We start from the raw sequence: 57,671 nt of genomic DNA on the forward strand, positions 1-57,671 counted from the left end.
CTAGGGCTTGAATGTTGGTGGAAGCGTAGAGATTCGAACTCTAGAACCCTTTCGGATCGCCGGTTTTCAAGACCGGTGCCTTCAACCACTCGGCCACGCTTCCAACGAGGCGAACTATAAACATCCCTGAACTTCCTGTAAAGCCTGACTTTGTTCGTTCGCCTTAAAAATAACCAAAATCGTGTTATTTAATTGAAACATCAACAATCTGAAACGAAAAAGCCCCAGCTTATTTCTAAGCTAGGGCTTGAATGTTGGTGGAAGCGTAGAGATTCGAACTCTAGAACCCTTTCGGATCGCCGGTTTTCAAGACCGGTGCCTTCAACCACTCGGCCACGCTTCCAACGGGGCGAACTATAAACATACCCATACTTCATGTAAAGCATGATTTTGTTCGTTCGCCTGATAAATCACCAAACTTGTGTTGTTTGAGCGAAACATCAACAACCTGAGTAATTTAACAACAGGATTCGTTGCAGGATTTGCAACCTGCAACCACCGGGCATCAATGTTTTTTGATGTACATATCTTTGGTGTAGTAGAAACCGAGGTTGTTTGGTGCGAATCCACCGACAAAAGGTTTCACTAATTGGGCTAAAACATAGTGGTAAACAGGAATGGCTGGCACGTCTTGCGCCAGTTTGTCTTCAGCCTGTTGATAATACTTGCCACGTTCTACCACATTGTCAGCCTTCGCTGCGTTATCTAGCGCTTCATCATAAGCCGGATTGTTGTACTTTGAAGTGTTCTCACTGTGACCAATACGGAAATTATTCAGGAAGGTAGACGCGTCGTCGTAATCAGCAATCCACGCATAACGCACTACGTCAAACGTCCCGCTGTGCATGGTGTCGAGCATGGTTTTCCATTCCTGGTTTTGCAACTTCGCCTCTACTCCCAGATTTTTACTCCACATTGAGCTGACCGCGATGGCAATGCGTTTGTGGTTTTCTGAGGTGTTGTAGAGCAAGTTAAAGCTCAAAGGATGGGCAGCATTAAAACCCGCCTCTTCCAGCAACTTTTTTGCCTCAGCGACGCGTTTCTCGTGGCTCCAGCTTGCGTACTCTGGGGATTTTATCTCTACACCGCCGATTTTTTTCTGGCTAATGACCCAAGCCGGGATTTGCCCCTGCCCTAATACTTTCTCGGCGATGATCTCTTTATCAAGCGCCATATTGAGGGCCCTGCGCACGCGCGGGTCGTTGAACGGTGCTTTGGTGGTATTAAACTCGTAATAGTAGGTAGCCAGTTTTGGCGTGACATGCACTTCGTCAGGGATGGATTTTTTGAGCGCCCCAAACTGCGTTTGTGACAAGGTATAAACAATGTCTATCTCGCCCGCTTTATAGCGATTGATATCTGCGGTTTCAGAAGCAATCGGCAAGTAACTCACCTTGTTAATCACCGTGTGGCTATCGTCCCAGTATTGCTTGTTACGCTCGCCAATGATTTTCTCGTTCACTACCCATTGTGAAAGCTTATACGCGCCGCTGCTGACTAAATTCCCCGGTTGTGTCCATTTATCCCCGAACTTCTCAACAACGGCTTTATCAACTGGAACCAACGATGGGTGCGCCAACATGGCAAGGAAAGCCGCAGTCGGCTGTGTCAGAGTAATTTGCAACGTGTTAGCGTCCAGCGCTTTGACACCCAGCGTATCAGGTGCTTGTTTGCCAAGTGCTATATCTGCGGCATTAGCGATGTGCATGCTGCCAGGGTAGCTGGCATAAGGGGATGCCGTTTTCGGGTCTGCCAAACGCTGCCAGCTCCAGACCACATCTTCAGCGGTAATCGGCTCACCGTTAGACCATTTAATGCCAGGACGAAGATGAAACGTCCAGATAGTATTGCCCTTCTCTTCCCATTTTTCGGCAAGCCTGGGTTCAATTGAACCGTCTTTACGCACGGCCACCAGCCCATCAAAGAAATCGCTAATAAGATTAAATTCAACATCACTTTCGACTTTATGGGGATCAAGTGAGGCAGGTTCACTCCCATTATTGCGCACAAGTTCTTGTTTCTGTGCCAATTCAGTCCCTGTCGGCACGTTAGCCGCCCAGGCACTTGAAATGGCACTCGCCAATCCAATAGCAAGAAAAGATTTGATATATGTGTTGTGGTTACTTACTTTCATTACGCACGCCTTATTTTGAGTTGTTAACGACGGTACGGTTAACACTCTTAGCACCCGAATTAATTTAAGCAATAATTTTCAGCTACATATAAGTGAATTTTATGACGTGTCACTTGTCTGTTATTTAAATCTGAACAAGGTAAAGATGGGTAAAAGGGCTTTCTTGCAATAAAGGAGGCCATTATTCTCAATCACTATAACCACCTGCTATAAGAGAGAGTTTCTGAATGGATCGCATAATCACTTCCTCGCGTGACCGTTCGTCACTGCTGAGTACCCACAAGGTACTGCGTAATACCTATTTTCTACTCAGCCTGACACTGGCATTTTCTGCAATAACAGCAACGGCCAGCACAGTGTTGATGCTGCCATCTCCGGGTCTGATTTTGACGCTGGTCGGCATGTACGGTCTGATGTATTTAACCCACCGTCTGGCAGATAAACCAACGGGCATTCTGGCGGCCTTTGCATTCACGGGTTTCCTCGGGTACATCCTCGGCCCAATACTTAATTCATTCATCTCTGCCGGTATGGGCGATGTGATTGGTATGGCGTTAGGTGGCACAGCGCTGGTGTTCTTTAGTTGCTCCGCGTATGTGCTAACCACCCGTAAGGACATGTCCTTCCTGGGCGGGATGTTGATGGCGGGTATCGTCGTCGTGCTGGTCGGTATGGTTGCTAACATTTTCCTGCAACTCCCTGCCCTGCATCTGGCAATTAGCGCCGTGTTCATTCTGATCTCATCCGGTGCCATTTTGATGGAGACCAGCAACATTATCCGCGGTGGCGAAACTAACTATATTCGCGCAACGGTGAGCTTGTACGTTTCTCTGTACAACATCTTTATCAGCCTGTTGAGCATTTTGGGCTTCGCAAGCCGCGATTAATCGCTTGATAGCCCATACCAAATGAAGCCTCGCTAATGCGGGGCTTTATTTATTCTGCCACGGCAAAATTTGCTACACTGCGGCCAGTTTGTCTGGAGCAAAGAATAATGATGTTGATGTTTGAAGGCCGAGAAATAGAAACTGATGCTGATGGCTATCTGAAAAATAGCCACGAGTGGAGCGAACCACTTGCGGAAGTGATTGCTGCAAACGAAGGCATTACGCTCGCGGTAGAGCACTGGGAAGTGGTGCGATTCGTACGCCAATTTTACCTGGAATTTAATACTTCTCCGGCCATTCGTATGTTGGTCAAAGCGATGGCAGCCAAATTTGGTGAAGAGAAAGGCAATAGCCGCTATTTATACCGTTTGTTCCCGAAAGGGCCGGCCAAGCAGGCGACAAAAATTGCGGGTCTGCCAAAGCCGGTGAAGTGTATTTAGTAGCGAATACTAAAATCTGTCCATTGGCTGTCGGGTTGGCGAGGCTCAGTCAGCACTTTATCAACCCGAGCACTGCGCGGCCCTCCTGCTTTTAGCCACGCGACAAGCTTTTCAACCTGCTGTGCATCACCGCAGGCTAATACCTCAACACTACCATCATCCATGTTACGGGCGTAACCGGTTAACCCCAGTTTTAGCGCCTCGCGCTGTGTGCTGTAGCGAAAACCAACCCCCTGAACCAGGCCGTGGACCCAGGAAAGTGTGCATACTGTGGTCATAACTTCCTCCGTTTCGGGTTCTTACGTTGCATTTAGCCGGTGTTAACCGGAAAATGACGCCAAATTCTTAGCAAGAAAGCATAGCAAATTATGAGTGTACGTTTAGTGTTAACCAAAGGGCGCGAAAAATCGTTATTGCGCCGTCATCCGTGGGTGTTTTCTGGTGCTGTCGCACGTATGGAAGGCAAAGCCAATCTCGGCGAAACAATTGATGTTGTCGATAGCCAGGGCAAATGGTTGGCACGTGCCGCCTATTCTCCTTCCTCGCAAATCCGTGCCCGCGTCTGGACTTTCGATGCCAATGAAAGCATCGATATCGAATTCTTCACGCGCCGTCTGCAGCAGGCGCAGCAGTGGCGCGAATGGCTGGCTGCTCGTGATGGGCTGGACAGCTATCGTCTGATTGCTGGCGAATCTGATGGCCTGCCAGGTGTGACAATCGACCGCTTCGGTAACTTCCTTGTGCTGCAACTACTGTCCGCAGGCGCGGAATACCAACGCCCTGCTTTGGTCGCTGCACTGCAAAACCTCTATCCAGAATGTGCTATTTATGACCGTTCAGATGTAGCGGTGCGCAAAAAAGAAGGGATGGAATTGACGCAAGGGCCAGTGAGCGGTGAATTGCCACCTGATCTGTTGCCAATCGAAGAGCACGGCATGAAGTTGCTGGTGGATATTAAGGGTGGCCACAAAACGGGTTATTACCTTGACCAACGCGACAGCCGTTTTGCGACTCGTCAGTATGTGAAAGATAAGCGCGTGTTGAATTGCTTCTCTTACACCGGTGGTTTTGCGGTTTCTGCACTGATGGGCGGATGTAGCCAGGTTGTCAGCGTTGATACTTCTCAGGACGCTTTGGATGTGGCGAAGAAAAACGTTGAGCTGAACAAACTCGATTTAAGCAAAGCGGAATTCGTGCGTGACGACGTGTTCAAACTGCTGCGTAAATACCGCGACCAGGGTGATAAGTTCGATGTTATCGTGATGGATCCACCGAAGTTCGTCGAGAATAAGAGCCAGTTGATGGGCGCATGTCGCGGCTATAAGGATATCAATATGCTGGCAATCCAGTTATTGAATCCGGGTGGGATCCTGATGACGTTCTCTTGTTCGGGACTCATGACGACAGATTTATTCCAGAAAATCATCGCCGATGCCGCCGTAGATGCTGGGCGTGATGTACAATTTATAGAGCAGTTCCGTCAGGCAGCGGATCACCCCGTCATCGCTACCTATCCGGAAGGGCTGTATCTGAAAGGGTTTGCCTGTCGCATCATGTAGCTTGAAAAGTAGAAACTTGCCCGCACATTAGTTGCAGTAACGTTTCTCAGGAGGTGACTATGATTGCCAGCAAATTCGGCATTGGCCAGCAAGTACGACATTCTTTGCTGGGCTATCTGGGAGTGGTGGTCGATATCGACCCGGAATACTCTTTGGATGAACCCGCAGAAGATGATCTGGCTGACAACGAAGTCCTCCGTAGTGCACCCTGGTATCATGTAGTAATGGAAGATGATGATGGCAAGGCGATGCACACCTATCTTGCTGAAGCCCAGTTAAGTGGGGAGTCACAAGACGAGCATCCCGAACAACCGTCGATGGATGAATTGGCGGCTTCGATACGGCAACAGCTACAGGCACCTCGCCTGCGTAATTAGCAAAAAACCCGCATTTGCTAACACCGTTAGTTTAAGAACGAGATATCCGGGGCGACCACCGGGTTTGGCGTCCCTCCGGGAACCAAATCCCGGTGTTTCCCCTCATTCAATGGCTTAAGTGAACGGTGTTACCGCATTTGCGGGGTTTTTTATTATTTAGCCAGGCCTAAGCGAGGAATTTCAATCGCCGGGCATTTGTCCATCACCACGTTTAACCCTGCATCCTGCGCCAGCACGGCAGCTTGTTCATTGATGACACCTAGCTGCATCCATAAAGTTTTTGCTCCGATGGCGATGGCTTCTCTCGCCACTTCCCATGCGGCTTCTGAATTTCGAAACACGTCAACCATATCCACTTTTTGCGGAATATCTGCAAGCGATCCATAACCTTGCTGCCCCAACAGGGTTTTACCGGCCACTTTTGGTGACACGGGAATAACTTCATATCCTTGATCCAGCAAATATGCCATTACCCGATAGCTTGGGCGATCCGGTTTATCACTGGCGCCCACCAATGCAATCGTTCGGGTGCTTTTTAAAATAGCTTCGATATCTGCCTGTTTCATCACACTCTCCACTGGGACTTCGTAATCAAAAGTGTATGCCATCTGTTGGTGACTCACCATCTTTCCCATACACAGGTAGTAGAGCAATTATTCGAAATATGTCTATATGTTAATAAACCGTTTTTATGAAAAATTTTGATACATTCAGTAAGGGATCGTCCCATTTACCCCGGCAGGAGAAATTGATGAGAACAGTGTTCTTTATCGCAATATGTTGGCTCTTTCTTTTGCCACTTGAATCGGGGGCGACAACATTACGTTTGTCCACGGATATCGATTTGCTGGTGCTTGATGGGAAAAAGGTTTCCAGTTCGTTATTAAGAGGGGCCGATAGCCTCGAACTGGATAACGGCCCGCATCAAATGGTGTTTCGCGTTGAGAAAAATATTCGGACCAACACGCGTGAGCAACGCCTCTATATTTCCCCACCTTTAATTGTGAGTTTCGATACCAAAGAGGTCAGTCAGGTAAATTTTAATTTACCCCGCATTGAAAATGATAAAGAAAGAGATGAATTTGACCATGCACCGCATCTTCAGTTGCTTGACGGTGACTCCGCTGTTATCCCTTTTAAAATCGATGTTTTACCGGTAAAGATGACGCCGCAAGGAATTGATTACGAGCAAGATACCCAGTTTTACAACAAGTCAGGAAAGGTCGCGTCGATAAAAGGCTTCGCCAGGATGATGGCTGATGACAGTACGTTGCTGTCCCGCACATCCGAACTCGATGTTCCACCTCGTCAATCTGAAACGTTAACCGAGCAGCGGCTCAAGTATTGGTTTTTACAAGCAGACAAACCCACTCGCGAGAGTTTCTTACAATGGGTGAAGGATAACCCTGAGCCATAATTGCCTTTCAATTTCCGCATTTTTGACACCCTTCTCTTGCAGCATCAGTGACTTCCAGTAAGCTGTAGACATCATTAATCAATCAATATTAATCAATCAGGATTAGCCAATGGAATTAACGAGCCGCACCCTGGCGGAAAAAAAACATATTGCGCTGGTTGCGCACGATCACTGCAAAGATGCGCTGTTGAAATGGGTTGAGCGCCACAAGTCGGTCCTGGCCCAGCATGTGCTCTACGCCACGGGTACCACGGGGAACCTCATCCATCGTGGGAGCGGTCTTGATGTCAATGCCATGCTAAGCGGCCCAATGGGCGGCGATCAGCAAGTGGGTGCATTGATTTCCGAAGGGAAAATAGATGTGCTGATTTTCTTCTGGGACCCCTTGAATGCCGTTCCACACGACCCAGATGTTAAAGCGTTACTGCGTCTGGCGACGGTGTGGAACATTCCTGTAGCGACCAATTTATCCACCGCCGATTTTATTATTCATTCGCCAGGATTTAATCAGTCAGTAGAAATTTTGATCCCTGATTACCCACGCTATCTGGCAGAACGACTGAAATAATTACGGTCTATTTGCCGCGGGCACGCCAAGTTGTTTCAGGATATCGACAAAACTGGAGGGTTCATTTTTGTTGAATAACAACCAGACGCGATGACGTGCCCGCGTCATCGCTACATACAGCAATCGCCGCTCTTCAGCATCCGGATAATCTTCTGGTTGTGGCAGTAACGCCTCTTCCATGACAGACTCACGCGCCACTGCGGGGAAACCGTCTTTCCCCTGCTGTAATCCCAGAATCACAACATAATCAGCTTGTTGCCCTTTACTGGCGTGAATAGTCATAAACTCAATCGCCAGTTTTGGCCAACGCGTTGCCGCCTTTTCCAGAATGGCCGGACGTAAATGATGGTAACGCGCCAACACCAGAATTCGCTGCTGGGGTTGAACGTATCCGCTCATCTTATCGAACAATGCTTCAATCTGGTCGTCTGCTAATAACGTGACAGATTTTTTATCACCTTTAGACAGGCTGTTTAACGGTTTGGCAAGTTGATGAGGATTCTGCTGCACGAATCGATTCGCGATTTCACCAATGCGGTCGTTGAAGCGGTAGGTAGTATCTAGCGCACACTGGTCCGCGTCACCAAAATGGTGAGCAAAGGCAGTTGTCAGTGACATTTCCGCGCCGCTGAAACGATAAATCGCCTGCCAGTCATCACCCACTGAATACAGCGAGGTGTGCGAGTTTTGTTTTCTCAATGCTGCCAGCAACGCCGCGCGTTGAGGTGAGATATCCTGAAACTCATCCACCAGAATATGTTTCCATGGGCTGATAAAGCGCCCCTTTTCCAGCACATTCACTGCCTGATGAATCAGGCCTGAAAAATCGACCGCATCTTCAGATTTCAGCGCTGTTTTCCAGGTTTTTAATAACGGAGCCATGAGTTTGACGCGTTTTGCGAACACCTCACGAATTTCTTCAGGTGCGCAGGCAATCATTTCAGCCTGAGAGCCCCCATGCATACGCATTAATCCCAGCCAACGATCTAAGCGGCTGGCCAGACGTTTAGCTATTCGTTCATCCTTCCAGTATTCCCCTTCAGGCACTTCCCACTGCAACTCGTTGTTCAACCACTCGCGCCATCCCTTTGCCTGTGCTTTTTTCTCACGACATTGCTGCTGCCAGCTTTCAATCAGCAATTGATGGCGCGCGTTGGTATCAGATTCCAGCTCGCTAATACGCGGCGCTTTTTTGCTTCCTTGTTGGATAATATGCAACGCTAAAGCGTGGAATGTGCGGGCTGAAATCGCATCAGTATGCAGGCGTTCCGCGATGCGCTGATCCATCTCTTGCGCGGCTTTACGGCCAAATGCCAACAATAAAATTTGCTCTTCACTGGCCTCGCCGCGTTGCAGCAACCAACCGGCACGCGCAACCAAAACAGAGGTTTTACCACTCCCTGCGCCCGCCAGAACTAATAACGAATCTTCGCCATTGACCACAGCACGAGCTTGAGAGGGATTCAGTGGTGAGCTTTCTATTTTCTGGAAGAAATCAGCATATTTTTCAAGCATGTGATGGGTAAAAGCGGCATTACGTTGATGGCGGCGTTGCTCGCCTTGCTCAAGCCAGGCCTTGCAATGTAACCAGACTTCACGGCAATTATCGAAATCTTCCAGGCGTGCCTGAGGAAGAGGCAATCCAGAAAATGCAGCGCGAACATTTTCTTGTAATGACTGCATGTCGCTGCGTTTAAACCATTTTTCTTGCTGAACCCGGCGCGTAATTTCAGCGTACTGTTGGTGTAAAACCTGAGCCGCAACTTCACTCATCTCCACACTCCAACTCTGCCAGAGTTCGTCGAGATGATGATAGAAGCGCTGCGTTTCACTCCATTCGGTCCCGTGTAGACGCACCACTTTGTCATTCGGTAAAACAAACTCAAGTTCCCCCCACACCAGACCACGCTTGCAATTAATGGTTATTAACTGATTGAATGGAATAAGGTATTCATGACGATCACCCTTTACCTCAACACCCGCTGTCAGCAATCTCACACGATTGTAGGGATGTTGCGCTAAATGCTTGCCTAAGGAGGTCGCTTTCAGTTCCATTACGCTTTGCCTGATCCAAAATTAGGGTTGGGGTTAAGTTTACCCGTCGAAGGAATGACGCTCCAGGGTAAAAACGCGTTACAATTGTTGTGGTTATTCATTTATCTACATTCATGCCAACAAAGAGTGATTATGCGTACAGTCCTTAATATTTTGAACTTTGTACTGGGCGGCTTTTTGACCACCCTCTCCTGGTTGCTGGCCACTCTTGTCAGTATCATTTTTATTTTCACGCTTCCGCTGACTCGATCCTGCTGGGAGATTACCAAACTCTCTTTCGTACCCTACGGTAACGAAGCCATTCATGTTGATGAGCTCAATCCGCAGAGCAAAAATGCCATCATGAATACCGGTGGTACGCTGCTGAACATTGTATGGTTAGTGTTTTTCGGCTGGTGGCTCTGTGTACTACATATCTGCACCGGGATTGCACAATGCATTACTGTTATCGGCATTCCTGTGGGAATCGCTAACTTCAAAATAGCGGCTATCGCGCTTTGGCCAGTTGGCCGCCGTGTGGTTTCTGTTGAAACTGCGCAGGCTGCACGTGAAGCAAATGCTCGTCGTCGTTTCCAGTAATTCAGACAAGAATAGTGAGTATTAATGCTTAGTCCAATTCTGCGCCGCTATACCTGGAACAGCACCTGGCTCTATAACTTGCGCATTTTCATCGCGCTGACGGGCACTGCTGCCCTCCCTTGGTGGCTGGGTGACGTTAAACTGACTATCCCATTAACACTCGGTGTCGTTGCCGCAGCGCTCGCAGATCTGGATGACCGGCTGACCGGGCGTTTGCGTAATCTTTTGATTACTTTAATTAGCTTTTTTATTGCGTCAGCCTCTGTTGAGTTGCTGTTCCCGTGGCCGATATTTTTTGGCATCGGGCTTATGGTTTCCACCAGTGGATTCATTCTGCTGGGTGGATTAGGTCAGCGTTACGCCACTATTGCCTTCGGGGCGCTGCTTATCGCCATTTATACCATGCTCGGTAATTCATTATATGAGCACTGGTATCAACAACCGGTCCTGCTGCTGGCTGGTGCTATCTGGTACAACGTGCTGACACTCGCTGGGCATCTTATTTTCCCGATTCGGCCACTTCAGGACAACCTGGCAAGATGTTATGAAAGCCTCGCCCATTACCTCGAAGTCAAAGCGATGCTTTTCGACCCCGACATTGAAGAAGAAAACCAGGCACCGATGCTTGAACTTGCGATGGCTAACAGCCAACTGGTCACGACGCTGAATCAGACCAAAGGCTCATTACTGACACGTTTACGCGGAGATCGTGGTCAACGAGGCACACGTCGTACTTTGCATTACTATTTTGTCGCACAGGATATTCACGAACGCGCCAGCTCTTCGCATATTCAGTATCAGGCGCTACGCGATAAATTCCGCTATAGCGATATTATGTTCCGCTTTCAACGCCTTTTGACCATGCAGTCCCGGGCCTGTTTACAATTATCGCGTTCGATATTATTACGTGAAAAGTATCAACATGACCCACGTTTTGATCGTGCGTTTACGCATCTTGATGCGGCGGTCGAAAGGTTGAAAGCCGATCAGTATCTGGCAGGAGAGTTTAAAGCGCTCGGCTTCCTGGTGAGTAATTTACGCGCCATTGATGCCCAACTGGCGACAATTGAATCCGAGCAGGCGCTTGCCGCGCCACAAAGCGATATCGAAAACCGCCTGGCTGATGATCGTATAACCGGCTTTGGTGATGTCTGGCAGCGTTTGAAACTCAACTTAACACCGGAATCTGCCTTATTTCGCCATGCGGTACGGATGTCGCTGGTTCTTTGCGTCGGCTATGCGTTCATTCAGTTTACTGGGCTAAAACATGGATATTGGATCCTGCTAACGAGCCTGTTTGTCTGCCAGCCAAACTACAGCGCCACTCGTCGCCGTTTAGCATTGCGTATCATCGGCACGTTAGTCGGTGTGGCGATAGGGCTCCCGGTGCTGTACTTCGTACCCTCAATTGAAGGCCAGCTTGTTTTAATCGTGATTACTGGCGTGCTCTTCTTTGCCTTCCGCAATGTGCAATATGCGCATGCCACGATGTTTATCACCTTACTGGTATTGCTGTGCTTCAACTTGCTCGGTGAAGGGTTTGAAGTCGCCATGCCGCGTATCTTCGATACGCTGTTGGGCTGTGCCATCGCTTGGGCGGCGGTGAGTTTTGTCTGGCCTGACTGGCGTTTTCGCAGGTTGTCGATGGTCGTTGAGGGTGCATTTAACGCGAATTGTCGCTATCTAGATGCGATTCTTGAACAATACCATCAAGGCCGGGATAACCGTGTTGAATACCGAATCGCTCGTCGGTATGCACATAACAAGGATGCGGAACTGGCCTCGGTAGTATCCAATATGTCATCTGAACCGCGCGTTTCGCCTGAAATGCAGGAAACTGCATTTCGCTTGCTGTGTCTCAATCACACTTTTAACAGCTATATTTCGGCGTTAGGTGCGCACCGTGAACAGCTAACCAGCGAGGATATTTTGCTGCTGCTTGATGACGCGGTGTGTTACGTAGATGATGCCCTTCACCATTTACCTGCCGATGAAGACAGGGTTCAAAAGGCACTTCAGGGGCTTTCTGAACGCATCACCTTGCTTGAGCCGCAACCAGATACCAAAGAATCATTAGTGCTTCAACAAATCGGCCTACTGGTTGCGCTGCTGCCAGAAATATCACGCCTTCAGCAACTTGTATCGCAGCAACACGTTTAACGGGTCTGGCGTTTCTCGTAAAGACAACCCCACTCGACTAACTCCCGGCGCGTTGCTGCCGGGAGTGCAGCTTCATGAACACCGCAAATCGCACCCGCTAAAGCCAACAACACTCGGACCCCCAGCCCTTTCTTCAAATGTCGCAGTTTTATCCATGACCGCTTTGCACCATAAGCATGAAGAGTCCGCACATCAGTAATCCCCACTTCCCACAACATCATTTCCAGACTGTGCGTTAAATTGGGTAAATCTTTGAGCCGTTGTTGCGCTTTCAGGCGCGATTTTTCACGTCGTGCGTTAAACAAAGCATCCGTTGAAAGCTGTAATAACTTTTCCCGATCGCGCCACAACCCTTCATCGACATGATAATAATTGAGCGCGATTGCACGACTCCGCTTTTTAAACACCAGAGACTCTGACGCCCTTTCAACGAAGTAAACTTCTGATTGTTCGCACGCCCGAAGATAGAGCTCCCCTTCTGAAACCATGGCAAACACCACATTCTCGACGGTCAAACTGTATCCTCCAAATAGTGAACGATAGCTAATGTCACCTAACGCAGATAGACATTCTTTTGATTGATGAATCCTTGCATAAGACCGCTTCTTCATGAATATATCCTTAATTATCAATCCATAATGCTTCATCACGATTTTTACCGTATCCAGTAACACGAAAATAGGTAACCTGATGACCATCGGCAATCACATTCTTTCTTTCCGCCGATTTACATGTTGAAATTGCGATACGCTTTCCGAAATTTAGATTGATCTTTGTCCGAACTGGCATTACTGTATATTCATACAGTAACCCATCAGGCGGGATTAACTATGCAATCACATAACGTTCTAACTCACGTTGCCACTGTTCCAACTTCTGCGTCTTCATTGGCTCAGTCTTCAGCAGGTAACAACATGAAAGGGTTGATCAGTGAAGTGATCTACAGAGAAGATCAGCCATGGATTACGCAGTTGGTGTTGCTGCCCCTGTTACAACAACTGGGTCAACAGTCACGCTGGCAATTGTGGTTAACGCCACAGCAGAAATTGAGTCGCAAGTGGGTACAATCAGCTGGTCTTCCGCTGACAAAAGTGATGCAAGTAAGCCAGTTAGATCCACTTTTCACCGTAGATGCTATGGTAAAAGCATTGCAGACAGGAAATTACAGTGTTGTTATCGGTTGGTTACCGGAAGAGTTGACTGACGAAGAGCATTTTCAACTGTCATCTGCGGCTGAAATGGGTAATGCAATTGGCTTTATTATGCGTCCAACGCATACCTCGAAAACAGGTACACGACCACGAACTGGCCTAAAAATTCATTCTTGTTTGTATCATTAAGTAAATTTACGAGAAATTTTGGAACTTTTTCTTCACCGCTGACAATCCATTGTGAATTATCAAGAATCCGCTCTGCAAGCCGCTTCAGGCGGCCTTCCCCTCGCCCTGGCAAGTCTATTTTTTGCGCAAAGTTGTTAGAAAGTGTGTACGTAAACCGTTTTTTTTCATATGTCTGAGGGACTTCACACTTGTAAGTTTTCAACTACGTTGTAGACTTTAGCTCGCCAGGGTTGCTCTTCCATAACACCGATTGATCGGTAGAGTAACAAGTGAGCATTAACTCGGGCGAAGGATTTAACCCTGGGCTTTAGAGCGATTTTAGAGCTCATGGCCTTTTTGGATGATAATGAGGCGCAAAAAATGAAAAAGACAGCTATCGCGATTGCAGTGGCACTGGCTGGCTTCGCTACCGTAGCGCAGGCCGCACCGAAAGATAACACTTGGTATGCAGGTGGTAAGTTGGGTTGGTCCCAGTTCCACGATGTGGGCACCTACGGAAACGCTGGCTTCCAGGATAACGACGGTCCTACTCACAGCAGCCAAGTCGGTGCTGGTGCGTTCGGCGGTTACCAGGTTAACCAATATGTTGGCTTCGAAATGGGTTACGACTGGTTAGGTCGTATGCCGTTTAAAGGCGACGTAGATAACGGTTCTTTCAAAGCTCAAGGTATTCAACTGGCTGCTAAACTGAGCTACCCAATCTATGACGATGTGGATCTGTACACTCGTTTAGGTGGCTTTGCATGGCGTGCAGACGCTAATGGTAACTACAACAACAACACCGTTCGCGTAAGCGATCACGACACTGGCGTTTCTCCGCTGGCAGCAATTGGTGTTGAGTGGGCAATCACCCGTGATATCGCTACTCGCCTGGATTACCAGTGGATTAGCAACATCGGTGACGCAAATACCGTTGGTTCTCGTCCAGACAACGGCCTGTTGAGCCTGGGTGTTTCTTACCGTTTCGGTCAATACGATGATGCTCCAGTTGTAGCTCCAGCTCCAGCTCCAGCTCCAGAAGTTGAAACCAAGCACTTCACTCTGAAGTCTGATGTTCTGTTCAACTTCAACAAAGCGACTCTGAAACCAGAAGGTCAGCAGGCACTGGATCAACTGTATACTCAGTTGAGCAACCTCGACCCGAAAGATGGTTCTGTTGTCGTTCTGGGCTTCACTGACCGTATCGGTTCTGATGAATACAACCAGAAACTGTCTGACAAACGTGCACAGTCTGTTGTTGATTACCTGATCGCTAAAGGTATCCCAGCTAACAAGATCTCCCCACGCGGTATGGGTGAATCTAACCCAGTTACTGGCAGCACCTGTGATAACGTAGCTCCTAAATCTAAACTGATTGATTGCCTGGCTCCAGATCGTCGTGTAGAGATCGAAGTTAAAGGTATCAAAGACGTTGTAACTCAGCCTGCGGCATAAGTTACCGTTATAAAAAAACCCCGCTTATAGGCGGGGTTTTTTATTTTTTAATGTTCCGGAGCATCACAGCAAAATAAAGCACAGCGTCAACTCAACTGCGCTCTACTCTTTACCAAGCAAAGCCTGGAGATCTTGTTTCAGAGAAGACATCTGATTGGCGTATTGTTCTTTACGCTCGGCATCTTCAATCAGCTGCACAATAGTTTCTGAGAGTGTAGACCCTCGTCGATGAGCAAGCCCCGCTAAACGCTGCCAGACCAGATACTCAAGGTCGATGGACTTTTTACGCGTATGCTGATGCTCGGCATTAAAGTGCCGTTTACGACGCGCGCGGATGGTTTGCTTCATGCGGTTGTGGAGTTCTGGATTCATATGTTTCTCTATCCAGCTCAACACATGTACAGGCGCATTTTCAAGGCGTAGCAGTTCATCAACGGCTTCCTTCGCCGCACTCGCCTCGATATGACGCGTGATAAGCTCACCTTCGCGGTGTTTTTTAACCAGATACTTCCATTTCCAGCCGCTCTCGAGATTTTCCAACTGTTGATATTTCATTGCGATCTCAGTGTGACCGTGTAACTCATTTCAGAATAACAGTTTTTTTTATTTTCGCTTACCTGAAAAATGAAAGCTGTGAGCTAAGTAAACTTGCCGCTCCGCATAAACCGTGTGCTGCTCTTCCTATTCTTGTATAATCGCGCCTTTGACATCTAATTAATAAATAGCGACTTTGACGACTAATCGACTTGAATGGCGTGCTCTTGTACCTGATACCGAAAGCTATCAGGAAATTTTCGCACAGCCTTATGATTCCGAAACTGCCCCTTTCGCTGCTGTGCAGCCCCGTCTGACTTATGGACTGGTGCAGCTCAGCCAATCGGTAGCCTCGGCCGATCTGATGCTGGTAAAAGCCGCTGAAGAAGCCGAATACCTTAATCTTATTGCGAACGCCGCACGTGAATGCTGGTCCCCGGATAACACATTAACCGGTGGACATTATCTGATAGAAGGCGCGCGCGTCACGTTACGCCCAGCCGAGTCAGCTGAGGACAATTTTGCCGGTCAGTCGGAAGTCGTCGTGGCTGACTGGATTGAAGCCGAGCAACTGTTTGGTTGCGTTCGTCAGTTTGCCGGGGAAATCACCCTGACTCCGGGTCTAGTTCACCAGGCAAATGGTGGCATTCTGGTGCTGTCATTACGTAGCGTGTTGGCACAACCGCTGTTATGGCTGCGTCTGAAACAAATGGTGATTCAGGGTCGCTTTGACTGGATTTCCCCTGACGAAACGCGTCCATTGCCTGTGAGCATCCCGTCATTACCCCTGAACCTGAAAATGGTTCTGGTGGGTGAACGTGAATCGCTGGCTGATTTCCAGGACATGGAACCAGAACTGGCAACCTCTGCTATTTACAGCGAGTTTGAAGAAAATCTGCAAATTGCCTCCGCCGATGATATGGCATTGTGGTGCCAGTGGATTTACGCCGTCGCGAAATCTAAAGCACTACCTGCGCCTGCAACGGATGCCTGGACCGCCTTTATCCGTGAAGCGGTGCGTTACACGGGTGATCAAGAAACGTTACCGCTGTGCCCATCCTGGATTGGCCGTCAACTACGTGAAGTGGCCTCTTTCACTGAAGATGAAACCTTCGGCGCTGCGGAGCTGACACAAATGTTGGCGCAGCGCGAATGGCGTGAAGGTTATCTGGCTGAGCGCATGCAGGACGAAATTCTGCTTGAGCAAATCCTGATTGAAACCGATGGTGAGATGGTGGGTCAAATCAACGCGTTGTCGGTGATTGAGTTCCCAGGCCATCCACGCGCATTCGGCGAACCTTCCCGAATCAGTTGCGTTGTACACGTCGGTGATGGTGAATTTATTGACGTGGAGCGCAAAGCTGAATTGGGCGGCAATATTCATGCGAAAGGCATGATGATCATGCAGGCATTTTTGATGTCTGAATTGCAGCTCGAGCAGCAAATCCCCTTCTCAGCTTCACTGACTTTTGAACAGTCCTACAGCGAAGTTGATGGCGACAGCGCATCAATGGCTGAACTGTGCGCGTTAATCAGTGCGCTGGCGAACGTGCCGATTTATCAGCACATCGCGGTGACCGGTTCTGTCGACCAGTTCGGGCGCGTGCAACCGGTTGGCGGCCTGAATGAGAAGATTGAAGGTTTCTTCCGCATCTGCCAGGAGCGTGAGTTCACCGGCAAGCAAGGCGTGATAATCCCAGTGTCAAACGTACGCCACCTGTGCCTGCACCAGGATGTTCTGGATGCGGTGGAACAAGGGCAATTCACGATTTGGGCCATCGACGATGTCACTGATGCGCTACCATTATTAACAAATGTGCCCTGGGATGGTGAAGGGCAAAATACGCTCATGCGTACGGTACAAGAGCGAATAGCTCAGGCATCTGCGCAAGATATTCGGCACCGCTATCCATGGCCACTGCGTTGGCTCAACTGGTTCAACCAAAACTGATCGGACTTGTTGAGCGTACACGTGTTAGCTAACATGCGTGCTTCATTATAAAAAGGCTTACTGTAAACATGGTAGATAAACGCGAATCCTATACAAAAGAAGATCTTCTTGCCTCTGGTCGTGGTGAACTGTTTGGCGCTGAAGGCCCACGTTTACCTGCGCCATCCATGCTGATGATGGACCGAGTGGTCAAGATGACCGAAGAAGGCGGTAATTTCGATAAAGGTTACGTTGAAGCAGAATTAGATATTAATCCTGATCTGTGGTTCTTTGGCTGCCACTTTATCGGCGACCCGGTAATGCCTGGCTGTCTGGGTTTGGATGCGATGTGGCAGCTGGTAGGTTTCTACCTCGGCTGGCTCGGTGGCGAAGGTAAAGGTCGTGCTCTGGGCGTGGGTGAAGTTAAACTCGCGGGTCAGATTCTGCCAACCGCGAAAAAAGTTACCTATCGTATTCATTTCAAACGCGTCATCAATCGCCGCCTGATCATGGGCCTGGCTGATGGTGAAGTGTTGGTTGATGGCCGTGTGATTTACACCGCTACCGATCTGAAAGTGGGTCTGTTCAAAGACACAACTGCTTTCTAAATCCGTTTCTATACCCAAAATAATTCGAGTGGCATCGAGGCGGCAAGAGAGCAAGTCCCGATGAGCTTACATAAGTAAGTGATTTGGGCGGGCGAACGTAGCCAACAAAGAAGCCGCTTGAAGTATGAAGGGTATAAACGCGAAACCTCCGCAATGCGGAGGTTTCTTTTCTAAAGAGACAGTGATTACGCGGTAACCGCCCTGTCTTCCATGGCTTCTCGCCAGCCTCCCATCCAGTACGACCTCTGATTCAGTGTCTGATAAGGACACATCTCTTTGGAGCGTCCGACGATACCTGCTTGATAACCACGCTGATGAGCCCGTTCCAGGCGATCTCGTTTTTGTCTCTTCATGCCTCGTTTCCCTCATTTCTTTAATCTGGTGGAAAGAAAACAGTGGCTACAAAACGTGCAACCACATATAACGAATACCTGTAAAAACCGTTATCGTCAATGCGCAAAATTCACGCCAATGTCATAAATGTGAGCTACGTAGGATATGATTTGCAAAAAAAAACGTGAAGCAGGAGGGATAACAAATTAATGCCAAAAGAAAAGCTGCGCTCCGCTTTGATTGCGAATGACGCAGCTTTTTTGTGCTACTGAGAGGATTAATTAAAGCGTGTTAGCTGGCTGGCTATGCTTTGCGCCTCTTGCTGCCAGGCCTGAGCTAAGGTTTTTACCATCGCATCATAGCCATCGACTTGTTGCTTCAACTCAACATGGAACGGACGCTTAATCATCTGACCCTGGTGATTGAGAAGCCATTCACCACTGACAATCACTTTCCCGTCATAACGTCCGTGGAAGCCAGTCACGTTAACGCTCAGCGTATCCTGAACACTACCGAGCGGCTGTGATGCCACCACCCACCCCGGTAATGCGCTGCTCAAATTGCTCACCAGAGTATTGCGTAGTTGCTGATCCAAAGGACTCGCCCACAAATTACTGGAAGCAATAACGTATTGCACATCGCTGGTCTGATAAACCACGCCGTTTCCGGCGAGGTAATCAGGAACGCTAACTTGATCTACCCATAATAAATGGGTGCCAGGTTGGCCCACCGCCTGCATAGTCGGTGTTGAGCTTTGAGGCAGTTGGTAATACGTTTTTCCATCATCGCTGCTACATGCCGTTAAAACTAAAGCAGCAACTATCAGAAGCCATTTTTTCATTGTTGTGCCCTCTTCGGCTGGGGATCTTTTTTATCCTTCGCTTCAAAGATCAGCGAATTGCTCTTATCGTTCAACGTCCGTAGGACAGGTTGCAATTCACGCAGAACTTGATCAAGTCGCTGCATATCGGCAACCATCTTATTGTATGCCGCTGAGCCCGGCTGGAAGCCCTGCATACTGCGATTGAGCTCACGCAACGTTGTCTGCATATCTGCTGGTAGCTCCTGCATTGATTTATTCGCTGTAATCTTATTCAGATTATCCAGCGTCTGCTGCAAGCGTTTCATCGTCTGCTGGCTTTCACTCAACGCGTTAGTCGCTTGTTCGATCATCGGATTGAGCGGCAAGTTGTTAATCTTATCCAGTGTTTCTAGCAAACGTTGTTGGATTTGGGCAAGGCCACCGCTCATGGTTGGGATGATTGTATAGCCAGCAAACTCATCCATGCCCGTTACAACAGGCTCTTTCGGGAAGAAATCGAGCTCAATATACAGTGCACCGGTCACCAGACTGCCGGTTTTCATTGATGCTCTTAATCCACGTTTGAGCAGTGACAGCATTTTTTCCTTAACACGAACATCATCACCAATAAGATTCTCCAAACGTTCTGGTTCGATACGAATGAGGATCGGGATGCGGAAATCACCACTCAGTTTTTCGCGCATACCTTCTGTAAAGAATGGAACCTTCGCCACGGTCCCCAGACGAATGCCGCGAAACTCAACCGGGGCACCAGGTTGCAGGCCACGAACTGAATCTTTGAAGAACAAAAGGTAATCAATGTGATCGGTATAGAGCGAATCCTGAATACTTTTTTGATCGTCAAAGAGTCTGTATTCGCTACCGGGTTTTGCCGGTTTTCCTATATCCAGGGTATCTGGCACGTCGAAACTCACCCCACCGCTAAATAGCGTGGTCAGTGACCCCATTTCCACACGCATCCCCTGCGAAGACAAATCCACTGCAATACCGCTGTCTTTCCAGAAACGCGCGTTAGTGGTCACCAGACGGTCGTTTGGCGCGCCAATAAATAATCGATAATTCATACTGCGTTTTACCGGATCAAAATGGCTGGTTTCCACCGACCCGACCTGATAACCACGGAACAATACCGGGTCGCCTGGTGAAAGCTGCCCGGCTTTGTTGCTATCAAGTGTGATACGAATACCTTCGGCATCAGGTGGTGCTAGCGGGGGGGAGTCCAGCAATTTGTATTGCGGGGGCGGCGCACCCTTCGTTCCGGGTTGTAGCTCAATATAGGCACCTGAAAGCAGAGTACTCAAGCCAGAAACACCCTCCCGCCCTATCTGCGGTTTCACGACCCAAAACACCGAATCTTGATACAGCAGTTTTTCCATACCTGATTGCATACGGGCAGTAATTTTCACGTGAAGAAGATCATCAGAAAGCACAGCGCTTTCTACAAAGCCGACATCCACACTACGGCTCTTGATGGTGGTTTTCCCACCTTCAATACCTTCTGCATTGGTCGTTATGAGCGTAACTAATGGCCCCTGATGACTGTAGTGGTAAAACAAGATCCAGGCGCCGATAAGCAAGGTAACGATGGGGAAAATCCACACCGGGGACCAGTTCTTCACTTTTTCTACTTTTGCTTCCCCGCTACTATTTTCCATACTCAGCCGACTCCTCATGAGTTGAATCAGGTGCGCGATCCCAGGACAAACGAGGGTCAAAGGTCATCGCCGCAAACATTGTCAAAATAACCACTATTGCAAACATGACTGCCCCAAGAGCTGGGTAGATATTCATCAATCCTCCCATGCGTACCAGAGCAGATAATACTGCAATTACAAATACATCAATCATTGACCATCGTCCCACAAATTCAACCACTTCATAGACTAAATGCATCCTTTCACTGTCACGTTCCCCGTGGCCGTTTGCATCCCAACACAACCAGGCTATCGCAATCATTTTCAACGTCGGCACGACGATACTGGCGATAAAAATAACCAACGCGACAGGATATGAACCTTCACTCCACAAAAGGGTCACACCTGCAATAATCGTTGATGGGTATTTGCTCCCCAACACCTCGGTTATCATGATAGGCAGGAGGTTAGCAGGGAAATACAGGATAATAGAGGTCAATAACAGTGCGAGTGTCCATTGCAAACTATTGCGGCGACGTACATAACCCTTTGTTTCGCAACGTGGGCAGGTTGACATATCTTCTGGAACAATTGCAGTGCAACAAGAACAAGAACGCAGCCCTTGCCGAATACCTGCTACACCCACTTTGAGCGGTGAAGAAATTACGGGGAAAGGGGCAATATCATCCCAAAGCCAACGTCTATCCACACATTGGAATGCCCGTAGCTGCAACACACAAAACAGACACCACGGAACAAAGCTGCTGCCAACCCCAATATCACCGTAAGCTATCAGTTTGACAAAGCTCACCAGTACACCGGCCAGAAAAATTTCTGCCATACCCCAGGACTTCAACTGGAATAGTACACGTGCCAGCCACCTTTTCAGCGAATTGGGCATTGCCACCCGGTTAACTAACAGCAAAATAGTGACTAAGCAGAATGCGGGTACTGCTTGTACGAAAGCCATAAAGAACATCCCGAGGCTTGCGTAATTCTCATTAAATAAGACACCTGGAATTTCAAGTAAGCTGACTTCACTGTTTATCCCGCCCACCTTCATACTAATAAAAGGGAATAGGTTGGATAGCACCAGCATAAAGAGGGCTGTCAGCGCATAAGCCGTGGGCCGCTGGCGCGGAGAGGACCATTGAGTGATCAATGTGGTGCCACAACGTGGGCAGTTGGCCTTTTGGCCGTCCTGCAATACTGGTAGAGCTACCAGTAAGTCACATTGCGAACACAATATGTGTGAACGTTCGTGATGCGTGGCACACATATCGTGTCTCCTTGCGTTATGCGCCGTTTTTCAGAGCTTCAAGATATTCCCAGCGCTCAAAAGCATCTTCCAATGCTTTTTCAGCTGTAGACAGGTCGCCCAAGGTTTTTTGTGTGACATCATGCGGTTGGTTGAAAAACTCTGCATCACCGACTTTCGCTTGTAATGTTTCCAGCTCACTCTCAAGCTGTTCAAGACGTTGCGGTAATTGCTCTAATTCACGTTGCAAATTATAGCTTAGCTTGCTGCTGGCACGTTTAACAACATCGGCTTTCGCTGCGGTGTTGTTTTGCGCTTTATCTGCCACAGTCTGGCGCAAAGATTGAGCAGATGCCTGCTGGCCTTTAGCATCATGGTAACCACCAACATAGCGGCCAATTTTACCTTCACCTTCGAAAATCCAGCATTCGGTAACGGTATTATCAACAAATTGACGATCGTGGCTTACCAACATGACGGTGCCCTGATAACCATCAATCAGCTCTTCCAGCAATTCGAGCGTTTCGACATCCAGATCGTTTGTCGGTTCATCGAGAATCAATAAGTTACTTGGTTTCAGGAACAAGCGGGCCAGCAACAGACGGTTACGCTCACCGCCTGATAATGCGCGAACTGGCGTCATCGCACGTTTTGGATGGAACAAGAAATCCTGCAAATAACCCAAAACATGGCGCGGCTTACCGTTCACCATCACTTCTTGTTTGCCTTCTGCGAGGTTGTCCATCACCGTACGGTCCGGATCAAGCTCGGCACGGTGCTGGTCAAAGTACGCCACTTCCAGTTTAGTGCCGCAATGTACGCGACCACTGTCAGCTTCTAGTTGGCTTAACATCAGTTTCAGCAGCGTCGTTTTACCGCAGCCGTTCGGCCCAACCAGCGCAATTTTATCACTGCGTTGAACCTGGGCAGAAAAGTCTTTCACCAGCGCACGCTGAGCAATGGAATAGCAAACATCTTCCATCTCAAAGACAATTTTCCCTGAGCGTGCCGCTTCTTCCACCTGCATTTTGGCGCTACCCAGCACTTCGCGACGTGCACTACGTTCGTTACGCATAGCTTTTAACGCACGAACACGGCCTTCGTTACGGGTACGACGCGCTTTAATCCCCTGACGAATCCAGACTTCTTCCTGTGCCAGTTTGCGATCGAACTCGGCATTTTGCAGATCTTCAACGCGCAGCGCTTCTTCTTTCGCCAACAAATATTGATCGTAATCGCCAGGATAAGAAACCAATTTGCCACGATCAAGATCGACAATACGGGTGGCCATATTGCGAATAAAGGAACGGTCGTGGGAGATAAACACGATGCTGCCCTGGAACTCTTTCAGGAAGCCTTCCAACCAGTCAATCGCTTCAATATCCAGGTGGTTGGTGGGTTCATCAAGCAGCAATACACGCGGAGAACTCACCAATGCACGACCCAGCGCCGCTTTACGCAACCAACCACCAGACAGTGCTGACAGTTCGGTATCCGCATCCAGACCTAATTGCAGCAACACTTCATTGATACGGCTTTCAAGTTGCCAGAGATTCTGGTTATCCAGAATGTCCTGAATACGCGCCATCTCGTTGAGATTTTTATCACTCGGATCGGTCATCACTTTATGAGAAATATCGTGATAAGCCTTGAGATGTTCAGCCTGTTCTTCAACGCCTTCAGCGACGAAATCGTAAACCGTTCCCGCCACATTACGCGGAGGATCCTGTTGCAGACGAGCCACTATCACATCTTGTTCGTAAATCATGCGCCCATCATCCAATGGGACTTCACGATTGAGGATCTTCATCAGCGTGGATTTACCCGCGCCGTTACGCCCTACCAAACAGACTCGTTCGTTTTCTTCAATATGGAGTTCAGTGTTATCTAATAACGGTGCGTCACTAAAGGACAACCAGGCACCGTGCATACTAATTAATGACATGACAATTAATCCTTGGCTACGTGAGTAACGAGCCAGCAGTTATGAATTTGGCGATTACGGGCAAAGTCTTGCGATTGAGTTTTCTGAGTGATTTCCTGAGCGTTTAAGCCCAGATTAGCCAACCCGTCAAAGTCCATCTTGAAGCCACGTTTATTGTTGGAGAACATAACGGTGCCACCAGGCCGCAACAGGCGTTTGAGGTCTTTCATCAGCACCAGATGGTCGCGCTGGACATCAAAAGATTCTTCCATGCGTTTTGAGTTCGAGAACGTAGGTGGATCGATAAAAATCAGATCAAACTGTTCATCGGTTTCACGCAACCAGCCCAGGCAATCAGCCTGCATCAGGCGGTGAGCGCGGCCACTCAAGCCATTCAGACGCAAGTTACGTTCTGCCCACTCCAGATAAGTACGGGACATATCAACGGTAGTCGTTGTTTTAGCACCGCCCAAACCGGCATGTACTGTCGCACTACCGGTATAAGCAAACAGGTTGAGGAAATCCTTACCTTTGCTCATTTTGCCCAGCATGTGGCGGGCAATACGGTGGTCGAGGAATAAACCAGTATCAAGATAATCCGTCAGGTTGACCCACAGGCGCGCGTTATATTCGCTGACTTCCATGAAGTCGCCCTTTTCATCCATTTTCTGGTACTGGCTTTTCCCTTTCTGGCGTTCACGGGTTTTCAGTATCAGGCGGTTGGACGGTAATTCCAACACTGAAAGCGTTGCTGCAATCACATCAAACAAACGCTGGCGGGCTTTATTCGCATCAACCGTTTTCGGTGGTGCGTATTCCTGCACGACAACCCATTCACCATAGCGGTCAACGGCAACGTTATATTCCGGCAGATCCGCGTCGTAAATTCGGTAGCATTCGATACCTTCTTGACGCGCCCACTTGTCGAGTTTTTTGATGTTTTTGCGCAGACGGTTCGCGTAATCATCAGCAATTTCACCCGATGCTGCACCGGTGCTGTTTTCTGATAGCTGGTAGTTTTTCTGCACGCAATCCAGCGGACCGTTCTTTGCTTTAAACTGGCGTTCAGCGCGCAGTTGCAGGCAACTGAGCAGATCAGGAGATGCGCTAAACAGTGACAGATTCCAGCCGCCGAAATGGTTCTTCATATTGCGGCCTAACAAGCTGTGCAGTGCAATCAGCGCAGGTTCACTATCAAGACGCTCGCCGTAAGGCGGGTTGCTGATAACCGTACCCACAGGCCCTTCCGGCAGTGGATTGTTCAGCTTAGCAACGTCTTTCACTTCATAACTGATGATATCGGCCAGACCTGCACGACGGGTGTTAGCACGGGCGCGTTCAATCACGCGAGAATCGTTATCCGAACCGAAGAAACGTGAGGTGTATTCGCCAAGACCTTTACGGGCACGAACCTGGGCTTCGGTGTTGATTTCTTTCCACAGATCCACATCGTGATTTGCCCAGCCGAGGAAACCCCAATGCTTGCGATGCAAACCCGGCGCACGATCAGTTGCGATCATCGCGGCTTCAATAAGCAGCGTACCGGAACCACACATGGGATCGAGCAGCGGTGTGCCCGGCTGCCAGCCTGAGCGCATCACAATGGCTGATGCCAGGGTTTCTTTAATCGGAGCCGCGCCAGTGCTGTCACGGTAGCCACGCTGATGCAAGCCTTCGCCACTTAAATCCAGCGCGATACTGGCGGTATCTTTATTCAGCCAGACATTAATACGCAGGTCAGGTTGCTCGCGTTCGACATTCGGACGCGGCAGATTTTTACGCGTGAAGGAGTCAACAATGGCATCCTTCACTTTTAGCGCGCCGTACTGGCTATTACGGATAACCTCGTTCAGGCCGCTGAAATGCACCGCGAAGGTCGCATCTGGGCCAAAGAGCGCGGGCCAGTCGATGGTTTGTACTCCAAGGTACAAATCCAGGTCGCTATAAACTTTGCATTCGTTTAATGGCAGCAAAATGCGGGACGCAAGGCGGCTCCACATCAGGCTTTGATAGAGCAGACGTGAGTCCCCCTGGTAATGTACGCCGCCCTGAACCACCTGGCATGCTTGTGCACCAAGGCCCTCCAGTTCAGTTTTTAATAGCTCTTCAAGCCCACGCGCCGTACTGGCAAACAGAGAATTCATATCGTCACTTAATCAGGTGTAAAAAGAAAATTGTGGCGCATTATAGCCAATCTGCAACGCATGTCATAAAGTTGGCCTCTTATATTATTCTTTCTACCCTAATTAATTCGAGTTGCAGGCAGGCGGCGACGCAGTAAGTTCCCAAGAGCTTACTCCAGTAAGTGACTGGGGTGGACGAGGAAAGCCAACGCACATGCAAGTTGAAGTATGACGGGGAAATGCATGGAGAGCGCGCAGTGATCAGCCTATCCCAACTTTATATTCATCCAGTGAAATCTATGCGCGGTCTTGCCCTCTCGCATGCTCAGGCGACCACCAGCGGTTTGGCTTTCGACCGTATTTTTATGGTGACAGAGCTTGACGGTACTTTTATTACGGCGCGGCAGTATCCGCAAATGGTGCTATTCACTCCGGCAATCGCCCAAGATGGTTTATTTTTGAGTGCACCAGACGGCAGCTCTGCCACCGTACGCTTCGCCGATTTTCAACCTCAAGCCGAACCGACTGAAGTCTGGGGTAATCATTTCACCGCGCAGATAGCGCCGGATGAAATTAACCAATGGCTAAGCGGCTTTTTTTCACGACCTGTGCAATTACGTTGGCTGGGAGAAACATTAACCCGTCGTGTAAAACGTCATGAAGAAGTGCCTTTGTCGTTTGCCGATGGTTTCCCGTTCTTGTTGGCCAACGAAGCCTCATTGCGCGATTTGCAAAATCGCTGTCCGGCGAGTGTGAAAATGACACAATTCCGCCCGAATATTGTTGTCACGGGCGCGCAAGCCTGGGCCGAAGATAGTTGGCAAGTAGTGCGCATTGGTGGTGTGACATTTGATGTCGCGAAACCCTGTAGCCGTTGTATTTTCACCACCGTCAGCCCAGAGCGTGGCCGCAAACATCCCAGCGGTGAACCTCTGGCGACGTTGCAACGCTTCCGTACCGCGCTTGATAATGGCGATGTCGATTTTGGTCAGAATCTGATTGCCCGTAATAGCGGTGTTATTCGTGTAGGTGATGAACTGGAAGTGTTAGCCAGCAAACCCGCGAAAGTGTATGGCGCAGGGGAAATCGCTGAAGTCGTTGAACCTTTTGAGCAACAAGAAAGTCTCTTGGATGTTGACTGGCAGGGTCAGGTTTTTCGTGGCAATAACCAACAGATTCTCCTTGAACAGCTAGAACAGCAAGGCGTTCGTGTGCCTTATTCTTGCCGAGCGGGGATCTGCGGTAGCTGTCGAATTAAGTTAGTCAGTGGGGAAGTGAAAGCATTGAAAAAAAGCGCCGTGGGAAATGATGGCACTATTCTCTGTTGCAGTTGCGTTCCTGCTGGAGATGTAAAGATCGAAGAGGTTTAAACGGCCTGGTCAAGACTGAGGTCGTTACCCATCGGTTGCGGCCTTAATCTGTCATTCATCACTTTAATAGCATCACCAAGTTGCATGGTACGGCCTGCAAGTTGCAAACCCGGTTGGGCCAGCAAACAAAGTGCTGCGTTATTACCGGCTTCAACCACCAGCAGATTAACCTGCTGCATATCCTCACTCAACCATACACAAGCGGCATCACCAGGTATGGGTTGCCAGCACTCTCCATGAGAGATGAAGTGCCAGCTTTTTGGCATTTGCGGCTTCAGATAACGAATGGCGACCAACGCATTTAACACCAGTTCGGCACGCTGTTCTTTACTTAATAACAGGTCACGACATTTCTCTTCGAAGGAGAAGTAAAGCGCTGCGTCATCAACACAAAACCCAGTCTTTTCAAAGGCATCGGGTGTGAGCATTTTACGAGGGAAACGGGAACGGAATAGCATACCATTGGCTAAATCGAGCATCATACGATCATGCTCTTCATCAAAATACCAACGCCAATTATCGTCCGGTTTTATCCGCATAACTAGTTGCCCTTTCGTTTATTCCCACGATTTAAAACATCCTTCCCGCCGCTTCGTTAATGAGCATATTAATGAAAGACCAATATGTCTAATTTAGCAACAGTGGTGGAATATAAAACAACCAGGGCTGAAAATAAAGCCCTGGTTGTCTGAAAGGTAAACGCTGAGACTAGATTCCTGAGACGATTTCTTTTATCAGCGGTGGGCCTTTAAATATGAAACCGGAATATATTTGAACCAGTGAGGCACCCGCCGCCATCTTCTCGCGAGCAGCAATCACCGAATCAATACCACCGACACCAATAATCGGTAAACGACCATTTAATTCTTGCGACAGACGACGAATAATTTCTGTACTCTTCAATTGCACTGGGCGGCCACTTAATCCCCCCATTTCATCGCAATATTTCATGCCCTGAACGAGGCTACGATCCAATGTAGTATTGGTTGCAATGACTCCGTCAATATTATGGCGGACTAAACTGTCAGCAACCTGGATCAATTCTTCCTCGGATAGATCCGGGGCAATCTTCACAGCCACTGGCACATATTTATGGTGCAATTCCTGAAGCGTTTGCTGCTTATTTTTAATCGCAACTAACAGATCATCTAACGCTTCGCCGTATTGCAGCGAGCGCAATCCTGGGGTATTTGGTGAGGAAATATTGATCGCGATATAACCCGCATAAGGATAAATTTTATCCATGCAGATCAAATAGTCGTCTTTACCTTGCTCAACTGGAGTGTCTTTATTCTTGCCAATATTGATGCCCAACACCCCATCGAAATGGGATTTTTTGACGTTCTCGACCAGGTTATCTACGCCGTGGTTATTGAACCCCATGCGGTTAATCAGGCCTTCTGCTTCTACAAGGCGGAAGATACGCGGCTTGTCATTTCCTGGCTGTGGGCGAGGCGTTACGGTACCAATTTCAATCGAGCCAAAGCCCATGGCACCTAGTGCATCAATACACTCACCGTTTTTATCCAAACCCGCAGCAAGACCCAGAGGGTTCTTAAATGTCAGACCCATGCAGGTCACAGGTTTAGATGGCACATTTTGCCGCACCAGCCATTCGAGAGGTGTACCTGTTACACGACGCAATTGCTGAAATGTCACTTCATGAGCGCGCTCGGGATCGAGCTTGAAAAGGGCTTTACGAACGAAGGGATAGTACATGAACACTCCAGAATTCCCAGTATACAAACTGGGGCAGTATTATTAACGATAACGCCGCTGAATGGAATTGACCTGCGACAAAAAAGGCTGGATCAGCGCAAACGTTTTCTTCCTCTGTGCTGTGTTATGCGATTTTTGGAAATTGATTACCAGATAAATCATTTAGTGGAAAAACACTTCTGCGCGACTATCACACTCAATTGTTATCAAAGTTACTTAAATGCAAACATTTGGTTATAAGGATACGACATGCGTGTGATTACCCTTGCTGGAAGCCCCCGCTTCCCTTCCCGTTCCAGTGCTCTGCTGGAGTATGCTCGCGAAAAATTAAGCGCACTGGATATCGAGGTGTGTCACTGGCATCTACAGAATTTCGCACCTGAAGATTTACTGTACGCCCGTTTTGATAGCCCAGCACTGCTTGCCTTAATTGAGCAACTGCAGCAGGCCGATGGCGTGATCATCGCGACACCTGTTTATAAAGCTTCTTTTTCTGGTGCCTTGAAAACATTGCTCGACCTGTTGCCTGAACGTGCGCTGGATAAAAAAGTTGTGCTGCCATTGGCAACCGGCGGAACTGTGGCACATATGCTGGCGGTCGATTACGCATTGAAGCCAGTACTTAATGCGCTGAAAGCACAGGAAATTCTTCACGGTGTGTTTGCTGATGATAGCCAAATTGCCGACTACCAGCACAAACCCGTGTTCTCTAATAATTTACAACAACGCTTAGATAGCTCGTTGGAGACCTTCTGGCAGGCATTGCATCGTCGGGATTTTATCGTCTCCTCCCCGTTTAAAACTCAAGGAGTTGCTCATGTTTAATCTGCTAAAACGTACCGCGCCATGGCTAATGCTTACCGGTGCGTTGAGTCTGAGCGCGACAATTCACGCCGCTGAAACGGGGCCAGAGCAGTTGCGTATCGGTTATCAAAAAGGCTCAGTCAGTATGGTTCTGGCGAAAAGCCACGGCCTGCTGGAAAAAGAGTATCCGCAGACCAAGTTCCAGTGGATTGAATTCCCGGCGGGTCCGCAATTGCTGGAAGCCCTGAATATTGGCAGTATCGATCTGGGCAGTACCGGTGATATTCCACCAATCTTCGCCCAGGCGGCGGGAGCAGATCTGGTTTATGTCGGTTCAGAACCGGCGAAACCAAAAGCCGAAGTGATTCTGGTGCCGGAGAACAGCCCACTGAAAACTGTGGCTGACCTTAAAGGCCATAAAATTGCTTTCCAGAAAGGTTCAAGTTCTCACAATCTCGTTCTTCGCTCATTACAAAAAGCAGGGCTGAAATTTACTGATGTTCAGGCGACTTATTTAACGCCGGCAGATGCACGAGCAGCCTTCCAACAAGGCAATGTTGATGCCTGGGCAATTTGGGACCCGTACTACTCTGCAGCCTTGCTCAACGGTGGTGTCCGCGTCCTGACCGATGCCAGCGGGCTGAATCTAACCGGCTCTTTCTATCTGGCTTCACGCCCGTACGCTGAAAAAAATGGCCCATTCCTACAACATGTCCTCAAAACATTTAGCGATGCTGATGCGTTAACCCGCAGCCAGCGCGAAGCAAGTATTACGTTACTGGCAAAAACCATGGGGCTGCCTGAAAACGTCATCGCCACCTATTTCGACCACCGTCCACCGACAGTGATTACCCCAGTCAGTGCAGAAACGGCAGCCAAACAACAGAAAACCGCTGACCTGTTTTACGACAACCATTTAGTGCCTAAAAAAGTCGATATTAGCACCCGCATCTGGCAACCCTAACCACAGCAATACCCGAATAATTTGAGTTGTATCGCAGCGGCAAGAGAATGCATCCCGATGAGCTTACATCAGTCAGTGACTCGGGTAAGTGAACGCAGCCAACAAAGAGACAACTCGAAGTATGACGGGGATTAAGGAGATAAATCATGAGTCTGAATATGTTCTGGTTCTTACCTACCCATGGCGATGGCCACTACTTAGGCAGCAACGAGGCAGCGCGTCCAGTTGACCACGGTTACCTGCAACAAATTGCTCAGGCGGCAGACAGACTTGGCTTTACGGGTGTACTGATCCCAACTGGCCGTTCTTGCGAAGATGCGTGGCTGGTTGCCGCATCCATGATTCCGGTGACGCAGCGTTTAAAATTCCTGGTTGCACTGCGCCCGAGTGTTGTATCACCTACCGTAGCGGCTCGTCAGGCGGCTACGCTCGACAGGCTTTCTAACGGAAGGGCTTTGTTTAACCTGGTCACCGGGAGTGATCCGGAAGAGTTAGCCGCAGATGGCGTGTTCCTCAATCATCAGGAACGTTACGAAGCGTCAGCCGAATTTACCCGCATCTGGCGCCGCGTGCTGGAAGGTGAAACGGTCGATTACGAAGGCAAACATATTAAAGTCAAAGGGGCAAAATTGTTGTTCCCGCCAGTACAGCAGCCGCGTCCACCGCTCTACTTTGGCGGTTCATCGGATGTGGCACAAGACCTGGCCGCCGAGCAGGTTGATCTCTATCTCACCTGGGGTGAACCTCCTCATTTGGTAAAAGAGAAGATTGAACAAGTACGCGCCAAGGCTGCAGCCCACGGACGCACAGTGCGTTTCGGTATCCGCCTCCACGTGATTGTGCGTGAGACCAATGAAGAAGCATGGGATGCCGCGAATCGTCTGATTTCACAATTAGATGATGAAACCATTGCCAAAGCACAGGCCGCTTTTGCACGTACGGATTCCGTCGGCCAGCACCGTATGGCTGCGTTGCACGGCGGTAAGCGCGATAACCTGGAAATCAGCCCGAACTTATGGGCAGGTGTTGGCCTGGTGCGTGGCGGTGCGGGTACTGCGCTAGTCGGTGATGGCCCAACGGTTGCGGAACGCATTAACGAGTACGCCGCACTGGGTATCGACAGCTTTATCCTTTCCGGGTATCCGCATCTTGAAGAGGCTTATCGCGTCGGTGAACTGTTGTTCCCACACCTTGATGTCGCGATTCCACAAATTCCGCAACCCCGCCAGATACATGAGAAAGGCGAAGTGGTAGCGAATGACTTTATCCCGCGCAAAGTCGCGCAAAGCTAAGGAGCCGCTAATGACCCCTTCAACGCACAAACTGTTGTTGAGACTTGCCCCATGGGTGCTGCCGGTTGCCATTATCGCAATCTGGCAACTCTCCTCAAGCGTAGGTTGGCTTTCCAATCGCATTCTCCCATCGCCTGAAGGGGTGGTGGTCGCATTCTGGAACCTCTCAGCCAGCGGTGAATTGTGGCAGCACCTGGCCATTAGTTCCTGGCGTGCGGTGATTGGTTTCAGTATCGGCGGTTCTCTGGGATTAATTTTTGGGCTGATTAGTGGGCTCTCCCGTTGGGGAGAGCGTTTTCTGGACAGCTCAATTCAGATGTTACGTAACGTCCCGCATCTGGCGCTGATCCCGCTGGTGATCCTGTGGTTTGGTATCGATGAATCAGCGAAAATTTTCCTGGTTTCACTGGGTACGATGTTCCCCATTTACATCAATACCTGGCACGGTATCCGCAATATTGACCAGGGCTTGCTGGAAATGTCGCGCAGCTACGGGTTATCCGGCTTTAGCCTGTTCGCCCAGGTGATTCTGCCAGGCGCGCTCCCTTCTATTATGGTGGGGATTCGTTTCGCACTTGGCCTGATGTGGCTGACCTTAATCGTCGCAGAAACCATTTCTGCTAACTCAGGGATTGGTTATCTGGCGATGAATGCGCGTGAATTCTTGCAAACCGATGTTGTTGTCGTCGCCATTATTCTTTACGCCCTGCTCGGCAAACTTGCTGATATCAGTGCGCAATTACTCGAACGTGCCTGGCTTCGCTGGCACCCGGCCTACCAGTCACAGGAGCACAACGCATGAATACTGCTCGTTTAAATCAGGGGATCCCCCTACTCCTTAACAATGTGACCAAACGCTACGGCAACAAAACGATTTTGGATGAGCTGGAATTACACATCCCCGCAGGACAATTTGTCGCGGTGGTTGGGCGCAGCGGCGGTGGCAAAAGTACGTTGTTGCGTCTACTTGCGGGGCTGGAGAATCCCAATGGGGGATCACTGATTGCCGGTAATGCGCCGCTACGTGAAAGCCAGGACGAGACCCGCTTAATGTTTCAGGATGCGCGTCTGCTGCCGTGGAAATCCGTGATTAATAATGTTGGATTGGGGCTAAAAGGAAACTGGAAAGACGCGGCAACCCAGGCACTTGAGTCCGTTGGGCTTGCCAATCGCGCAACTGAATGGCCAGCAGCCCTTTCTGGTGGGCAAAAGCAGCGTGTGGCGCTAGCTCGCGCACTGATTCATCGCCCACGTCTGTTGTTACTCGATGAGCCATTAGGTGCGTTGGATGCCCTGACGCGTATTGAAATGCAGGAATTAATTGTTTCGCTGTGGCAGGAGCATGGTTTTACCGTGTTGCTGGTGACACACGATGTCAGCGAAGCCGTCGCCATGGCAGACAGGGTTTTGTTGATTGAAGAAGGGAAGATTGGGCTCGATTTGACGATTGATTTACCGCGTCCACGTAAGCTCGGCTCTGTGCGCCTGGCTGAACTGGAAGCGCAGGTGTTAGAGCGTGTTATGAAGCGGCAGGTGGTGGAAGAACCGGAACGCGTGGTGCGCACCGGTTGAATTTCATGGTGGATGACGCTCATCGCTTATCCACCCTACGATTTTGTAGGGCGGGTAAACGAAGTGTCACCCGCCGCTTTACTGATTAAGCCAACGCTTTAGAAATCTTCTCGAACAAATCACCGGACAGGTTTTCCAACCCTTTCAGTTGTTCCAGTGCCGCACGCATCATTTCCTGACGTTTCGCATCATAACGTTTCAGTCGAATTAACGGCTCAATCAAACGCGATGCCACCTGCGGATTACGGTGGTTCAACTCGCTGAGCATTTCCACCATAAATTGATAACCGCTGCCATCGAGTGCATGGAAGGCTGACGGGTTAGCCGCCGCAAATGCGCCAATGAGCGAACGCACGCGGTTGGGGTTACCGAGGCTAAATGAACGGTGGTTCAGCAACTCACGCACGTTGCTCAGCGTGTCTGCCGCAGGGCTTGTTGCCTGCAAGACAAACCACTTGTCCATCACCAGACCATCCTGATGCCACTTCTCATCAAACGCCGCCAGCAGTTCTGTACGGCATGGCAATTGCGCAACTACGCTTGCAGACAAGGCAGCGATAGAATCCGTCATGTTATCGGCACTTTGATACTGATGACGCACCAGCTGTTCAGCAAGCTGTTGTTCGCCAAAGGCCAGATAACGCAGACAAGTGTTACGCAGTGTCCGTTTACCAATATCCGCATGTTCTACGCGATAAGCATCGAGTTTGTTGGCGTTGTAAACCGCCAGGAACTCATCCGCCAGTTCGTTTGCCAGGGTGCGCGTTAAGGCTTCATGCACTGCGGCAATCGCCTGCGGATCGATTTTCTGGAACAGTTCAGCAATTTCGTTTTGCGAAGGAAGCGTCAGAATTTCTGCTGCCAGTGCCGGGTCAATGTTCTCATCCAGCAAAATGGCGCGGAACGCATCGGCCACATGCAGCGGCAGAGACAATGGCTGCCCTTGCTGGCTGCGGTTGACGTTCAGCTTAATGTAGGTCGCCAGCAGACTTTGCGCGGCATCCCAACGGGAGAAATCGTTGCGAGCATGGCGCATCAGGAACGTAAGTTGCTGGTCACTCCATTTGTATTCCAGTTTTACAGGTGCCGAGAATTCACGCAGCAACGATGGAACCGGTTGGAAGTAGACATTATCAAAGACAAATGTCTGCTCTTCCTGAGTCACATTCAACACAGGGTGAATGGGGTGACCATTTCTCTGCAACGGAATAACTTTGCCTTCGTTGTCATACAGTTCGATGTCGAACGGAATATGTAACGGATGCTTTTCCTGTTGCTCAGCCGTTGGCGGTGTCGCCTGGCTGACGGTCAGCGTGTAGAGCTCTTTTTCTGGATCGTAGTCGTCATGAACGGTGACGACTGGCGTGCCTGCCTGGCTGTACCAACGGCGGAAATGTGACAGGTCAACATTTGACGCATCTTCCATCGCTTGCACGAAATCATCACAGGTAGCCGCACTGCCGTCATGACGTTCGAAGTACAGTTGCATGCCTTTCTGGAAGTTTTCTTCGCCCAGTAAAGTGTGCAGCATACGGATAACTTCAGAACCTTTTTCATACACGGTCAACGTGTAGAAGTTGTTCATTTCAATCACTTTATCCGGGCGAATCGGGTGTGCCATCGGGCTTGCGTCTTCGGCAAACTGGGCGGCACGCATGGTGCGCACGTTTTGAATGCGGTTTACCGCGCGTGAACCGAGGTCAGAGCTAAATTCTTGATCACGGAAAACAGTCAGGCCTTCTTTCAGGCTCAACTGGAACCAGTCACGGCACGTCACACGGTTGCCGGTCCAGTTGTGGAAGTATTCGTGGCCGATAACACGTTCGATATCGAGGTAGTCTTTATCGGTCGCCGTTTGCGCACGCGCCAGGACATATTTGGAGTTAAAGACGTTCAGCCCTTTGTTTTCCATGGCGCCCATGTTGAAGAAGTCGACGGCAACAATCATATAAATGTCGAGGTCATACTCGAGACCGAAACGGGTTTCATCCCATTTCATCGATGCTTTCAGCGACGTCATCGCCCAGCTCGCACGGTCCAGATTGCCACGGTCGACAAACAATTCCAGTGCAACATCGCGGCCTGAACGGGTTTTAAAGGTATCGCGTAGGACGTCAAAATCCCCTGCCACCAACGCAAACAGGTAACACGGTTTTGGGAACGGATCTTGCCATTGCACCCAATGACGACCATTTTCCAGTTCGCCCTCAGCAATGCGGTTGCCGTTGGATAACAGGAATGGATACTGTTTTTTATCGGCAATGATTTTAGTGGTGAAGCGCGCCAGAACGTCTGGTCGGTCGAGATACCAGGTAATGTGGCGGAAACCTTCAGCTTCACACTGCGTGCAAAGCGCATCACCTGAAAGGTACAGACCTTCCAGCGCTGTATTAGTCGCAGGGCTGATTTCGTTAACAATGGTCAGCGTGAAGGCTTCAGGCAATGACTCGATGATCAATGCGCCCTCTTCCTGGCGATAATCTTCCCAGGTGGTACCATTTACAGCCACAGACACCAGCGTCAGGTCTTCGCCATCAAGACGCAGTGGTGCACCTGCCGTGCCCTGGCGGGTAATCTGGCTAATCGCTGTGACCAGGGTTTTTGCGGCATCAAGGTCAAAGGTCAAATCGATATCGGTAATCGTGTAATCCGGCGCACGGTAGTCGTGGCGATATTTGGCTTGTGGCTGTTGTGTCATAAAAAACCTTATACATCATCCGTAAGTTTGCGGAGTTTAGTCTATTCCTGTTGCCCGAATGTTGCCACGCAGAATCTTCAACTTTTGAGGCTAATATCGCCAGTATTCCCTAAATAATTCATGTCGAAGCAAGGCGGCAAGGGAGCAAATTCCCAGGAGCTTACTAAAGTCAGTGACTGGGGTTTGTGAGTGCAGCCAACGCCGCTGCGGCTTGAAGTATGACGGGACGGCACAAATTGCCATCGACCACAAAATGCCCGTGTGTTGTGATCCAGGTTTAATAAACAGATAATCAGGGTATACTCCTGCGTCTTTTATCTGCTTAGCCCTTGATGGAAACGCTCCAGTGAGAGGATGCTGCAACGCGCCATGACACGACACGCTTCCCCGATTTTGCAAACGCTACTGGATACTGACGCCTATAAGCTTCATATGCAGCAAGCGGTATTCCACCGTTATCACGACGTGAGCGTCGCGGCCGAGTTCCGTTGCCGCGGTGACGACCTGCTGGGCGTCTATGCTGATGCCATCCGTGAACAGGTAGATTTAATGCAACACCTCGTGCTGAATGACGAGGAGTTCTCCTTTTTGGAAACGCTGCCGTTCTTCAAAGCAGATTATCTCACGTGGCTGCGTACTTTCCGCTACGACCCCACTCAGGTGCACATCAGCAATAACAACGGCCACTTAGATATTCGTCTAACCGGTTCGTGGCTGGAAGTGATTATGTGGGAAGTCCCATTGCTGGCCGTGATCAGCGAAGTGGTGCATCAACACCGCTCACCGAGCGTAACCCCACAAATGGCTTTAGCGAGTCTGGAAAGCAAATTGCTCCAGTTCAAAGAACTGACGACAGATATCGATCTTTCTGCATTCCGCTTGATGGATTTTGGTACCCGTCGCCGTTTCTCGCGTGAAGTTCAGGAGGCTATCGTCAGCCGTCTGCAACAAGAATCGTGGTTCGTTGGCACCAGTAATTATGACCTGGCCCGTCGCCTGAAATTAACCCCGATGGGCACCCAAGCTCATGAATGGTTCCAGGCGCATCAACAAATCAGCCCAACTCTTGCCAATAGCCAGCGTGCTGCACTTCAGGCGTGGCTTGATGAATACCCAGATAAGCTAGGTATCGCGCTGACCGATTGCATCACCATGGATGCCTTCTTACGTGACTTTGACCTCGCGTTTGCCCGCCGTTATCAAGGGCTGCGTCACGATTCTGGGGATCCGGTTGAATGGGGCGAAAAAGCTATCGCCCATTACGAAAAACTCGGCATCGACCCAAAAACTAAAGTGCTGGTGTTTTCTGATAACCTCGATTTGCCAAAAGCCATTGAGCTATATCGACATTTCTGCGCCCGGGTCAATTTGAGTTTTGGTATTGGCACCCGTTTGACTTGCGATATTCCACAGGTAAAACCGCTTAACATTGTGATTAAGCTGGTGGAGTGCAATGGCAAGCCGGTTGCCAAACTGTCTGACAGCCCGGGCAAAACAATTTGCCACGATAAGGCCTTTGTCCAGGCGCTGCGTAAAGCCTTCGATTTGCCCCTGGTTAAGAAAGCCAGTTAATCCTGATAAAACCCATGAACAGTATTCATCTTGTTCATGGGTTCCCTTCTTTATTGTATTTCTTCATCTCTATGCGCAAAAGATTTCGAGGTGCAGGAAGGCAGCAAACGAGCAAATCCCCAGGAGCTTACATGAGTAAGTGACAGGGGTGAGCGAGAGCAGCTAACACACCTGCAACTTGAAAGATTAAGGGGATATTGATTTTTCTGCTTGTCTGTAGGCTCGCGACAGGTAACATAGATAACCCCCGATTGTGGGTATTTATTTTTTTTGTCACTGACCAATTAATAGAGAGAAATATATGAGCGTTGTGCCTGTAGCCGACGTACTCCAGGGCCGCGTAGCCGTTGACCAAGAAGTCACCGTGCGCGGGTGGGTGCGTACTCGAAGAGATTCAAAAGCTGGTATCTCCTTCCTCGCCGTCTATGACGGTTCCTGCTTCTCTCCTGTACAGGCCGTCATTAATAATTCTCTGCCTAATTACAATGATGACGTACTGCGCCTGACAACCGGCTGTTCCGTTGTCGTAACGGGTAAAGTTGTAGAGTCTCTTGGTCAGGGCCAGAGCTTTGAAATCCAGGCAACTGAAGTTGAAGTGACCGGCTGGGTTGATGATCCTGACACTTACCCGATGGCGGCAAAACGCCACAGCATCGAGTATCTGCGTGAAGTGGCTCACCTGCGCCCGCGCACTAACATGATTGGCGCTGTGGCTCGCGTGCGTCATACCCTGGCTCAAGCGCTGCACCGGTTCTTCCATGAAAATGGTTATTTCTGGGTCTCCACGCCGCTGATTACTGCGTCAGACACCGAAGGCGCAGGCGAGATGTTCCGCGTTTCTACGCTTGATCTCGAAAACCTGCCGCGTACTGATGCGGGTAAAATTGATTTCGATAAAGACTTCTTTGGTAAAGAAGCGTTCCTGACCGTATCCGGCCAGTTGAACGGCGAAACCTATGCGTGTGCGCTGTCCAAGGTTTATACCTTTGGCCCAACCTTCCGTGCTGAAAACTCCAACACCAGCCGTCACCTGGCTGAGTTTTGGATGCTGGAGCCAGAAGTCGCTTTCGCCAATCTTGACGATGTTGCAGGCCTGGCTGAAGCCATGCTGAAGTATGTCTTCAAAGCCGTGCTTGACGAGCGTATGGATGACATGGAGTTCTTCGCTGAGCGCGTTGACAAAGATGCAGTGGAACGTTTACAGCGCTTCATCGAAGCTGACTTTGCGCAGGTTGATTACACCGACGCTGTTACCATTCTCGAGAATTGTGGTCAGAAGTTCGAGAACCCTGTTTACTGGGGTGTTGACCTGTCTTCTGAGCATGAACGTTATCTTGCCGAGCAACACTTCAAGGCACCGGTAGTTGTGAAAAACTATCCGAAAGAGATTAAGGCCTTCTATATGCGCCTTAACGAAGACGGTAAAACTGTTGCCGCAATGGACGTGTTAGCGCCAGGTATTGGTGAAATCATCGGTGGTTCTCAGCGTGAAGAACGTCTGGATGTGCTGGATGCGCGCATGGCTGAGATGGGTCTGAACAAAGAAGACTACTGGTGGTATCGTGATCTGCGTCGTTATGGCACCGTTCCTCACTCCGGGTTCGGTCTTGGTTTTGAGCGTCTGATTGCTTATGTAACAGGTGTTCAGAACGTTCGTGACGTGATTCCATTCCCACGTACACCACGTAACGCGAACTTCTAAAACCACACATTTTTCTAAGGCCAGCATCGCTGGCCTTTTTTACATCTGCCGCGCGAACGTCTTTTTTCTTCAACGAAAGTTAAACAAACGTCAATTTCAACCCCATTTCACAACTACGCCGTTACTAAGTGTGTCTGCGAAACAAGAAAACACACAATAACCCTACTTTCTGCTTGCACTCTCAACTCTCATACCGACTTAGCACATTTGAATAAAATTCGCTCAGATATCCAGACATCCAAAAACCACTCAAAGAATGTACAAATGTAAGCAAAAAATTCACTCTATTTTTCATAATGCATATTAAAGATAAGTAATTCATATATATAGATTAGAGTTGGTGCTTTTTTAAGCGAAGCGGTGAATTAGTTTGAGATAGTTCACAAAGTTCCATCAAATACACATTTAGTTACACATACTTTCTTTTGGTTACCAACTCTCGATGTTTGTAGCACTTTCTGGCTAGCGAAACGGTTTCATGGATGGAAAGATGCCTGACAGACACAGAAAGACACCAAACTCTCATCAATAGTTCCGTACAGAATTATTGACGGCAGTGGCAGGTGTCACAAAAAAACCTAATGAGGGTAATAAATAATGATGAAGCGCAATATTCTGGCAGTGGTAATCCCTGCTCTGCTGGTAGCCGGTGCAGCAAACGCTGCAGAAATCTATAACAAAAACGGCAACAAACTGGACTTCTACGGCAAAGCTGTAGGCGAGCACGGATGGACTACAAGTGGTGACAACACCGGCAACGGTGATTCCACTTACGCTCGTATCGGTTTCAAAGGCGAAACTCAGATCAATGACCAACTGACCGGTTACGGCCAGTGGGAATACAACATGAACGCCTCCAACCCGGAAGGTGGTCAGGGTACAGCGACTCGTCTGGCATTCGCTGGTATGAAATTTGGTGATGCAGGCTCCCTGGATTACGGCCGTAACTATGGCGCAATCTACGACGTAGCGGCTTATACCGATATGCTGGTTTCTTGGGGCGGCGATACTTGGGTTGCTACCGACAACTTCATGAACGGTCGTTCTAATGGCCTTCTGACCTACCGTAACAGCAACTTCTTCGGTCTGGTTGATGGCCTGGCATTTGCTCTGCAATACCAGGGTAAAAACGAGCGTAGCAACGTAGTTGGTGCATTTGTGGATGATAACGGAGTCATCGACTTAGGTCGTGCTGGTAACGGCGCTAAAGCAAATGGCGACGGCTACAGCACCGCTGTAACTTATGACATCGGCGAAGGCTTCGGTATTGCTGCTGGTTACGAGTCTGCTAACCGTACTTTCGAACAACGTGCAGCTGCAACTAGCGCTGATTGGGCGAGTGCTGGTGGTGACCGCGCTGAAGCATGGTCAACTGCTGCTAAATACGATGCGAACAACATCTATGCTGCAATCATGTATGCAGAAACTCTGAACATGACTCGTGAAGCTGATAGCAACTTCGCTAACAAAACTCAGAACTTCGAAGCTGTAGCTCAGTACCAGTTCGACTTCGGTCTGCGTCCATCCATCGCTTACGTTCAGTCTAAAGGTAAGGAGCTGAAAGCTCGTGGCGGCGTTGATGGCTTCACCGGCGGTGATGCTGACCTGCAGAAATACGTAGAAGTGGGTACCTGGTACTACTTCAACAAAAACATGAACGTATACGCTGCGTATAAGTTCAACCTGCTGGACGACAACAGCTACAGCGAAGCTGCTGGTCTGGCAACAGACGACCAGGCTACTGTTGGTATCGTTTACCAGTTCTAATTATCCAGCAACTTTGTTGCCAGGATGGTTTAAAAACAGGGCTTCGGCCCTGTTTTTTTATGTCTAAAAAGTCGAAAAAAATAACTTGTGACCCGTGCGGTTTCTTTTTATTGCAAACGGTTGGCATTTGCTAAAACAGCAGTTAACCTGAGTGCGTCACTCCCTCGATACCACAATGGAAACTCGTCATGTTTGAGAAGATTACCGCTGCTCCAGCTGATCCAATTCTTGGTTTGGCCGATTTGTTTCGCGCCGATGACCGTCTGACTAAAATTAACCTCGGCATTGGTGTATATAAGGATGAAACAGGCAAAACTCCGGTTTTGACCTGCGTTAAAAAGGCTGAACTGTATCTGCTGGAAAATGAGAATACCAAGAACTACCTCGGTATTGACGGTATTCCAGAGTTTGGCAATTGCACCCAAGAATTGCTGTTCGGGAAAAATAATGCGCTGAGTGCGAACAAACGTGCTCGCACGGCACAGACCCCTGGTGGGACGGGTGCACTGCGTATTGCCGCTGATTTCATCGCTAAAAACACCACAGCCAAACGTGTGTGGGTGAGCAATCCAAGCTGGCCAAACCACAAGAGCGTGTTTAACGCAGCTGGGCTTGAAGTGTGCGAGTATGATTACTATGACGCGCAGAACCACTCTCTGAATTTCGATGGCCTGATTAACAGCCTACAAGCTGCAGAAGCGGGCGATGTCGTGTTGTTCCATGGTTGCTGCCATAACCCAACCGGTATTGATCCAACGGCTGAGCAGTGGAAAACTCTGGCAGAGATGTCACTGGCTAAAGGCTGGTTGCCACTGTTTGATTTCGCCTATCAGGGCTTTGCTCGTGGTCTGGAAGAAGATGCTGAAGGCCTTCGCATTTTTGCTGCAAGCCACCAGGAGCTGATTGTTGCCAGCTCTTATTCCAAGAACTTTGGTCTGTACAATGAGCGCGTAGGTGCTTGTACGCTGGTGGCTGCTGATGCAGATACCGTGGATCGTGCGTTCAGCCAGATGAAGTCTGTTATTCGTGCCAACTACTCTAACCCACCAGCACACGGTGCCGCAGTTGTTGCGACCATTCTGAGCAATGACGCGCTGCGTACTCTTTGGGAACAAGAGCTGTCTGACATGCGTCAGCGTATTCACCGTATGCGCCAGTTGTTCGTGAATACCCTGCAAGAGAAAGGCGCTAACCGCGACTTTAGCTTTATCATTAACCAGAACGGCATGTTCTCGTTCAGCGGCCTGACCAAAGAGCAGGTGCTGCGTTTACGTGAAGAGTTTGGTGTGTATGCGGTTGCTTCCGGACGTGTGAACGTTGCGGGGATGACGCCGGACAACATGGCTCCACTTTGCGAAGCCATTGTCGCTGTGCTGTAAGAGCAAAGCCGATAAAAAAAGAGCCGCTCAATGCGGCTCTTCTTATTTTACCAGACCGGTAATTCGTCTTGCAGGAAGGGATTATGCAGACGCTCGTAGCCCAAAGTAGACAGCGGGCCGTGGCCTGGAATAAACGTCACATCATCGCCTAGTGGCAACAGTTTACGTTTAATCGAGTCAATAAGTGCTGCGTGGTCGCCACGTGGGAAATCACTTCGCCCCACTCCACCTTTGAAAATCACATCACCGGAAATCAGTAACTGAGATTGCGCATCAAAGAACACGACATGGCCTGGAGTATGGCCCGGGCAATGCAGGACTTTTAATGGCACATTTCCCACCGACACATTATCGCCTTCAATCAGCCAACGATCTGGCGTCAGTGGCAAACACTCTTCAAGCCCAAACATCTGGCTTTGCGCCGGTAAACCTTGTAGCCAAAATTCGTCTTCTTTTTCCGGACCAATAACTGGAACACCGTAATGTTCTGCCAGTTCAGCGGCGGCTCCAACATGATCAAGGTGACCATGCGTTAGCAGGATCTGTGTGACCATCACGCCTTTCGCCGTGACTTGCTGGATGATTTTTTCAGCTTCGCCGCCAGGATCAACCACTGCTGCTTGTAGCGTTTCTTCACACCAAACTAATGAACAGTTTTGGGCAAACGCGGTAACCGGAATAATGTGATAGTTCATGACACTCCAATACCGGCAACATTCGCCGGATTCCGTTGTTTTACCAGTGCCTTAGTGGCCCGGTATCAATATGCACAAAGTTGCTTCTGGGGTAGTATCCTACACCACCTGAGCGCATAGATAATGCTGCTTTGCGAACATTGCTCAACGAAATCCCTTCAATATGGAAATCCATTGCCTGACCTTTGGTGTGATAGCTTTTTTTGGCCACACCACGGCTACGAGCACGTAGCTCATTATTGGTGTCTAAAGAGCGATAACCGGATACCAGTTGTACGGGTTTGTTCGTCCCCAACAGGCCTTGCAGGCGATAGAGCTGGTCGAATAATTTTGGGTCGATGGATTTAATTTTATTCGCGCGATAATCACGGAAGAAATGATTAAGCCTTGCTAATTCATCCTGAATATAGCCTTTACCATCAAAAAATTCGGCCTTCAATGACTCACCAGTATGCAAATTATTAAGAGTCAGAATGCGTGGGCGCGGTGTTGATAGCATGGCAAAGGCTTGTGTTGGAAACAGCGAGGCACCTAAAGCCACGCTACCCAACGCCAGCAACTTGCGGCGGTTTGCGTCAAATTTGTCCATGATGTCCAAGTCTACATGTAAAAAACGATCGAATAATATGCCCTTCAGGCGCACTGCCTGGCACCTTAACTGCCAAAACAACGTGAGTCAAGACAGGCTAAAACCCAGATAAACCGGGGCCTGTAGAGGCCCCGGATGAGTTTCACAATTATTACGACCGCTAATTCATTAGAATTGCTGCATTTACCGAATCAATAGTTCAGCTTTCGAGAGGATTTGTGCACCAGATCGCGCGGTGAGATCATAATTGTAAATGTCTGTACGGTATTGTGTTCGTCCATCGTCACCGACAAATGCCGTCAGGTAGTAGAGGTTGACCGGGATGGTCTGACGAATATTCACATATTTGGTACTGCCGTCTTTGAGTTGGCTCGAAATCCGTGCATCATTCCAACCCGCATCTTGTAGCAGCATGTTTGCCAGCTCAGAAGCTTTATTGACCCTTACGCAGCCTGAACTCAGCGCACGCGCATCTTTCTGGAACAGATTGTGATTGGGTGTGTCATGCAAATAGATAGCCTCAGAACTTGGCATATTAAACTTATAGCGCCCTAACGAGTTCTGAGCCCCTGGTTTTTGCTGGAAGCGGAATGGCAAATTGCTTGCAGTGATAGTGCCCCAATCGACACCCCATGGGTCAATGGACTCTGCATTGTTGCTCCAACCACGCAGAACGCTATAACCATGCTTGTCGAGATAACCGGGGTCCTGATGTACTTTTGGCAGAATATCGTTGCGCGCAAGCGTAGGTGGGACATTCCATGGTGGGTTAACCACCACATTATTGAGCGCACTGCTCATCATGGGTGTTTTACGGTCTGGGCGCCCAACAATAACGCGCGAAGCCAATACTTCACTGCCATTAAGGTAATAGCTCAGTGAATAGTCAGGGATATTGACCATAATCCCGGTATCGAGTTTCTTCGGCAGTAAGCGCAAACGCTGAATATTTAACGCCACCAGTGAAGCACGCTGTTGTGGAGTCACATTCAGCCAGTCACGTGTTAATTGCCCGATTGACCCATCAACACCCAGCCCCTGCCATTTCTGGAAGCGTTTCACCCCTTCCACCAACTCGTTGCTGTAGACACTTCGAACCGCTGGAGCCGATTTCTTTTTCTGACCGGCGACCGCTTCAGGGGTCTGTTGAACAGTCTGTTCACTGTCTAACTGAATGGCCGATGGGCTGACTGCAACGGCAGCAGTAGACACACTCGTGCGTTCAGGAAGCGGTATCACAGGCTCAGCTTGCAACATACCGGTACGGGCAAGGATCTCTCTGAGCGCGGGCGTATCGTTGCTCCACTGACCTGGACGCAGCGTTTCGCTGCCAGTCAATTGCGGCCACGGTCGGGAGTCACTTAACAAATGCACCAATGATTGATGCAATTTGGTGTATTGCGGATGCTGAGGAGCCAACGTGTCGACAAAACTCGCCAGCGTTCCCTGATCAATTGCCACCTGCCATTGGTTAATCACAGAAATTGGCGGCGTCTGCATTTTGTACGGCTTGGTGCTGTACAACCAGCGGTTGCCTTCCATTGGGATACCGTAAACAAATTGCAGATACCCCATCATCGCATCAGACAACACGATATCACGGGTTAAACCCGTAACGGACGAATCGGTGAGCAACTCAACCCAGGTGGTGAATTGTGGCTGAATGCCTGCAATCGCCAGTTCAGCAAGTTGTTGCTGGAAAGCTTTAACCGCATCGCGATTCTCCCACATCGGCTTCATTTCGCGCGCAGCATAGAACGCCGAGAGTGCATTCAGGTAAACAGGCGTGTAACCCGTCGGCAATTGAGCAATCAGCTGAGAACGACTTTGTGCAGCAGACATGCCGGCCGAATCAAGCGGTAACACGCCCACCATATTAGCGGTAGCGTTAGATTGCGGTAACGGCTGGTCTGGAGAGCTCGTGGGTTCAATACTTACCGCAGAACTGTCAGATGGAACGACTGCTGGCTCATCGGCATGTGCCATAAACAGTGGAGCGAAACTGAGTGCCAGCCCAAACGTAAGTGCTGACAGTCGAAAACCGTGCAATTTTGTAAGCAACATCCCTTGCCCCCTGTTTATACCTAGCTTTTGTCGCTGGGTTTTAAGATCAGTATATAAACGGCGAATCTTAATTGCCCGTATAAATGTAAATAAAATTAAAGATTAAGAGCAAACAAAAAAAATGCGGGCCGTAGCCCGCAGTTCTTTATGATGCCTCTAAGGTGTCAGCGACGGGCTCGGGAAGCGGTGGCGCAAAGCCCCGCAACCCAACAACGTGAACATGTTCATGGTTCTGAACAACCTTACGTACCAGCTTATAGGTGGTGCCTTTTTCTGGACTGATATTCTCAGGGGCTGCAATAATCAGTTGCATTTCAAGTCGTTCGCACAACTCAAACAGCGTGGCAATCGACTTCGCATCCAAACGTGCCGCCTCATCGAGGAACAGCAAACGGCATGGGGAGATGTCTTTTCCGCGTAAACGGCGCGACTCTTCTTCCCAGCTTTGAACCACCATGACCAAAATCGACATCCCGGTACCGATAGCTTCACCGGTCGACAATGCACCACTTTCCGCACGCAGCCAACCATCTGAGCCACGGTTAACCTCTACTTCCATTTCGAGATAGTTACGGTAATCGAGCAGCTCTTCACCGATGGTTTGCGGTGTGCGTTGGCCCATATCAATTTGTGGATTCAGACGTTGATACAGTTTTGCTAATGCTTCGGAGAAGCTCAGGCGATTGCTGTTAAACAAGTCCTGATGCTGCTCATGTTGTTCTGAAAGCACATCCAGCAACATCGCATGGGTTTCACGCACGTTCACATTCAGACGCACGCTGTTCACCTGGCCGAAGGAGACACTTTGTAGGCCCTGGTTGAGCATGCGGATACGGTTTTGCTCACGCTGAATCGTCTTACGAATGATATTCGCCACGCTGCGAGAACTGATTGCCAGTTTTTGCTCGCGTGAAGTCAGTTCTTCCGTCAGGCGGCTCAGTTCAATCTCCATCTGCTCGATGGCTTCAACAGGGTCATCGGTACGGATAATGTCCTGACGAATACGTTCGCGAAGATGCTGATAAACCGCAACGAAGAATTGAATCTTACGTTCTGGACGCTTAGGATCTTCAGACATGCGCAATACATCGCGCAGGTGTTCGTTATCCGCAACGGCCAAACGCAGCGCACCCAAAGCTTTATCCGAGATAGAACGCAGCTCATCACCGGTGACATAAGCCAGTTCGCGACGATGCAGACGGCGCTCAACGCCATTATCTTTCACCATACGCATCACGGCACACCAGCCCGCTTTCGCGGTGACAACCTGTTCGCGCATTTCAAAATAGCTACGTTCTAGCTGTTTGAGTTTGCGAGTCAAGTTGCTCATTTCCGCTTCGCAATAAGTCAGTGCTTTTTCGAGCTGATTACGACGGCCACGGTTGTTGCTCAATGCTGTGTGTAATTCGTCACGACGTGAGCGGGCACGTTCTTCAGCGCCAATATCAGCACGAACACCAATGTCTTGCAGTTCTTTATGCAGATCGGTTAACAGCTCTTTTTTGGTATCAAAGGAGCTTTTCAGCGACGCCATTAACTGGCTGAACTGACTTAATTGCTGTGCATGCTGACGCAATGCTTCACGGGAACGAGTACGCTCAGCTTCCGCTTGCGCCAGGCGGCTACGCAATTTTTCATTTAAATCGCTATTACCATCGAGCATCGCAGCGGAATCAGAGTAGCTAAAGTGCGCCCGTCGCTGGACCACTTCAGTCAAGGCAAACGCCTTCTGGCGGGCATCGCGCTGGACCTGTTGTGCGTACTGATAATCTTCTTTTAACTGTTCGAACTGCTCAGGGTCACTTTGCAGTACCGATGCTACCGCTTCGAGTTTTGCAAGTGGGTTGCCAAACTGATGCAGGAAGCGTGCGGCTTCATCGGCTTCGTCAAGGCGTTCACGGATTTCATCGCAGCGGTCAGCCAGCGTTTCATCATTGAGTAAGCTAATACGCGGCAACAGGCGGTTAAGCTGGTCAACCCCTTCTTTAGCCTGATCATATTGCTGACGCTGTTGCAGATTGTCGTTTTCATGGCTGCTGATAGCACGTTCAACTTCACCACGACGGGTGTTGAGCTGACGAATTTCCGCTTCCGGGTCGTCGTCAAATGCCACACCCAAATGCTGGCCGATGAAACGACTGAATGCCTGGTGCAAACGCTGTGATTTCTGAACATCAAACGACAGTGTCGCAAAACGCTCTGCCAGGGTTTCACGTTCAGCATGCAGGTTTTCAAGGCGATTTTCGCGCGCGGCGCGGCCAAATATTGGCAACTCGGGCAGACGAGAATAACGCCACTGGCGTTCAGCCGTTTTCACCAGAACGGCAGCGTTTAGCTCTTCAACCGTAAAGACGTTGTCATCGAAGGAAGACGGGTCCCCTTCAATTAAATAAAGGTCTTCCGGGCAATCTTCCAGGTTGTCTAATTGCTCGCGCACCAGCGATAAATCTGGCACCACAATGGCGTGACGTGATGGGCCATATAATGCCGAGAAGTAAGGGGCATCATCAAGGCTGATATCGTCATAAATTTCGGACAACAACACGCCGCCAAAACGTTCAGCCAGCGCATTTAAACGCGGGTCTTCAGCACCACCTGGTTGGCTCAGGCGCTCGATTTCTTCGTCAATAGCCCGTTTACGCGCACCGACTTCGTCACGTTCAACCGTGACTTCACGTTCACGTTCAAGCAGTTGCTGCATGTATTCGGTGACATGCTGGCTGCTTTCAAACTGCTCATGACTCTGTTCGCACAGCTGCGTGAGGCTGGTTTGTGCCGCCAGCCAAATAGGTGCACGCTGCTGGAGACGTTTGATACGAGCCTGAATCTGCTCTTGTTCCTGACGCAGGTTTGCGCGTTGATCACTGGCATCAGAAACGCGCTGCTGTAAGGTCTCAATGCGTTCAGACAGCTCTTCGTGCAACACTTCCAGATCCTCAGGATCAAAGTGTTTTCCTTGACGCTTACAGAACTCAGCGAGCATGCGTTCTGCTTCTTGCTGTTCGCGTAGACGTTGCTCAAGTTCGTTGAGGCGCGCTCTGAGCGGCTGAACTTGCTCCATCAAATGGCGCTGGTTATTGCTGTCACGTAATAATTCACGCGCAACGCTCCAGGCTTCACTGCGACTCACAGGGCCATTGATAGCGGTGACAAGCTGATAAGCATGCTCAAACTGGCTATGTGCCGTTTGCGCCACACTCATTTTCTGTTCCAGTGTCAGCAGTTTTTCTGTGGTTTCCTGCTCTTTTGCCTGGAAAGTTTCTGACCATTCTTCCGCGCTTTCGGCGGTCAGGTCAGGCAGATGGCACAGCGAACGTGCACGTTCCAGAGCCTGTAACGCTTGTTGATACTGAATGGCGCGCGTTTGCTGAACATCAAGCGCTTGCTGGTAATCGGCAAGTTGGCTTTTCAGCTCATCGACTTCCAGTTCAGCAGCTTCAGCGCGTGCTTCATTCTCTTCTTGCTGCTCAGAAGCTTCAGCAACAATTTCATTTTGTTCTTCGAGGCGCATTTGCAGCTCGTCGAGGTCAGCTTCGTAACGCTCGATTTTTTCCTGCTGGCGAATCGCCGTCTGCACCAGGTTCAGGTGGTCACTGGCCGCCTGATAATCCGTTTCCAAATCCCCTTCTGCACCGCTTTGTTCAGCAAGTTCACGCGCCATTTCGACGTGTTTATATTGCTCTGCAGCCAGTTGCTTACGGCTGGTCAATAACTCACGACGGAACTCGAGCGCTTTATCCAGATGAATACGTCGCTCGTTGGCATGCCGCATGTAATCCGCTGCCACATAGTTGGTGGCTTCTGAAATCAAATGCTTGAACAAATCACGGTCTGACTGAGTGACGCGAATCGCTTCCAACGTCAGGCGGTTTTCACGCAATGCTGCTTCCATATCCTGGAACGCCTTACGCACGCCGCCATTTTCTGGTAACAGATAGTCGCGCAGAGAACGGGTAATCGCGCTGGAAATCCCGCCGTACAGCGAGGCTTCGATAAGACGGTAGTACTTGCTACGATCCGAGGCGCTGCGCAGACGACGCGCGACAATACCCAAATCGAACATCAGCGAGTGGTAATCGGTAATCGAGTTGAACTGTTTAAATTGAACGCCTTCGATGGCTTCCACTTTATCTTTCAGTTCTTGCAGGCTCAGTACGCGAGCCTGACGCTCATTGAGCGTTTCCGTCAGCAATTGTGTCGGCTGAATGGAAGTGGGTAATCCCTGAATCGCGAACGGTTTGATGTCAACTTTACGGTCACGGCCTGCCACTTGTTGCAGGCGAACACCGACGACGACACGTTGATGGCGCGAGTTAACCACATCAAGCAGTGAGTAACAGACCCCTGCTTTTAACTTACCGTGTAGACCTTTGTCGCGTGAACCCGATGTGGCCCCCGCTTCAGTGGTGTTACGGAAGTGCAGCAGTGTTAAATCGGGGATAAGTGCGGTAACAAACGCCGCCATGGTGGTGGATTTACCGGCACCGTTACCACCCGACAGTGTGGTCACCAGTTCATCTAAATCAAAAGTACGCGCGAAGAAACCGTTCCAGTTAATCAGCGTTAGTGAGCGAAACTTTCCGCGTTCAATCATTCCTGTTCATCCTCCGCGTTATCCTGAACAGCTTGCGACTCTTCAGTTTCATCATTGAGTTGCAAACGAGTTTCCACCGGCATCGCTTCTCCATCGCGGATCATGCGTAATTGCGCTTCGCGCGCATCATCGCCAGCGCGCACATCGGCGCCAAAGCGGAATACAGATTCAGAGATACGGAATTTGCTGCTGTCATGGCCCATAAACCAGATCATGCCGAGGCGGCGTAAACGAGTTAATGAAGCACGGACTTTTTCTTGCAGTTTTTGGCGGTCGAGATCCGAGCCCGTAGAACGGTTATTCACAAGTTTAAGTAACTTGTTTTCATCCGCCAGTGTTAGCAGCTCATCGTACAACTCAACCTGCGTGAAGATACCTTCGTTTGCCAGGCGCTCCGGGCTGAGATAGAGGTAGCAAAGAATTTTACCGACCATCATATCCAGTTCTGACAGCACAGAGCGTGGAATCAGCGTGGTGGAGCGCGGACGCAAATAGAAGAAACCTTCCGGGGCGCGAATCAGCTCCACGTTATAGCGGGTGTAAAATTCTTCCAGTTCATCCTGGAAGTCCATCAAATAGGCATGATTATCCAGCTCGTCGAGCCCAACGTGCCGACCTGCACGTAATTGGCTATCGAGTGCCGGAAATAACGGATTGGCCAACGCCTGTGCCAGTTTTACTGGCATCACTTTTTCAATATTTGTTGATGACATGCGCCTGTACCTTGGCTCCGTAATCGTTAATTGCCTGCCACTGTGGCGGCAAGCCAGTAAAATCTGCTTCAGCCACACCCAGACGTACCGCCTGGTCGACTACGATTCTCGCCACATCAAAATGACGAACGCGTGGGTATTGCGCCAGATAGTCCCGCATTACCAAGCCTAAATCTAGCGGCACTTGTCTGGTTTTGTAGACCTGTAGTGCAGCCTCGATCATCGCGGCAAGTTGTTCGCGGATTTCATTAAACTCTTCGAATTCCAAATCACTTGGCAGTTCGCCGGTCACTTCTTCGTCACGTAATGTCATCTCTTCATCGCGCATATCGAGCAAGCGGTCGGCGTTGGCATAGGTCAGCGCCCATGGCGCATCGAAATAGTTCTGTACCGAAACACGCAAACGCTGGGCAAAGACACGGTTTTTATCCATATCAATAGCGGTACGAATGAATTTATGAACGTGGCGGTCGTAACCTATCCACAAGTCGATTGCCTGTTGGCCCCAACTGACGATACGGTCGAGTTTGCTTTGCAGATCAAACACCAAACGGTCAACAAAGTGCAGATCATCACGCCCCAGAATCGCATCCTGGATACGTAGCAAGTTAGCCTGCAGTTTGTCGCCCGCCGCTTCCAGGGTGTCTTGTAGTTCCCGCAATGTGCCGGAGGTTTCCGACAATAACATTTCGCAACTGGAAATGGCGGCACGCCAGTCTTTGTTCAGCAGTTGCGCGATGTCATCTTTAACCTGTTGTTGGTGCTCGTCCATGATGCGTTGGGTGAGATCAATACTGTCAAAAATCTCGGCAACAGAATATTTCAGGGGAGCGAAGACGTTACGGTGCCAGTGGAATTCGTCACCGCCTTCATCTGCCGAATCGGCGGCGCGTTTCAGTTCACCTGCCACAATCGACAATTGCATCGATAAACGCAGCGTCGAAAACTCACGCTGGCGAATGTAGTAATCAGTGATGCCAATGCCGAGTGGAGTCAGGCGATAAATAGCATTACCTTCGTTGATTTCGCTGACAAAACGGTTAAGCAAACGCTGGCGCACCATATCATTGATGGCGTTATTGGCACGAACGTTAATGGTTTCACTGGTCTGCTCAAACCCGTCACTCACATGACGGAAGGCATCAATCAGTTCACCTTCACTCATTTCACCGTCGAGCCGCTCACCATTCAACGTGGCGATCGCCAACAGAAACGTCAAACGTTCTGTCGGTAGCGAAATCGAATAGTCATTTTTCCTGGCCCAGGCAACCAGTTCCGGCACTGTCTGGGAAACATCACTCATAATTTTTCCTTGGCTCAAGCGGCTTGATTGCTGTCACGTGGATATAGCGGCCGAGGCTCACAAAAGGCTCCTGCCGGCAATAACGCGTTTCCAGTTCAAGCAAATTCTCAAAACCATCGCGTTGTTTGTGCTTATCGCGCAAGTAATCGTGGAACACTCGCACACCGGTTTTACCGGTAATCTGCCAGCCAATTTGCTCCAGCCAGTGATAAACCTGTTCTGGCTGCAGCGGATTGTCAGGCGAAAGTGTTTTTCTCTTATTCTTTTTCATACCCTGGAGAACATATTCGAAGTTGCCGACAAACATGTTTCGCATCAGCAAGCCGTTAGCATTGTAGAACATCAAGGATAAAGCACCGCCGGGTGCAAGGTTTTCCCACAAGGTTTTAAGCACAGCTTGCGGGTCGACGACCCATTCCAGCACAGCGTGAAACAATATCAGATCAACCGGTTTTTCCAAATGTTGACCAATATCTTGTGCTGATGAATGTATGAAATGCATGTTGCTGCTCACACCTTTTTCACAGGCCAGGGCCTGGGCGCGGGAGATCATCTCAGCAGAAACATCACAAAGCAGGACGTCATGGCCGCGTTCAGCAAGTCCACACGCAGTTTGCCCTTCGCCCCCCCCCGCATCCAACACGCGTAATTTTTCAGGCAGCGTGGAAAGCAGAGCATCAAGATCTTGCCATAAAATGGCCTGGCGGAGCTGTCCTTTGGTTGTACCGTAGATGTTGCGTGAGAACTTCTCAGCAATGTCGTCAAAATTGCGGTCACGCACGGGTACGGCTCCATGGGGGAAAGGGATCATCTCAGAAGGCCGCTATTTTGGCACAGCCGAGCCAAGAATGAACCCGTCTGGTGTAATATCACCAGCGTTTACCTGCTGTATGGCTAAAAAAGGACCCATAAATCATGCTTTTTATCCTGAAAAAATATATCGGCGGGCTGCTGCTCCCCTTGCCCTTTTTATTATTGGTGATGGGTATTGCGCTTTGCTTGCTATGGTTCAGCCGTTGGCAAAAAAGTGCAAAGACGCTATTAAGCCTGAGCTGGTTAGTTTTGCTGCTGATTAGCCTGCAGCCGGTGGCTGACAAAATGCTCAAGCCTATTGAAGATACCTACCCAACCTGGCGCGGTAGTGAAAAAGTGGATTACATCGTGGTGCTTGGCGGCGGCTATACATGGAACCCAGAATGGGCACCAAGTTCCAATCTTATCAACAATAGTTTGCCACGCGTGACCGAAGCGGTACGTCTGTGGCAGGCTAATCCCCGCGCAAAAATGATCTTTACCGGTGCACGAGCGGTGACAAATCCGGTCAGTACCGCAGAAGCAGGGGCTCGGGTGGCAGAAAGCCTTGGGGTTCCGCGCTCGCAAATCATCACGCTTGAAGAACCAAAAGATACTGAAGAAGAAGCGGCAGCGGTTGCAAAAACCCTTGGACATCAGCCATTTTTATTGGTGAGTTCCGCATCCCATCTGCCGCGTGCGGTGATTTTCTTCCGTCATGCTGGGTTGAATCCGATTCCCGCACCGGCTAATCAAATGGCCATTACATCACCACTTAATCCATGGGAGCGAATTATCCCAGCGCCGGTTTGGTTAATGCACAGCGATCGTGCCATTTATGAAAGTGTGGGACGCGTCTGGCAATGGTTAAAAGGATCGTCAGGAGAGCCAGGGCATTAAGTTTTTCGAAGCGATATCAAAGGCGGGTCGATTAAGTCGGCCCGACTGTAACAGCTGCGCGATGCAATCCCACAAGACGTACATCCACCGCCGCCACAAGAACGACTCAGCTACCGGTGCTCGCTGTAAATAATGCCAAAGCAGACTTTCCGACTGCCCTTGTTCGTAGAGACGGAATATTTCATATTCACGCGGTGCCCAAAGCGTCATTCCAGGATTAACCATGGCCAGTAATTGGTCGCTGCGCCCGTCTTTCAGCATGCTGCTGAGCGTAAAGTTACCATGCACCAGCACGCAATTATCGTTGAAATCTTCGAATAAGCGCGGCATACATTCGCGGGTACGGAACAAGATTCGGCGGTCCTGCATGGTCAGGCCATTATTGGGGTACTGATTGAGGGTCGTCCACAGCATTTCGACACGCTGCCGATACCATGAGGGCCAGATATTTTCTTGGGTGCTGTCGACGTGGCCCACACAACCACGGCTATCAACGCGATGCCAGGCGAGCAGCCCTTCCACAATTTGGTCTTTTAGATGTTCCCAGCGGTCTGGCGTGCGGGTGGGTGCTTCGACCGGCACGCCACGCAAGCGCTCCATTAAAAGCACGTCTGGCCCTGGGGTGTCATCATGCGTCACCACACCGTAGACCACAGGCAAACGCACCGTACCGGATCGTGCCAGCATGGACATTTTCCAGGCGAGTTGCGCAGCAAGACCTCGGGTGCTAAAACTTTTCGCCAGCAAAGACATCGCATTACCCTCGCTGTCATACAGCGACCATAGAGCGGTGTTTGGCTGTTCGTTGATGCACTCTATCCGGCTTAGTTTTTCACCCAGCAGATGACTCAATTCCTTGCGTAGCAGCTCCATGACTCATTACCCCTTGCAACACTGGTGTTTTTATAATGAGCTTGCGGGCGCACGTTGTCATCACCTGAGATCAATATGCCTTGAGATAATAAAAAAACCGGCGTTTTTCGCCGGTTTTTTTATACATGGACGTAAGCTACGCTCTGTACCCTACAACTTCAATGAGGACAGGTCTGTTAGCGCATCGCCTGACGGACACGCTCTAAATCTTCAGGCGTATCAACGCCAATACTCGGAACTTCTTTCGCGACGGCAACATGGATTTTTTCGCCATTCCACAGCACGCGCAATTGTTCGAGCATTTCGATTTGTTCAAGCTGGCTTGGTTCCCAGGTCACATAGCGACGAATGAAACCTGCACGGTAGCCGTAGATACCAATGTGGCGCAGCAGAGAATCACCAATCTTTTCGCGAGACTGCGCAAAACGGTCTCTGTCCCATGGGATAGTCGCGCGGGAGAAATAAAGTGCATAACCCTGCGCATCCATCACCACTTTTACCGCGTTCGGATTGAATGCTTCTTCCGCAGAGTCGATTGGCACTGCAAGTGTTGCCATGCCCGCCTGGCTATTGGCCAGATTGCTGGCAACCTGGCGAATGATAACCGGAGGGATCATCGGCTCATCACCCTGCACATTCACAATCACGGTATCATCGCTAAACTGGTATTTTTCAATAACCTCAGCAAGACGTTCCGTGCCAGAGTGATGGTCAGCCCGGGTCATGCACACTTCGCCACCCGCCGCTTCAACAGCACGAGCAACGTCTTCATGATCGGTTGCAACAATAATGCGATCAGCTCCCGACTCGCGTGCACGGTCCAGAACATGAACCACCATTGGTTTACCGTTAATATCTTTTAACGGTTTGCCCGGTAAGCGTGTGGAAGCATAGCGAGCAGGAATTATTGCCACAAAACTCATGGATTAGTCTCGTCAGAAGTCAGCACTCGAGCTTCAGTTTCCAGCAGTACTGGAATACCCTCGCGCAGAGGAAACGCCAGGTGATCAGGTTTGCAGATAAGCTCCTGCTTTTCCTGATTAAAGTAGAGCTTGCCGTTACAAACCGGGCAAGCGATGATTTCAAGTAATCGATGATCCATGGTTACTCCAGAATGACCGCCATCAAAGGCGAAAGAATAACATAACTCACGTGTTCTCTGGGCTAATTTCCCAACCTTCGCCCCATGAAGAAGCAAATTCCGTCGGGATATTACCGAGGCGAATCTGCTTAGCACCTTGCCAATAAGCAAAATCAGTAAATGCCGTATGCAGGCCATTAATCAAGGACTGGCTGGGCTTCGGCCCGTCCTCAAGGTACAGGCTGATAATCTCCAGTTCTTCGGATTTACGATGCATTTTTGCATCCACTCTCCCCACAAGCGCGCCTTGATGCAGCAATGGCAAAACGAAATATCCGTATTTGCGTTTTTCGGCGGGAGTGTAACATTCAAGACGATAAGAGAAGTTAAATAGCGCTTCGGCACGCTTACGATCCCAGACAACAGGATCAAACGGTGATAACACCGCAGTGTGGGTGGCCCGCAACGTGTTTTGTTCGGCTTTGGCAAGTAATGGGAACTGGTCGCAGTGCAGCCACATTTCGCCAACACCCTCAACATTAACCGGGATAACACGCCCCTTTTCCTGCCATTGGGTGAGCAACGGCTTAATAGAGATATTCTTCAACCGGTAATAATCAGCCAACCATTCAGGGCGGAAAATGCCGAGACTGCGCGCACTGTTTTCCAGCATTTGCTGCTCGGCATCGTGCTGATGGATAAGATGCAGTTCATCATTCCAGTGCGGCATTACGCGCGAGGTTAGATCATAGACACGCTGAAAATTGCGCCGCTCAATCACCATGACTTTCCCGGCTGTAAATAGGCCCTCAAGATGTTTCTTGTGAGGCTTCCACTCCCACCACCCGCTCGTACCTTTGCGGGGATGTTCAAAATCAGCAGAACGTACCGGGCCATGGTTCTCAATATGAGTCAGGAGTTTTTCAATCTCTTCGGCATGCTCAACCATCCATTCAGGACGATACTTCCAACCCATTTTTTCGGGATTCAGCATCCGATGACGGATCAACGAAAAATCTTTTCTCGGTAAAAAGCAGGCTTCGTGTGCCCAATACTCCATTAAATCGCCGTTAAGCAAAGCATCGTCAAGCCAGGTTTGCGGGAAATGCCC

49 protein-coding genes and 2 tRNA genes (1 of these 51 running past the window's edge) are annotated in these 57,671 nt (G+C 49.6%); 23 read left to right on the forward strand and 28 right to left on the reverse strand.

Translation table 11 applies throughout. From position 1 onward, the window contains the following. Positions 1-15: 15 nt before the first annotated feature. From VJY99_RS11200 to VJY99_RS11210, 3 genes are all read right to left on the reverse strand, one after another. Positions 16-103: transfer RNA gene (locus tag VJY99_RS11200), tRNA-Ser, on the reverse strand. Between the two features lie 152 nt (positions 104-255). Beyond that, positions 256-343 (reverse strand) — tRNA-Ser (locus VJY99_RS11205). A 162-nt stretch (positions 344-505) separates the two neighbouring features. Continuing rightward, on the reverse strand, positions 506-2,134 hold the full coding sequence (locus VJY99_RS11210) for an ABC transporter substrate-binding protein (RefSeq protein WP_324118437.1): 1,629 nt from the start codon (positions 2,132-2,134) through the stop codon (positions 506-508). A gap of 227 nt (positions 2,135-2,361) precedes the next feature. On the opposite strand from VJY99_RS11210, the gene yccA reads away from it, so the two are divergent. Both yccA and tusE read left to right on the forward strand, forming a co-directional pair. Next, positions 2,362-3,021 carry an FtsH protease modulator YccA gene (gene yccA / locus VJY99_RS11215; protein WP_324118440.1) on the forward strand — a complete coding sequence of 220 codons (660 nt, stop codon included), beginning with the start codon at positions 2,362-2,364 and terminating at the stop codon, positions 3,019-3,021. Between the two features lie 110 nt (positions 3,022-3,131). Then, positions 3,132-3,461, forward strand: coding sequence for a sulfurtransferase TusE (gene tusE, locus VJY99_RS11220; RefSeq protein WP_324118536.1), 330 nt, complete (start codon positions 3,132-3,134; stop codon positions 3,459-3,461). On the opposite strand, the gene yccX is transcribed toward tusE, so the two are convergent. Beyond that, a complete protein-coding gene (gene yccX, locus VJY99_RS11225; protein ID WP_324118441.1) occupies positions 3,458-3,739 on the reverse strand; it encodes an acylphosphatase in 282 nt (93 codons plus the stop codon). The two genes, tusE and yccX, sit on opposite strands and share 4 nt — an antisense overlap. Before the next feature lie 90 nt (positions 3,740-3,829). Here yccX and rlmI point away from each other — a divergent pair, with 90 nt between their 5' ends. Beyond that, positions 3,830-5,020, forward strand: a complete 1,191-nt coding sequence (rlmI, locus tag VJY99_RS11230) for a 23S rRNA (cytosine(1962)-C(5))-methyltransferase RlmI (protein ID WP_324118443.1) — start codon at positions 3,830-3,832, stop codon at positions 5,018-5,020. Positions 5,021-5,079: 59 nt separating this feature from the next. Beyond that, complete coding sequence (gene hspQ / locus VJY99_RS11235) at positions 5,080-5,397, forward strand: heat shock protein HspQ (protein ID WP_324118445.1); 318 nt, start codon at positions 5,080-5,082, stop codon at positions 5,395-5,397. A gap of 152 nt (positions 5,398-5,549) precedes the next feature. On the opposite strand, the gene VJY99_RS11240 is transcribed toward hspQ, so the two are convergent. Next, the gene (locus VJY99_RS11240) at positions 5,550-5,963 is read right to left on the reverse strand and encodes a CoA-binding protein (protein WP_324118446.1); all 414 of its coding nucleotides are present in this window, start codon (positions 5,961-5,963) and stop codon (positions 5,550-5,552) included. Between the two features lie 185 nt (positions 5,964-6,148). On the opposite strand from VJY99_RS11240, the gene csgI reads away from it, so the two are divergent. Continuing rightward, a complete protein-coding gene (gene csgI, locus VJY99_RS11245; RefSeq protein ID WP_324118537.1) occupies positions 6,149-6,814 on the forward strand; it encodes a curli synthesis inhibitor in 666 nt (221 codons plus the stop codon). Between the two features lie 109 nt (positions 6,815-6,923). Next, the gene (gene mgsA / locus VJY99_RS11250) at positions 6,924-7,382 is read left to right on the forward strand and encodes a methylglyoxal synthase (RefSeq protein ID WP_324118448.1); all 459 of its coding nucleotides are present in this window, start codon (positions 6,924-6,926) and stop codon (positions 7,380-7,382) included. Here mgsA and helD read toward each other — a convergent pair whose 3' ends face one another. Further along, complete coding sequence (helD, locus tag VJY99_RS11255) at positions 7,383-9,437, reverse strand: DNA helicase IV (RefSeq protein ID WP_324118450.1); 2,055 nt, start codon at positions 9,435-9,437, stop codon at positions 7,383-7,385. 132 nt (positions 9,438-9,569) lie between these two features. Here helD and VJY99_RS11260 point away from each other — a divergent pair, with 132 nt between their 5' ends. Continuing rightward, entirely contained in the window at positions 9,570-10,016 is a 447-nt protein-coding gene (locus tag VJY99_RS11260; protein WP_324118452.1) for a YccF domain-containing protein, read from the forward strand. Positions 10,017-10,040: 24 nt separating this feature from the next. Further along, the gene (yccS, locus tag VJY99_RS11265) at positions 10,041-12,176 is read left to right on the forward strand and encodes a YccS family putative transporter (protein WP_324118454.1); all 2,136 of its coding nucleotides are present in this window, start codon (positions 10,041-10,043) and stop codon (positions 12,174-12,176) included. Here the strand turns inward: yccS and VJY99_RS11270 are convergent. Continuing rightward, complete coding sequence (locus tag VJY99_RS11270) at positions 12,173-12,787, reverse strand: TfoX/Sxy family DNA transformation protein (RefSeq protein WP_324118456.1); 615 nt, start codon at positions 12,785-12,787, stop codon at positions 12,173-12,175. The two genes, yccS and VJY99_RS11270, sit on opposite strands and share 4 nt — an antisense overlap. Before the next feature lie 219 nt (positions 12,788-13,006). On the opposite strand from VJY99_RS11270, the gene sulA reads away from it, so the two are divergent. Both sulA and ompA read left to right on the forward strand, forming a co-directional pair. Continuing rightward, a complete protein-coding gene (sulA, locus tag VJY99_RS11275) occupies positions 13,007-13,516 on the forward strand; it encodes an SOS-induced cell division inhibitor SulA (protein ID WP_324118458.1) in 510 nt (169 codons plus the stop codon). Positions 13,517-13,876: 360 nt separating this feature from the next. Then, positions 13,877-14,950 carry a porin OmpA gene (ompA, locus tag VJY99_RS11280; protein WP_324118459.1) on the forward strand — a complete coding sequence of 358 codons (1,074 nt, stop codon included), beginning with the start codon at positions 13,877-13,879 and terminating at the stop codon, positions 14,948-14,950. 102 nt (positions 14,951-15,052) lie between these two features. Here the strand turns inward: ompA and matP are convergent, their stop codons facing one another. Continuing rightward, positions 15,053-15,505 carry a macrodomain Ter protein MatP gene (gene matP / locus VJY99_RS11285; protein WP_324118461.1) on the reverse strand — a complete coding sequence of 151 codons (453 nt, stop codon included), beginning with the start codon at positions 15,503-15,505 and terminating at the stop codon, positions 15,053-15,055. Between the two features lie 175 nt (positions 15,506-15,680). Between matP and VJY99_RS11290 the strand changes: the two genes are divergently transcribed. Continuing rightward, positions 15,681-17,435 carry a Lon protease family protein gene (locus VJY99_RS11290; RefSeq protein ID WP_324118463.1) on the forward strand — a complete coding sequence of 585 codons (1,755 nt, stop codon included), beginning with the start codon at positions 15,681-15,683 and terminating at the stop codon, positions 17,433-17,435. A 68-nt stretch (positions 17,436-17,503) separates the two neighbouring features. Continuing rightward, a complete protein-coding gene (gene fabA, locus VJY99_RS11295) occupies positions 17,504-18,022 on the forward strand; it encodes a bifunctional 3-hydroxydecanoyl-ACP dehydratase/trans-2-decenoyl-ACP isomerase (RefSeq protein WP_324118465.1) in 519 nt (172 codons plus the stop codon). Between the two features lie 185 nt (positions 18,023-18,207). On the opposite strand, the gene rmf is transcribed toward fabA, so the two are convergent. From rmf to rlmKL, 6 genes are all read right to left on the reverse strand, one after another. After that, positions 18,208-18,375 (reverse strand): ribosome modulation factor, encoded by a 168-nt coding sequence (rmf, locus tag VJY99_RS11300; RefSeq protein WP_034456319.1) that lies wholly within the window; start codon positions 18,373-18,375, stop codon positions 18,208-18,210. A 257-nt stretch (positions 18,376-18,632) separates the two neighbouring features. Beyond that, entirely contained in the window at positions 18,633-19,196 is a 564-nt protein-coding gene (gene pqiC, locus VJY99_RS11305) for a membrane integrity-associated transporter subunit PqiC (RefSeq protein WP_324118468.1), read from the reverse strand. Continuing rightward, positions 19,193-20,833 carry an intermembrane transport protein PqiB gene (gene pqiB, locus VJY99_RS11310; protein WP_324118470.1) on the reverse strand — a complete coding sequence of 547 codons (1,641 nt, stop codon included), beginning with the start codon at positions 20,831-20,833 and terminating at the stop codon, positions 19,193-19,195. The genes pqiC and pqiB overlap by 4 nt, the downstream gene beginning before the upstream one ends. Further along, complete coding sequence (gene pqiA / locus VJY99_RS11315) at positions 20,823-22,091, reverse strand: membrane integrity-associated transporter subunit PqiA (RefSeq protein ID WP_324118472.1); 1,269 nt, start codon at positions 22,089-22,091, stop codon at positions 20,823-20,825. The genes pqiB and pqiA overlap by 11 nt, the downstream gene beginning before the upstream one ends. 16 nt (positions 22,092-22,107) lie before the next feature. Beyond that, on the reverse strand, positions 22,108-24,015 hold the full coding sequence (locus tag VJY99_RS11320) for an ABC transporter ATP-binding protein (protein WP_324118474.1): 1,908 nt from the start codon (positions 24,013-24,015) through the stop codon (positions 22,108-22,110). A gap of 5 nt (positions 24,016-24,020) precedes the next feature. Further along, positions 24,021-26,138, reverse strand: a complete 2,118-nt coding sequence (rlmKL, locus tag VJY99_RS11325; RefSeq protein ID WP_324118476.1) for a bifunctional 23S rRNA (guanine(2069)-N(7))-methyltransferase RlmK/23S rRNA (guanine(2445)-N(2))-methyltransferase RlmL — start codon at positions 26,136-26,138, stop codon at positions 24,021-24,023. Between the two features lie 236 nt (positions 26,139-26,374). Here rlmKL and VJY99_RS11330 point away from each other — a divergent pair, with 236 nt between their 5' ends. After that, a complete protein-coding gene (locus tag VJY99_RS11330; protein ID WP_324118478.1) occupies positions 26,375-27,487 on the forward strand; it encodes a YcbX family protein in 1,113 nt (370 codons plus the stop codon). Here the strand turns inward: VJY99_RS11330 and zapC are convergent. Together zapC and pyrD are read right to left on the reverse strand one after the other, a co-directional pair. Next, complete coding sequence (gene zapC, locus VJY99_RS11335; RefSeq protein WP_324118480.1) at positions 27,484-28,026, reverse strand: cell division protein ZapC; 543 nt, start codon at positions 28,024-28,026, stop codon at positions 27,484-27,486. The genes VJY99_RS11330 and zapC overlap by 4 nt on opposite strands. A gap of 169 nt (positions 28,027-28,195) precedes the next feature. Further along, a complete protein-coding gene (pyrD, locus tag VJY99_RS11340; protein ID WP_324118482.1) occupies positions 28,196-29,206 on the reverse strand; it encodes a quinone-dependent dihydroorotate dehydrogenase in 1,011 nt (336 codons plus the stop codon). A gap of 249 nt (positions 29,207-29,455) precedes the next feature. Here pyrD and ssuE point away from each other — a divergent pair, with 249 nt between their 5' ends. From ssuE to ssuB, 5 genes are all read left to right on the forward strand, one after another. After that, positions 29,456-30,031: an NADPH-dependent FMN reductase gene (ssuE, locus tag VJY99_RS11345; protein WP_324118484.1), complete on the forward strand. Its 576-nt coding sequence runs from the start codon at positions 29,456-29,458 to the stop codon at positions 30,029-30,031. After that, the gene (locus tag VJY99_RS11350) at positions 30,024-30,974 is read left to right on the forward strand and encodes a sulfonate ABC transporter substrate-binding protein (protein WP_324118486.1); all 951 of its coding nucleotides are present in this window, start codon (positions 30,024-30,026) and stop codon (positions 30,972-30,974) included. The genes ssuE and VJY99_RS11350 overlap by 8 nt, the downstream gene beginning before the upstream one ends. Before the next feature lie 146 nt (positions 30,975-31,120). Further along, entirely contained in the window at positions 31,121-32,266 is a 1,146-nt protein-coding gene (gene ssuD, locus VJY99_RS11355) for an FMNH2-dependent alkanesulfonate monooxygenase (RefSeq protein WP_324118488.1), read from the forward strand. Between the two features lie 10 nt (positions 32,267-32,276). After that, positions 32,277-33,068 (forward strand): aliphatic sulfonate ABC transporter permease SsuC, encoded by a 792-nt coding sequence (gene ssuC / locus VJY99_RS11360; protein WP_324118490.1) that lies wholly within the window; start codon positions 32,277-32,279, stop codon positions 33,066-33,068. Then, positions 33,065-33,838 carry an aliphatic sulfonates ABC transporter ATP-binding protein gene (gene ssuB / locus VJY99_RS11365; RefSeq protein ID WP_324118492.1) on the forward strand — a complete coding sequence of 258 codons (774 nt, stop codon included), beginning with the start codon at positions 33,065-33,067 and terminating at the stop codon, positions 33,836-33,838. The genes ssuC and ssuB overlap by 4 nt, the downstream gene beginning before the upstream one ends. An 85-nt stretch (positions 33,839-33,923) precedes the next feature. Here the strand turns inward: ssuB and pepN are convergent, their stop codons facing one another. Beyond that, positions 33,924-36,536 (reverse strand): aminopeptidase N, encoded by a 2,613-nt coding sequence (gene pepN / locus VJY99_RS11370; protein ID WP_324118494.1) that lies wholly within the window; start codon positions 36,534-36,536, stop codon positions 33,924-33,926. A gap of 369 nt (positions 36,537-36,905) precedes the next feature. On the opposite strand from pepN, the gene pncB reads away from it, so the two are divergent. From pncB to VJY99_RS11390, 4 genes are all read left to right on the forward strand, one after another. Beyond that, positions 36,906-38,108, forward strand: coding sequence for a nicotinate phosphoribosyltransferase (gene pncB, locus VJY99_RS11375; RefSeq protein WP_324118496.1), 1,203 nt, complete (start codon positions 36,906-36,908; stop codon positions 38,106-38,108). Positions 38,109-38,409: 301 nt separating this feature from the next. Further along, positions 38,410-39,810 (forward strand): asparagine--tRNA ligase, encoded by a 1,401-nt coding sequence (gene asnS, locus VJY99_RS11380; RefSeq protein WP_324118498.1) that lies wholly within the window; start codon positions 38,410-38,412, stop codon positions 39,808-39,810. A gap of 600 nt (positions 39,811-40,410) precedes the next feature. Next, positions 40,411-41,577: a porin gene (locus VJY99_RS11385; protein ID WP_414641587.1), complete on the forward strand. Its 1,167-nt coding sequence runs from the start codon at positions 40,411-40,413 to the stop codon at positions 41,575-41,577. Positions 41,578-41,765: 188 nt separating this feature from the next. Beyond that, positions 41,766-42,956, forward strand: a complete 1,191-nt coding sequence (locus VJY99_RS11390; RefSeq protein ID WP_324118502.1) for an amino acid aminotransferase — start codon at positions 41,766-41,768, stop codon at positions 42,954-42,956. Between the two features lie 47 nt (positions 42,957-43,003). Here VJY99_RS11390 and VJY99_RS11395 read toward each other — a convergent pair whose 3' ends face one another. The 7 genes from VJY99_RS11395 to cmoM all read right to left on the reverse strand — a co-directional run bounded on the left by VJY99_RS11395 (position 43,004) and on the right by cmoM (position 53,695). Beyond that, entirely contained in the window at positions 43,004-43,651 is a 648-nt protein-coding gene (locus tag VJY99_RS11395) for an MBL fold metallo-hydrolase (RefSeq protein ID WP_324118504.1), read from the reverse strand. Between the two features lie 40 nt (positions 43,652-43,691). Further along, positions 43,692-44,240: a YcbK family protein gene (locus tag VJY99_RS11400; RefSeq protein ID WP_324118506.1), complete on the reverse strand. Its 549-nt coding sequence runs from the start codon at positions 44,238-44,240 to the stop codon at positions 43,692-43,694. Positions 44,241-44,423: 183 nt separating this feature from the next. Continuing rightward, positions 44,424-46,304: a L,D-transpeptidase gene (gene ldtD / locus VJY99_RS11405; protein ID WP_324118508.1), complete on the reverse strand. Its 1,881-nt coding sequence runs from the start codon at positions 46,302-46,304 to the stop codon at positions 44,424-44,426. Between the two features lie 145 nt (positions 46,305-46,449). After that, positions 46,450-50,898 carry a chromosome partition protein MukB gene (gene mukB, locus VJY99_RS11410; protein WP_324118510.1) on the reverse strand — a complete coding sequence of 1,483 codons (4,449 nt, stop codon included), beginning with the start codon at positions 50,896-50,898 and terminating at the stop codon, positions 46,450-46,452. Further along, positions 50,895-51,611 (reverse strand): chromosome partition protein MukE, encoded by a 717-nt coding sequence (gene mukE, locus VJY99_RS11415; RefSeq protein WP_324118512.1) that lies wholly within the window; start codon positions 51,609-51,611, stop codon positions 50,895-50,897. Before mukE ends, mukB begins: the two co-directional genes overlap by 4 nt. Then, positions 51,592-52,914: a chromosome partition protein MukF gene (gene mukF / locus VJY99_RS11420; protein ID WP_324118514.1), complete on the reverse strand. Its 1,323-nt coding sequence runs from the start codon at positions 52,912-52,914 to the stop codon at positions 51,592-51,594. Before mukF ends, mukE begins: the two co-directional genes overlap by 20 nt. After that, a complete protein-coding gene (cmoM, locus tag VJY99_RS11425) occupies positions 52,907-53,695 on the reverse strand; it encodes a tRNA uridine 5-oxyacetic acid(34) methyltransferase CmoM (RefSeq protein WP_324118515.1) in 789 nt (262 codons plus the stop codon). Before cmoM ends, mukF begins: the two co-directional genes overlap by 8 nt. Positions 53,696-53,829: 134 nt before the next feature. On the opposite strand from cmoM, the gene elyC reads away from it, so the two are divergent. Next, positions 53,830-54,606: an envelope biogenesis factor ElyC gene (elyC, locus tag VJY99_RS11430; RefSeq protein ID WP_324118517.1), complete on the forward strand. Its 777-nt coding sequence runs from the start codon at positions 53,830-53,832 to the stop codon at positions 54,604-54,606. Here elyC and VJY99_RS11435 read toward each other — a convergent pair. From VJY99_RS11435 to VJY99_RS11450, 4 genes are all read right to left on the reverse strand, one after another. Then, the gene (locus VJY99_RS11435; protein WP_324118519.1) at positions 54,586-55,479 is read right to left on the reverse strand and encodes a YcbJ family phosphotransferase; all 894 of its coding nucleotides are present in this window, start codon (positions 55,477-55,479) and stop codon (positions 54,586-54,588) included. The two genes, elyC and VJY99_RS11435, sit on opposite strands and share 21 nt — an antisense overlap. Positions 55,480-55,655: 176 nt before the next feature. Continuing rightward, positions 55,656-56,402 (reverse strand): 3-deoxy-manno-octulosonate cytidylyltransferase, encoded by a 747-nt coding sequence (gene kdsB / locus VJY99_RS11440; RefSeq protein ID WP_324118521.1) that lies wholly within the window; start codon positions 56,400-56,402, stop codon positions 55,656-55,658. Further along, positions 56,399-56,581: a protein YcaR gene (ycaR, locus tag VJY99_RS11445; protein ID WP_324118523.1), complete on the reverse strand. Its 183-nt coding sequence runs from the start codon at positions 56,579-56,581 to the stop codon at positions 56,399-56,401. Before ycaR ends, kdsB begins: the two co-directional genes overlap by 4 nt. A gap of 46 nt (positions 56,582-56,627) precedes the next feature. After that, positions 56,628-57,671, reverse strand: partial view of a winged helix-turn-helix domain-containing protein gene (locus VJY99_RS11450; RefSeq protein WP_324118524.1) — the 3' portion only. The gene runs 192 nt beyond the window's last position; only the last 1,044 of its 1,236 coding nucleotides appear in the window; its start codon lies off the right edge, out of view — the gene reads right to left on this strand; its stop codon occupies positions 56,628-56,630.

The sequence above is a fragment of the Buttiauxella sp. genome, assembly GCF_035271705.1.
Lineage (GTDB): Bacteria > Pseudomonadota > Gammaproteobacteria > Enterobacterales > Enterobacteriaceae > Buttiauxella.

Bases quoted from the DNA above. Each gene is read 5' to 3' on its own strand.
- ssuE (WP_324118484.1), top strand. From the start codon at position 29,456: ATGCGTGTGATTACCCTTGCTGGAAGCCCCCGCTTCCCTTCCCGTTCC.
- mukB (WP_324118510.1), bottom strand. From the start codon at position 50,898: ATGATTGAACGCGGAAAGTTTCGCTCACTAACGCTGATTAACTGGAAC.
- asnS (WP_324118498.1), top strand. From the start codon at position 38,410: ATGAGCGTTGTGCCTGTAGCCGACGTACTCCAGGGCCGCGTAGCCGTT.
- rlmKL (WP_324118476.1), bottom strand. From the start codon at position 26,138: ATGAATTCTCTGTTTGCCAGTACGGCGCGTGGGCTTGAAGAGCTATTA.
- hspQ (WP_324118445.1), top strand. From the start codon at position 5,080: ATGATTGCCAGCAAATTCGGCATTGGCCAGCAAGTACGACATTCTTTG.
- mgsA (WP_324118448.1), top strand. From the start codon at position 6,924: ATGGAATTAACGAGCCGCACCCTGGCGGAAAAAAAACATATTGCGCTG.
- sulA (WP_324118458.1), top strand. From the start codon at position 13,007: ATGCAATCACATAACGTTCTAACTCACGTTGCCACTGTTCCAACTTCT.
- VJY99_RS11260 (WP_324118452.1), top strand. From the start codon at position 9,570: ATGCGTACAGTCCTTAATATTTTGAACTTTGTACTGGGCGGCTTTTTG.
- pepN (WP_324118494.1), bottom strand. From the start codon at position 36,536: ATGACACAACAGCCACAAGCCAAATATCGCCACGACTACCGTGCGCCG.
- VJY99_RS11210 (WP_324118437.1), bottom strand. From the start codon at position 2,134: ATGAAAGTAAGTAACCACAACACATATATCAAATCTTTTCTTGCTATT.
- helD (WP_324118450.1), bottom strand. From the start codon at position 9,437: ATGGAACTGAAAGCGACCTCCTTAGGCAAGCATTTAGCGCAACATCCC.
- yccA (WP_324118440.1), top strand. From the start codon at position 2,362: ATGGATCGCATAATCACTTCCTCGCGTGACCGTTCGTCACTGCTGAGT.
- zapC (WP_324118480.1), bottom strand. From the start codon at position 28,026: ATGCGGATAAAACCGGACGATAATTGGCGTTGGTATTTTGATGAAGAG.
- VJY99_RS11435 (WP_324118519.1), bottom strand. From the start codon at position 55,479: ATGGAGCTGCTACGCAAGGAATTGAGTCATCTGCTGGGTGAAAAACTA.
- VJY99_RS11320 (WP_324118474.1), bottom strand. From the start codon at position 24,015: ATGTCATTAATTAGTATGCACGGTGCCTGGTTGTCCTTTAGTGACGCA.
- VJY99_RS11240 (WP_324118446.1), bottom strand. From the start codon at position 5,963: ATGAAACAGGCAGATATCGAAGCTATTTTAAAAAGCACCCGAACGATT.
- mukF (WP_324118514.1), bottom strand. From the start codon at position 52,914: ATGAGTGATGTTTCCCAGACAGTGCCGGAACTGGTTGCCTGGGCCAGG.
- mukE (WP_324118512.1), bottom strand. From the start codon at position 51,611: ATGTCATCAACAAATATTGAAAAAGTGATGCCAGTAAAACTGGCACAG.
- yccX (WP_324118441.1), bottom strand. From the start codon at position 3,739: ATGACCACAGTATGCACACTTTCCTGGGTCCACGGCCTGGTTCAGGGG.
- ssuB (WP_324118492.1), top strand. From the start codon at position 33,065: ATGAATACTGCTCGTTTAAATCAGGGGATCCCCCTACTCCTTAACAAT.
- VJY99_RS11390 (WP_324118502.1), top strand. From the start codon at position 41,766: ATGTTTGAGAAGATTACCGCTGCTCCAGCTGATCCAATTCTTGGTTTG.
- tusE (WP_324118536.1), top strand. From the start codon at position 3,132: ATGTTGATGTTTGAAGGCCGAGAAATAGAAACTGATGCTGATGGCTAT.
- VJY99_RS11395 (WP_324118504.1), bottom strand. From the start codon at position 43,651: ATGAACTATCACATTATTCCGGTTACCGCGTTTGCCCAAAACTGTTCA.
- yccS (WP_324118454.1), top strand. From the start codon at position 10,041: ATGCTTAGTCCAATTCTGCGCCGCTATACCTGGAACAGCACCTGGCTC.
- kdsB (WP_324118521.1), bottom strand. From the start codon at position 56,402: ATGAGTTTTGTGGCAATAATTCCTGCTCGCTATGCTTCCACACGCTTA.
- VJY99_RS11400 (WP_324118506.1), bottom strand. From the start codon at position 44,240: ATGGACAAATTTGACGCAAACCGCCGCAAGTTGCTGGCGTTGGGTAGC.
- rmf (WP_034456319.1), bottom strand. From the start codon at position 18,375: ATGAAGAGACAAAAACGAGATCGCCTGGAACGGGCTCATCAGCGTGGT.
- elyC (WP_324118517.1), top strand. From the start codon at position 53,830: ATGCTTTTTATCCTGAAAAAATATATCGGCGGGCTGCTGCTCCCCTTG.
- pqiC (WP_324118468.1), bottom strand. From the start codon at position 19,196: ATGAAAAAATGGCTTCTGATAGTTGCTGCTTTAGTTTTAACGGCATGT.
- rlmI (WP_324118443.1), top strand. From the start codon at position 3,830: ATGAGTGTACGTTTAGTGTTAACCAAAGGGCGCGAAAAATCGTTATTG.
- ldtD (WP_324118508.1), bottom strand. From the start codon at position 46,304: ATGTTGCTTACAAAATTGCACGGTTTTCGACTGTCAGCACTTACGTTT.
- pyrD (WP_324118482.1), bottom strand. From the start codon at position 29,206: ATGTACTATCCCTTCGTTCGTAAAGCCCTTTTCAAGCTCGATCCCGAG.
- ompA (WP_324118459.1), top strand. From the start codon at position 13,877: ATGAAAAAGACAGCTATCGCGATTGCAGTGGCACTGGCTGGCTTCGCT.
- ssuC (WP_324118490.1), top strand. From the start codon at position 32,277: ATGACCCCTTCAACGCACAAACTGTTGTTGAGACTTGCCCCATGGGTG.
- fabA (WP_324118465.1), top strand. From the start codon at position 17,504: ATGGTAGATAAACGCGAATCCTATACAAAAGAAGATCTTCTTGCCTCT.
- ycaR (WP_324118523.1), bottom strand. From the start codon at position 56,581: ATGGATCATCGATTACTTGAAATCATCGCTTGCCCGGTTTGTAACGGC.
- pncB (WP_324118496.1), top strand. From the start codon at position 36,906: ATGACACGACACGCTTCCCCGATTTTGCAAACGCTACTGGATACTGAC.
- matP (WP_324118461.1), bottom strand. From the start codon at position 15,505: ATGAAATATCAACAGTTGGAAAATCTCGAGAGCGGCTGGAAATGGAAG.
- VJY99_RS11270 (WP_324118456.1), bottom strand. From the start codon at position 12,787: ATGAAGAAGCGGTCTTATGCAAGGATTCATCAATCAAAAGAATGTCTA.
- VJY99_RS11350 (WP_324118486.1), top strand. From the start codon at position 30,024: ATGTTTAATCTGCTAAAACGTACCGCGCCATGGCTAATGCTTACCGGT.
- ssuD (WP_324118488.1), top strand. From the start codon at position 31,121: ATGAGTCTGAATATGTTCTGGTTCTTACCTACCCATGGCGATGGCCAC.
- pqiB (WP_324118470.1), bottom strand. From the start codon at position 20,833: ATGGAAAATAGTAGCGGGGAAGCAAAAGTAGAAAAAGTGAAGAACTGG.
- VJY99_RS11385 (WP_414641587.1), top strand. From the start codon at position 40,411: ATGAAGCGCAATATTCTGGCAGTGGTAATCCCTGCTCTGCTGGTAGCC.
- pqiA (WP_324118472.1), bottom strand. From the start codon at position 22,091: ATGTGTGCCACGCATCACGAACGTTCACACATATTGTGTTCGCAATGT.
- csgI (WP_324118537.1), top strand. From the start codon at position 6,149: ATGAGAACAGTGTTCTTTATCGCAATATGTTGGCTCTTTCTTTTGCCA.